The sequence below is a fragment of the Pseudomonas sp. KCJK9111 genome (genome assembly GCF_046231935.1).
Lineage (GTDB): Bacteria > Pseudomonadota > Gammaproteobacteria > Pseudomonadales > Pseudomonadaceae > Aquipseudomonas > Aquipseudomonas parafulva_B.
In genome coordinates this window covers 55,471-111,204 of sequence record NZ_JBJJMO010000006.1, presented here as the reverse complement: position 1 = coordinate 111,204, position 55,734 = coordinate 55,471, and the positions used below count along the sequence as shown (strand labels likewise).

General features: G+C 61.2%; 54 protein-coding genes (2 of these 54 cut by a window edge). 24 read left to right on the top strand and 30 right to left on the bottom strand.

Going from position 1 to position 55,734, the window contains the following annotated elements; genetic code table 11:
- Positions 1-106: the 5' end (the start) of an acyl-CoA thioesterase gene (locus ACK59L_RS04710; RefSeq protein ID WP_023532667.1), read on the bottom strand. It extends 380 nt beyond the left edge of the window; only the first 106 of its 486 coding nucleotides appear in the window; the start codon lies at positions 104-106; its stop codon lies beyond the left edge, outside the window.
- A gap of 330 nt (positions 107-436) precedes the next feature.
- Between ACK59L_RS04710 and ACK59L_RS04705 the strand changes: the two genes are divergently transcribed.
- Positions 437-2,197 carry a cation:proton antiporter gene (locus ACK59L_RS04705; RefSeq protein WP_058602731.1) on the top strand — a complete coding sequence of 587 codons (1,761 nt, stop codon included), beginning with the start codon at positions 437-439 and terminating at the stop codon, positions 2,195-2,197.
- A gap of 75 nt (positions 2,198-2,272) precedes the next feature.
- Here ACK59L_RS04705 and ACK59L_RS04700 read toward each other — a convergent pair whose 3' ends face one another.
- The 5 genes from ACK59L_RS04700 to zwf form a co-directional block, all read right to left on the bottom strand.
- Complete coding sequence (locus tag ACK59L_RS04700) at positions 2,273-2,680, bottom strand: SMI1/KNR4 family protein (RefSeq protein ID WP_409272145.1); 408 nt, start codon at positions 2,678-2,680, stop codon at positions 2,273-2,275.
- A 275-nt stretch (positions 2,681-2,955) separates the two neighbouring features.
- Complete coding sequence (locus ACK59L_RS04695; protein WP_409272143.1) at positions 2,956-3,810, bottom strand: Tim44 domain-containing protein; 855 nt, start codon at positions 3,808-3,810, stop codon at positions 2,956-2,958.
- Positions 3,811-3,977: 167 nt separating this feature from the next.
- On the bottom strand, positions 3,978-6,164 hold the full coding sequence (gene uvrD, locus ACK59L_RS04690; protein WP_058602733.1) for a DNA helicase II: 2,187 nt from the start codon (positions 6,162-6,164) through the stop codon (positions 3,978-3,980).
- 137 nt (positions 6,165-6,301) lie between these two features.
- Positions 6,302-6,616, bottom strand: coding sequence for a hypothetical protein (locus ACK59L_RS04685; protein ID WP_196134653.1), 315 nt, complete (start codon positions 6,614-6,616; stop codon positions 6,302-6,304).
- Positions 6,617-6,700: 84 nt separating this feature from the next.
- Complete coding sequence (zwf, locus tag ACK59L_RS04680) at positions 6,701-8,143, bottom strand: glucose-6-phosphate dehydrogenase (protein ID WP_409272140.1); 1,443 nt, start codon at positions 8,141-8,143, stop codon at positions 6,701-6,703.
- 103 nt (positions 8,144-8,246) lie between these two features.
- On the opposite strand from zwf, the gene hexR reads away from it, so the two are divergent.
- Positions 8,247-9,113: a transcriptional regulator HexR gene (gene hexR, locus ACK59L_RS04675; protein WP_023532857.1), complete on the top strand. Its 867-nt coding sequence runs from the start codon at positions 8,247-8,249 to the stop codon at positions 9,111-9,113.
- Between the two features lie 122 nt (positions 9,114-9,235).
- Positions 9,236-9,454 (top strand): PA3496 family putative envelope integrity protein, encoded by a 219-nt coding sequence (locus ACK59L_RS04670; protein ID WP_230379817.1) that lies wholly within the window; start codon positions 9,236-9,238, stop codon positions 9,452-9,454.
- Here ACK59L_RS04670 and ACK59L_RS04665 read toward each other — a convergent pair.
- Entirely contained in the window at positions 9,396-10,358 is a 963-nt protein-coding gene (locus ACK59L_RS04665) for a LysR family transcriptional regulator (RefSeq protein WP_058638789.1), read from the bottom strand. The two genes, ACK59L_RS04670 and ACK59L_RS04665, sit on opposite strands and share 59 nt — an antisense overlap.
- A 190-nt stretch (positions 10,359-10,548) precedes the next feature.
- Here ACK59L_RS04665 and ACK59L_RS04660 point away from each other — a divergent pair, with 190 nt between their 5' ends.
- Together ACK59L_RS04660 and oadA are read left to right on the top strand one after the other, a co-directional pair.
- Positions 10,549-11,964: an acetyl-CoA carboxylase biotin carboxylase subunit gene (locus ACK59L_RS04660; protein WP_058602736.1), complete on the top strand. Its 1,416-nt coding sequence runs from the start codon at positions 10,549-10,551 to the stop codon at positions 11,962-11,964.
- Between the two features lie 98 nt (positions 11,965-12,062).
- Positions 12,063-13,871, top strand: a complete 1,809-nt coding sequence (gene oadA / locus ACK59L_RS04655) for a sodium-extruding oxaloacetate decarboxylase subunit alpha (RefSeq protein WP_058638790.1) — start codon at positions 12,063-12,065, stop codon at positions 13,869-13,871.
- Between the two features lie 181 nt (positions 13,872-14,052).
- On the opposite strand, the gene ACK59L_RS04650 is transcribed toward oadA, so the two are convergent.
- From ACK59L_RS04650 to ACK59L_RS04640, 3 genes are read right to left on the bottom strand one after another with little or no spacing between them, the layout of a single operon-like run.
- Entirely contained in the window at positions 14,053-14,724 is a 672-nt protein-coding gene (locus tag ACK59L_RS04650) for a GNAT family N-acetyltransferase (protein WP_409272137.1), read from the bottom strand.
- Between the two features lie 7 nt (positions 14,725-14,731).
- A complete protein-coding gene (locus ACK59L_RS04645; protein WP_058602739.1) occupies positions 14,732-15,178 on the bottom strand; it encodes a GNAT family N-acetyltransferase in 447 nt (148 codons plus the stop codon).
- Between the two features lie 12 nt (positions 15,179-15,190).
- Entirely contained in the window at positions 15,191-15,820 is a 630-nt protein-coding gene (locus ACK59L_RS04640; protein WP_409272135.1) for an FMN-binding negative transcriptional regulator, read from the bottom strand.
- A gap of 90 nt (positions 15,821-15,910) precedes the next feature.
- Between ACK59L_RS04640 and ACK59L_RS04635 the strand changes: the two genes are divergently transcribed.
- A complete protein-coding gene (locus ACK59L_RS04635; RefSeq protein ID WP_409272133.1) occupies positions 15,911-17,449 on the top strand; it encodes a PLP-dependent aminotransferase family protein in 1,539 nt (512 codons plus the stop codon).
- Positions 17,450-17,529: 80 nt separating this feature from the next.
- On the opposite strand, the gene ACK59L_RS04630 is transcribed toward ACK59L_RS04635, so the two are convergent.
- The 4 genes from ACK59L_RS04630 to aspA all read right to left on the bottom strand — a co-directional run bounded on the left by ACK59L_RS04630 (position 17,530) and on the right by aspA (position 22,419).
- Positions 17,530-18,633 carry a polyamine ABC transporter substrate-binding protein gene (locus ACK59L_RS04630; protein WP_409272131.1) on the bottom strand — a complete coding sequence of 368 codons (1,104 nt, stop codon included), beginning with the start codon at positions 18,631-18,633 and terminating at the stop codon, positions 17,530-17,532.
- A complete protein-coding gene (locus ACK59L_RS04625) occupies positions 18,633-19,676 on the bottom strand; it encodes a histone deacetylase family protein (protein ID WP_409272129.1) in 1,044 nt (347 codons plus the stop codon). Before ACK59L_RS04625 ends, ACK59L_RS04630 begins: the two co-directional genes overlap by 1 nt.
- 148 nt (positions 19,677-19,824) lie before the next feature.
- Positions 19,825-20,817: an AraC family transcriptional regulator gene (locus ACK59L_RS04620; RefSeq protein WP_196134661.1), complete on the bottom strand. Its 993-nt coding sequence runs from the start codon at positions 20,815-20,817 to the stop codon at positions 19,825-19,827.
- A 177-nt stretch (positions 20,818-20,994) separates the two neighbouring features.
- Entirely contained in the window at positions 20,995-22,419 is a 1,425-nt protein-coding gene (aspA, locus tag ACK59L_RS04615; protein ID WP_058602745.1) for an aspartate ammonia-lyase, read from the bottom strand.
- Between the two features lie 182 nt (positions 22,420-22,601).
- On the opposite strand from aspA, the gene ACK59L_RS04610 reads away from it, so the two are divergent.
- Positions 22,602-23,519: a LysR substrate-binding domain-containing protein gene (locus tag ACK59L_RS04610; RefSeq protein ID WP_182138503.1), complete on the top strand. Its 918-nt coding sequence runs from the start codon at positions 22,602-22,604 to the stop codon at positions 23,517-23,519.
- Here ACK59L_RS04610 and ACK59L_RS04605 read toward each other — a convergent pair.
- Positions 23,511-24,137: a hypothetical protein gene (locus tag ACK59L_RS04605; protein WP_196134662.1), complete on the bottom strand. Its 627-nt coding sequence runs from the start codon at positions 24,135-24,137 to the stop codon at positions 23,511-23,513. The two genes, ACK59L_RS04610 and ACK59L_RS04605, sit on opposite strands and share 9 nt — an antisense overlap.
- A gap of 268 nt (positions 24,138-24,405) precedes the next feature.
- Between ACK59L_RS04605 and purE the strand changes: the two genes are divergently transcribed.
- The 4 genes from purE to ACK59L_RS04585 all read left to right on the top strand — a co-directional run bounded on the left by purE (position 24,406) and on the right by ACK59L_RS04585 (position 26,925).
- Positions 24,406-24,897 carry a 5-(carboxyamino)imidazole ribonucleotide mutase gene (gene purE, locus ACK59L_RS04600; protein ID WP_023532690.1) on the top strand — a complete coding sequence of 164 codons (492 nt, stop codon included), beginning with the start codon at positions 24,406-24,408 and terminating at the stop codon, positions 24,895-24,897.
- Between the two features lie 10 nt (positions 24,898-24,907).
- Positions 24,908-25,990 (top strand): 5-(carboxyamino)imidazole ribonucleotide synthase, encoded by a 1,083-nt coding sequence (locus ACK59L_RS04595; protein WP_144963893.1) that lies wholly within the window; start codon positions 24,908-24,910, stop codon positions 25,988-25,990.
- A 108-nt stretch (positions 25,991-26,098) separates the two neighbouring features.
- Positions 26,099-26,344: a GlsB/YeaQ/YmgE family stress response membrane protein gene (locus ACK59L_RS04590; RefSeq protein ID WP_058602748.1), complete on the top strand. Its 246-nt coding sequence runs from the start codon at positions 26,099-26,101 to the stop codon at positions 26,342-26,344.
- A 47-nt stretch (positions 26,345-26,391) separates the two neighbouring features.
- The gene (locus ACK59L_RS04585; protein ID WP_058602749.1) at positions 26,392-26,925 is read left to right on the top strand and encodes a DUF3299 domain-containing protein; all 534 of its coding nucleotides are present in this window, start codon (positions 26,392-26,394) and stop codon (positions 26,923-26,925) included.
- A 13-nt stretch (positions 26,926-26,938) separates the two neighbouring features.
- Here ACK59L_RS04585 and ACK59L_RS04580 read toward each other — a convergent pair whose 3' ends face one another.
- Positions 26,939-27,844, bottom strand: coding sequence for a D-hexose-6-phosphate mutarotase (locus tag ACK59L_RS04580; protein WP_196134664.1), 906 nt, complete (start codon positions 27,842-27,844; stop codon positions 26,939-26,941).
- A gap of 70 nt (positions 27,845-27,914) precedes the next feature.
- Positions 27,915-28,313 carry an acyl-CoA thioesterase gene (locus tag ACK59L_RS04575; RefSeq protein ID WP_003253317.1) on the bottom strand — a complete coding sequence of 133 codons (399 nt, stop codon included), beginning with the start codon at positions 28,311-28,313 and terminating at the stop codon, positions 27,915-27,917.
- Between the two features lie 353 nt (positions 28,314-28,666).
- On the opposite strand from ACK59L_RS04575, the gene ACK59L_RS04570 reads away from it, so the two are divergent.
- The 8 genes from ACK59L_RS04570 to ACK59L_RS04535 all read left to right on the top strand — a co-directional run bounded on the left by ACK59L_RS04570 (position 28,667) and on the right by ACK59L_RS04535 (position 39,108).
- The gene (locus tag ACK59L_RS04570) at positions 28,667-29,956 is read left to right on the top strand and encodes an MFS transporter (protein WP_058602751.1); all 1,290 of its coding nucleotides are present in this window, start codon (positions 28,667-28,669) and stop codon (positions 29,954-29,956) included.
- A 159-nt stretch (positions 29,957-30,115) separates the two neighbouring features.
- Complete coding sequence (locus ACK59L_RS04565; RefSeq protein WP_023532412.1) at positions 30,116-31,114, top strand: phosphate ABC transporter substrate-binding protein PstS; 999 nt, start codon at positions 30,116-30,118, stop codon at positions 31,112-31,114.
- A 137-nt stretch (positions 31,115-31,251) separates the two neighbouring features.
- Complete coding sequence (locus ACK59L_RS04560) at positions 31,252-33,540, top strand: ABC transporter permease subunit (RefSeq protein WP_409272125.1); 2,289 nt, start codon at positions 31,252-31,254, stop codon at positions 33,538-33,540.
- Positions 33,541-33,611: 71 nt separating this feature from the next.
- Positions 33,612-35,228, top strand: coding sequence for a phosphate ABC transporter permease PstA (gene pstA, locus ACK59L_RS04555; RefSeq protein ID WP_409272157.1), 1,617 nt, complete (start codon positions 33,612-33,614; stop codon positions 35,226-35,228).
- A gap of 104 nt (positions 35,229-35,332) precedes the next feature.
- The gene (gene pstB / locus ACK59L_RS04550; protein WP_058638813.1) at positions 35,333-36,166 is read left to right on the top strand and encodes a phosphate ABC transporter ATP-binding protein PstB; all 834 of its coding nucleotides are present in this window, start codon (positions 35,333-35,335) and stop codon (positions 36,164-36,166) included.
- Between the two features lie 107 nt (positions 36,167-36,273).
- On the top strand, positions 36,274-37,044 hold the full coding sequence (phoU, locus tag ACK59L_RS04545) for a phosphate signaling complex protein PhoU (RefSeq protein ID WP_058602755.1): 771 nt from the start codon (positions 36,274-36,276) through the stop codon (positions 37,042-37,044).
- A gap of 163 nt (positions 37,045-37,207) precedes the next feature.
- On the top strand, positions 37,208-38,104 hold the full coding sequence (locus ACK59L_RS04540; protein WP_058602756.1) for a response regulator: 897 nt from the start codon (positions 37,208-37,210) through the stop codon (positions 38,102-38,104).
- Positions 38,105-38,214: 110 nt separating this feature from the next.
- Positions 38,215-39,108, top strand: a complete 894-nt coding sequence (locus tag ACK59L_RS04535) for a M23 family metallopeptidase (protein WP_058638816.1) — start codon at positions 38,215-38,217, stop codon at positions 39,106-39,108.
- 33 nt (positions 39,109-39,141) lie between these two features.
- On the opposite strand, the gene ACK59L_RS04530 is transcribed toward ACK59L_RS04535, so the two are convergent.
- The 5 genes from ACK59L_RS04530 to ACK59L_RS04510 form a co-directional block, all read right to left on the bottom strand.
- Entirely contained in the window at positions 39,142-40,482 is a 1,341-nt protein-coding gene (locus ACK59L_RS04530) for a hemolysin family protein (protein WP_058602758.1), read from the bottom strand.
- Positions 40,483-40,621: 139 nt separating this feature from the next.
- Complete coding sequence (phoR, locus tag ACK59L_RS04525) at positions 40,622-41,929, bottom strand: phosphate regulon sensor histidine kinase PhoR (RefSeq protein ID WP_058602759.1); 1,308 nt, start codon at positions 41,927-41,929, stop codon at positions 40,622-40,624.
- A 114-nt stretch (positions 41,930-42,043) separates the two neighbouring features.
- Entirely contained in the window at positions 42,044-42,733 is a 690-nt protein-coding gene (gene phoB / locus ACK59L_RS04520; protein ID WP_023532543.1) for a phosphate regulon transcriptional regulator PhoB, read from the bottom strand.
- A 230-nt stretch (positions 42,734-42,963) separates the two neighbouring features.
- Positions 42,964-43,854 carry a 4-hydroxybenzoate octaprenyltransferase gene (ubiA, locus tag ACK59L_RS04515; RefSeq protein WP_100852503.1) on the bottom strand — a complete coding sequence of 297 codons (891 nt, stop codon included), beginning with the start codon at positions 43,852-43,854 and terminating at the stop codon, positions 42,964-42,966.
- Positions 43,854-44,411 carry a chorismate lyase gene (locus tag ACK59L_RS04510; RefSeq protein ID WP_078479358.1) on the bottom strand — a complete coding sequence of 186 codons (558 nt, stop codon included), beginning with the start codon at positions 44,409-44,411 and terminating at the stop codon, positions 43,854-43,856. Before ACK59L_RS04510 ends, ubiA begins: the two co-directional genes overlap by 1 nt.
- Before the next feature lie 167 nt (positions 44,412-44,578).
- On the opposite strand from ACK59L_RS04510, the gene ACK59L_RS04505 reads away from it, so the two are divergent.
- From ACK59L_RS04505 to ACK59L_RS04490, 4 genes are all read left to right on the top strand, one after another.
- On the top strand, positions 44,579-44,746 hold the full coding sequence (locus ACK59L_RS04505; RefSeq protein ID WP_023532601.1) for a rubredoxin: 168 nt from the start codon (positions 44,579-44,581) through the stop codon (positions 44,744-44,746).
- Between the two features lie 14 nt (positions 44,747-44,760).
- Positions 44,761-45,909 carry an NAD(P)/FAD-dependent oxidoreductase gene (locus ACK59L_RS04500; protein ID WP_409272120.1) on the top strand — a complete coding sequence of 383 codons (1,149 nt, stop codon included), beginning with the start codon at positions 44,761-44,763 and terminating at the stop codon, positions 45,907-45,909.
- Between the two features lie 189 nt (positions 45,910-46,098).
- On the top strand, positions 46,099-46,398 hold the full coding sequence (locus ACK59L_RS04495; protein WP_058602763.1) for an HU family DNA-binding protein: 300 nt from the start codon (positions 46,099-46,101) through the stop codon (positions 46,396-46,398).
- 145 nt (positions 46,399-46,543) lie between these two features.
- Positions 46,544-46,918 carry a hypothetical protein gene (locus ACK59L_RS04490; RefSeq protein ID WP_058638823.1) on the top strand — a complete coding sequence of 125 codons (375 nt, stop codon included), beginning with the start codon at positions 46,544-46,546 and terminating at the stop codon, positions 46,916-46,918.
- Between the two features lie 32 nt (positions 46,919-46,950).
- Here ACK59L_RS04490 and ACK59L_RS04485 read toward each other — a convergent pair whose 3' ends face one another.
- From ACK59L_RS04485 to exbB, 6 genes are all read right to left on the bottom strand, one after another.
- A complete protein-coding gene (locus tag ACK59L_RS04485; protein WP_409272117.1) occupies positions 46,951-48,354 on the bottom strand; it encodes an HDOD domain-containing protein in 1,404 nt (467 codons plus the stop codon).
- Between the two features lie 75 nt (positions 48,355-48,429).
- Positions 48,430-50,508 (bottom strand): ATP-dependent DNA helicase RecG, encoded by a 2,079-nt coding sequence (gene recG / locus ACK59L_RS04480; protein ID WP_023532570.1) that lies wholly within the window; start codon positions 50,506-50,508, stop codon positions 48,430-48,432.
- A 3-nt stretch (positions 50,509-50,511) separates the two neighbouring features.
- On the bottom strand, positions 50,512-51,438 hold the full coding sequence (locus tag ACK59L_RS04475; protein ID WP_023532770.1) for a hydrogen peroxide-inducible genes activator: 927 nt from the start codon (positions 51,436-51,438) through the stop codon (positions 50,512-50,514).
- A 93-nt stretch (positions 51,439-51,531) separates the two neighbouring features.
- Positions 51,532-52,263, bottom strand: coding sequence for an energy transducer TonB (locus ACK59L_RS04470; protein WP_027913359.1), 732 nt, complete (start codon positions 52,261-52,263; stop codon positions 51,532-51,534).
- Positions 52,260-52,688: a TonB system transport protein ExbD gene (exbD, locus tag ACK59L_RS04465; protein ID WP_058602766.1), complete on the bottom strand. Its 429-nt coding sequence runs from the start codon at positions 52,686-52,688 to the stop codon at positions 52,260-52,262. Before exbD ends, ACK59L_RS04470 begins: the two co-directional genes overlap by 4 nt.
- Before the next feature lie 3 nt (positions 52,689-52,691).
- A complete protein-coding gene (exbB, locus tag ACK59L_RS04460; RefSeq protein ID WP_409272114.1) occupies positions 52,692-53,654 on the bottom strand; it encodes a tonB-system energizer ExbB in 963 nt (320 codons plus the stop codon).
- Between the two features lie 165 nt (positions 53,655-53,819).
- On the opposite strand from exbB, the gene ACK59L_RS04455 reads away from it, so the two are divergent.
- The gene (locus tag ACK59L_RS04455) at positions 53,820-54,671 is read left to right on the top strand and encodes an SDR family oxidoreductase (protein WP_409272112.1); all 852 of its coding nucleotides are present in this window, start codon (positions 53,820-53,822) and stop codon (positions 54,669-54,671) included.
- Positions 54,672-54,726: 55 nt separating this feature from the next.
- On the opposite strand, the gene ACK59L_RS04450 is transcribed toward ACK59L_RS04455, so the two are convergent.
- Entirely contained in the window at positions 54,727-55,458 is a 732-nt protein-coding gene (locus ACK59L_RS04450; protein WP_196134673.1) for a hypothetical protein, read from the bottom strand.
- Positions 55,459-55,515: 57 nt separating this feature from the next.
- A protein-coding gene (locus ACK59L_RS04445) for a RidA family protein (protein WP_009684531.1) crosses the window boundary here: on the bottom strand, positions 55,516-55,734 show its 3' portion. 162 nt of this gene lie beyond the right edge of the window; 219 of the gene's 381 nt are visible here — the last part of the coding sequence; its start codon lies beyond the right edge, outside the window; its stop codon occupies positions 55,516-55,518.

Below are 55,734 nucleotides of genomic sequence, written 5' to 3'. Positions count from 1 at the left end.
CGTCGAGGTACTTGAGCAGCGTGCCGCCATGTACGTTGCCAGAGAAATTCGCCATGTCGGGTGTCATCAAGACGGTCATGCTCAGTTGGGCGTTTCCAGGTTCCATAAAATGCTCACGGTAAGATTGCGCGCAATCGCGCCAAAGGCTAGCAGGGGCTCTGTTCTGATGAGGCGGCAGCCTGCGTTTAACGGGACGCTCCCATGCTTTGAGGCGTCACGCTGTTTACGCCAGTGACGGCCTTATAGCAGCCGATCTGTTTCATCATATTGCATCGACGGTTCATTGGAAGACGCGATGTTAATCTGAGTACGCCCATGCAACATGGGCAGTCTTTCAATGAATACAGTGTGTACTCGCTGCTTGCTTGGGCCCGCCTCGGCGCAGGCGCGGTCTGCCTGGTAGAACAGCCCAAGACGAGAGAAGGAGAATCACGTCATGCATGCCATCAGCTTCATTCAGGACCTGGCGGTCATCATGCTGGTTGCAGGCGTGGTCACCATTGTTTTTCATCGTCTCAAGCAGCCAGTGGTCCTCGGTTATATCGTCGCCGGTTTCATCATAGGCCCTCACACGCCCCCCTTCGGTCTCATTCACGACGAAGACACCATCAAAACCCTCGCCGAGCTCGGCGTGATCTTCCTGATGTTTTGCCTAGGCCTTGAGTTCAGCCTGCGCAAGCTGTTCAAAGTGGGAGCCACAGCCTTCATAGCCGCCTTTCTGGAAATTGTGCTGATGATCTGGATCGGCTTCGAGATTGGGCGTTGGTTCGGCTGGAATACCATGGATTCCTTGTTCCTGGGCGCAATTCTCGCCATCTCCTCGACCACGATCATCGTCAAGGCTCTCAATGATCTGAAGATGAAGAACGAACGGTTTGCACAGCTGATATTCGGCGTGTTGATTGTCGAAGACATACTGGGCATTGGCATCATCGCATTGCTTTCGGGTATCGCCGTCAGCGGCACCGTCAGTTCGGGGGAGGTATTCTCAACCGTCGGCAAGCTGTCGCTGTTCATGATTGTTGCGTTGGTGATCGGCATTCTGTTGGTACCGCGCGTACTGGCTTATGTGGCCAAGTTCGAAAGCAACGAGATGCTGCTGATCACAGTGCTGGGTCTGTGCTTCGGTTTTTGCCTGCTGGTCGTGAAACTCGAATACAGCATGGTTCTGGGGGCCTTCCTGATTGGTGCCATCATGGCCGAGTCGCGACAGTTGCTGAAGATCGAGCGTTTGATCGAACCCGTCAGGGACCTGTTCAGCGCTATATTCTTCGTCGCGATCGGTTTGATGATCGACCCGCAGGTATTGGTCGACTACGCCTGGCCGATCGTGGTCATCACCTTGGCCGTTGTATTGGGCAAGATGCTGTCCTGTGGAATGGGCGCTTTCATCGCGGGCAACGACGGGCGCACGTCGTTGCGGGTGGGTATGGGCCTGTCTCAGATTGGCGAGTTTTCCTTCATTATTGCGGCCCTGGGGATGACCCTGCAGGTGACCAGCGACTTTCTCTACCCGGTGGCAGTCGCCGTCTCGGCCATCACCACGCTACTGACGCCCTATCTGATTCGCGCCGCTGATCCGCTGTCGATAAAACTGGGCAACGTAGTGCCTGGGCGGCTGGCTCGTGTGCTGTCCTTGTACGGGGAATGGCTGCGCAATATCCAACCCCAGGGCCAGAGTGCCATGGTAGCGGCGATGATACGGCGCATACTGTTGCAGGTAGGTGTGAACCTGGCATTGGTCATCGCCATATTCTTCAGCGGCGGTTACTTCGCAGGGCGGCTTGGCACTTGGCTCAGCCAGTGGGTAAGCGATGTGAGCCAGCAGAAGGCGGTGATCTGGGGGGCTGCGCTACTGCTCTCGCTACCATTTCTGATCGCGGCTTACCGCAAACTCAAGGCCCTATCGATGCTGCTGGCTGAGATGGGCGTCAAGCCGGAAATGGCCGGGCGCCATACTCAGCGCGTACGGCGCGTGATTGCAGAAGTCATTCCGCTGATTTCGCTGCTGGTGATCTTTTTGCTGCTGTCGGCGTTGTCGGCGAGCATTCTTCCCACCAATGAACTGCTGCTGATCATTGCCATAGTGGCAGCGGTGGTGGTCGCCTTGCTGTGGCGTTGGTTCATCCGGGTGCATACACGCATGCAGATTGCGTTGCTGGAAACGCTGGAGAACAACCGGGACAATGGCCACTGACCCTGTGGCAACCGCTGCAGGCGGGCCGTGCTCACGGCCCGCAAGGTCCTTAGACCGAGGTGAGGGTGAGCCTGATCAGCTCTCTAGCCAGACGTCCCGTGCCCAATGCCAAACCGATTCCCAGCTGTCCTCACTGACGAGTTCCTCATCGGCATCCCACAGCACCACGGTGCCATCTTCCTCGACGCAATAGTAGTTGTCGCCGTCCTGGCACAGCGGAATCAGTTCCCGAGGCACCCCGGCGTCCCAGGCATTTGCTGCAACGTCCGGAAGGTAAGTGTGCGACTGCGGGTCAGTCACCGTGACAGGTTCCAGCGAGCCATAGACCACATCGCTGACGTTCAGCAGAAACTCCTTGAACACGAACGGAATGTTGATGAACAGCTGCTCTTCGATTTCAACCAACTGATCCTCGTCTGGAAGCTCAAGGGGGACCGGTACTGGCTCGTTGGCTTCACGGAGTTGTTCGATCACTTCTTCCACGATTCACTTCCTCTGACCTAGATGACAACGCTGCGGGTTATACCCTAGTAGTGCGCTATGGCAAAAGCAAAAACCCCGGGGAGGCCCGGAATACTGTTCACTTGTAATCGTCGGGCGCATGGCAGCGCCAAGTGAGCAGCATTACGGGGCAAACCCGAGGTTTTTTTTGACAGCAGGACAGGGTTAACTGTTTTGACGAATACTTGCGGCGAGCCTGAATTGTTGGGGCCGCGAAGCGGCCCCAGGTAACAGCTGCTTTGAATAGCAGGGCTGGATTACCCGTTCTGACGGATACCCGCGACCAGCCAAGGCTGGTTCTCGCCCTTGGCGCGTACCATGTGCCAGCTCTCGCTGAACTGTTCACCTTGGTCGAAGCGCGAGTTCTTCGATACGCCACGGAAGGTGAGGGTAGCGTCGGTACGGTCGTCACGCTCATCGACGCCGTCCAGCTGTACATCAAGGTTGTCGATGTAGGTGGACTGGAAGCCATCACCCAGCTCGGCACGCTCGCGCTTGAGGAACTCGAGCATCTGCGGGGTCACGAACTCGGCGATCTTGTCCATTTCATTGGCGTCCCAGTGCTGCTGCAGCGACTGGAAGTGGTTGCGGGCAGCTGCCAGGAAGCTTTGTTCGTTGAACCAGGCTGGCGCGTTGATGACAGGCGATGGCGCTGCCGCCGTTGCAGACGAACCGCCGAAGATGTTTGGCTGTGCGGCCTGACCATGCACTTCACGCTGCATGGGGGCATTGCCAGGCATGGCCATGTGCGGCTGCTGCTGACGTCGCCGTGCGGCGATGAAGCGGAACACCAGGAAGGCGATGAGCGCGATGATCAGGAAGTCCATGATCTGGAAGCCTTCGAAGCCGTCACCCATGAACATGGATGCCAGCAGACCACCGGCGGCCAAGCCCGCCAGGGGGCCCAGCCAGCGCGAAGCACCGCTGGCGGCGGCCGGTGCGCGGCCAGGAGCGGTCGGCGCGGCGGCAGGCGTGTTCGGCGTAGCTTGACGGGTCTGGTGAATGGGCGCGGAGCCAGCGCTCTTGCCGCCGCCAAATCGCTTGGCGTTGGCGTCCAGGCTCAGCGTCAGGCCGACGCAGAGCGCCAGAGCGATGCTAAGAAAACGTTGCATAAATGGGATATCCCCTGTTGTGGATTGCACGCGCGTCATGGTGCACATGTTCCAAGGCATATGACCAGCGACATAATGTTTCGAGCTTTTGCTTGATATGAATTATTTGAGCAGGCAACGACGCAGGCGTTCACACTTGAGTTCGCCCCTGGACTGACGGCCTGTCCTCAGATTGCTTCAAGCTTGGCGTAGCCCACCATCAACCATTTGCTGCCTTCGGCAAAGTTGACCTGTACACGAGCCTGGGCCCCGGACCCTTCGAAGTTCAGGATGACCCCTTCACCGAAAACGGAATGCTGCACGCGCTGGCCGAGGTTGAACGCGGTTTCGGGGATATCCGCATTGGCAAACAGGTGGCTGTTGAGGGCTGTCTTCGGAGTGCCGAACGGGCGGCTGACACTGTTCGACAAACGTACTTCCTGCACCAGACCAGCCGGAATCTCGCGTACAAAGCGAGACACCTTGTTGTAGGTCTCACTACCGTAGAGCCGTCTTGTTTCGGCATACGTCATGACCAGCTGACGCATGGCGCGGGTAATGCCCACGTAGGCAAGGCGCCGTTCTTCCTCAAGACGACCTGGCTCCTCCAGGCTCATCTTGTGCGGGAACAGTCCTTCCTCCATGCCCACCAGGAACACGTAGGGGAACTCCAGGCCTTTGGCACTGTGCAAGGTCATCAGTTGCACACTGTCCTCGTGCTCGTCAGCTTGCGTGTCGCCGGCTTCGAGCGAGGCGTGACCAAGGAAGGCGGACAGTGGGGAGAGGTCGGCGTCCTCTTCGGTCGATTCGAAGTTGCGCGCTGCGCTAACCAGTTCCTCAAGGTTTTCCACCCGTGCCTGACCCTTTTCACCTTTTTCTTCCTGGTGATAGATGATCAGCCCGGACTGTTCGATGGTGGTCTGCGTCATGGTATGCAGCGGCATGTCTTCGACCTTGGCCGCAAGCCCGTCGATCAACTCGATGAACGCACCCAGCGCGCTGGCAGCCCGGCCCTTGAGCGCTTTTGCGGCGATGAGCTGGCACATCGCCTGCCACATCGAGACCTGGCTGTGACGTGCATGCTCGCGAATGGCCTCGACGGTTTTCTCGCCAATGCCGCGCGGCGGAACGTTGATCACGCGTTCCAGCGCCGCATCGTTGCCGCGGCCTTCAATCAGTCGCAGGTAGGCCATTGCATTCTTGATCTCTGCACGCTCGAAGAAGCGTTGGCCACCATAGATACGGTAGGGGATCCGCTCGCGCAGCAAGGCTTCCTCGAGCACCCGTGACTGGGCGTTCGAGCGATACAGAATAGCGATTTCGTCACGCGCGTTGCCTTGCTTGATCAGGCTTTCAATGGTCTCGACCACATAGCGTGCTTCGTCGTGTTCGTTGTAGGCGGCGTACAGCGTAATGGGTTCACCTTCACCCATGTCGGTCCACAATTCCTTGCCCAGGCGCCCACTGTTGTTGGCAATCAAGGCGTTGGCAGCCTTGAGGATGCCCCCGGTGGAGCGGTAGTTCTGCTCCAGGCGGATCAACTCGGCATCTGGGAAGTCGGCCGTGTACTGGTGGATGTTCTCGATCTTTGCGCCGCGCCAGCCGTAAATCGACTGATCGTCGTCCCCCACCGCCATCAGGCTGTCGCCACCACGGGCCAGCAGACGCAGCCAGGCGTACTGCACGGCGTTAGTATCCTGGAACTCATCGACCAGCACGTGACGGAAGCGGCGTTGGTAGTGGGCCAATAGGCCTGGGTGATCGCGCCACAAATCCAGGGCGCGCAGCAGCAACTCGGAAAAATCGATGACACCGGCGCGCTCGCAGGCCTGCTCGTACGCGGTGTAGACATCGCGCATAGTGGTCAGGAACAGGTCGCCACCTGGCTGAATGTGCTGCGGGCGCAGGCCTTCGTCTTTCTGGCCGTTGATGAACCATTGGGCCTGGCGTGCCGGCCACTTCTGTTCGTCCAGCCCCAGCTCGCGCATCACCCGTTTTACCAGGCGCTGCTGATCGTCGCTGTCGAGAATCTGGAAGTTCTGCACCAGCCCCGCTTCCTGCCAGTGGGCACGCAACAGCCGATGCGCCAGACCGTGGAATGTCCCCACCCACATCCCTGCAGGGTTGATGCCCAACAATTGCTCGATCCGGTGGCGCATTTCAGCAGCAGCCTTGTTGGTGAAGGTCACCGACAGGATCGAGTGCGGGGATGCCTGCTCCACCTGGATCAGCCAGGCGATGCGATGCACCAGCACACGGGTTTTACCGGAACCGGCGCCGGCAAGCACCAGTTGACGCCCGACCGTAGCCGCTACAGCCTGGCGTTGGGCATCATTGAGGGAATTCAGCAGGAGGGAAAGGTCATCTGTGCTCATCTCGCCATTCTAGGGGGACGCTGAGCCAGGGGCAAACATCTACTGTATGAATATTCACCTTGGGCCCCTGCCGTTCATCGCGACAAGGGCGCCTGGGTCACACCAGGGCGCCATCTTCGGCGCACTGGCTGGCTACATCAGTCGAGCGCCTGGAGGTCTTCGATTTCGATGCGCAGACTGCCATCTGCATGGATGATCTCCAGCATCTTGAAAGCACATGGCCCTTCACGCAGGTATTCGACAGTCTTCTCGGTCAATACAGCATTGGCGATGACCCCAGTGTCCACTAGCTTGAGTTGCAGAACTTCCCAGCCGCCCCGGTGGCGAACTGCCGGCTCGATGAGTACCGGCTCGAACGCCGGACTTGGCACGGTGACGACACCGTGAACCCGTAAGGATTTCTGACCGCCTGCGGTCTGGTTGTAAGCAACGAAGTCTTTGAGTGTGCTCATGGGAGCCTCCTTGATGGTGAAAGTAGCGCGTATGCGCATCGCTACTGTCTCCGTATCAAGGCAGGGCTACGATTGGGCAACGCTTCACCCGTGCCAGTTTCTGCCATGGCGGGCGAGCAGGCTGTTGGCCTGCTCAGGACCATTGCTCCCGGCAGGGTACGAGCGCGGAGCCTGGAAATGCGCTTCCCAACCCTTGATGATGGGGTCAACCCACGCCCAGGCGGCTTCGACTTCATCGCGTCGCATGAACAGGGTCGAGTCGCCTTCGAGCACGTCCAGCAACAAACGTTCGTAGGCTTCCCAGCGACGTGTCTGGCTGAAGACCTGGGCCAGGTTCAGGTCCAGGTCGACCGGCTCCAGGCGCATACCCTTGCCGGGGACCTTGGTCATCATGCGCAGGCTGATGCGCTCGTCTGGCTGTAACTGAATCAACAGCTGGTTGACCTGGCCACCCTCGAACAGCGCATGCGGTACAGGTTTGAACTGGATGACGATCTGCGAGGAGCGCCGGGCCATGCGCTTGCCCGTGCGCAAGTAGAAGGGCACGCCAGCCCAGCGCCAGTTGTCGATGTGCACTTCGATGGCGACGAAGGTCTCGGTATCACTGTCGTTATCGACGTCCTTTTCAAAGTAATACGCGCCTACCTCCTGACCGCCGATATATCCGGCGCCGTACTGGCCACGAACAGTCTTCTCCTGGACGTCTTGTCCGGTAATCGGCTGAAGCGCTCGGAGAATTCGCACTTTCTCATCACGCACGGCCTCGGCTTCGAACTGCGCAGGCGGCTCCATGGCCACCAGGCAGAGCAGCTGGAGCAGATGGTTCTGCAGCATGTCGCGCATGGCCCCTGCTCGGTCGTAGTAGCCACCCCGGTTCTCCACGCCCAAGGTCTCACCGACACTGATCTGCACGTGATCGACCTGCCCATTGCGCCACACCGGCTCAAGGAGTGCGTTGGCAAAGCGCAAGGCCATAAGGTTCTGGACGGCTTCCTTGCCCAGGTAGTGATCGATACGGAACACCTGCCGCTCTTCGAACACCGCTCCAATCGCTTCATTGATGGCAGTGGCCGACAACAAGGAGTGCCCGATCGGTTTCTCGAGCACAATACGCGCTTCGCTGTCGGCCAGCCCTGCGGTATGCAAATGGCTGGCAATGGGCGCGAACAGCGAAGGCGCGGTGGCGAGATAGAACACGCGCATCAAGCCCCCGGGCTCGCCCAGGTAGCGTGCCAGCCGAACGAAATCAGCACTTTGGGTGGCATCCATCGCGAAGTAGTCGACCCGGGCACAAAAGCGTCGCCAGATGTCTTCGTCAAAGTCGCGAAGAGCGATCTGTGCCCGGCAATGCCGCTCTGCAAGCTTGAGGTAATCACTGCGCGGCAGAGGGCGCCGAGCCAGGGCGATTACCCGCACGGCAGGGTCGAGGCGATTGTCACGAAACAAGTGGTAGAGCGCGGGCAGCAACTTGTGCAGGGCCAGGTCGCCCGTGCCGCCAAAGACCAGAATGTCGCAAGGAATAGTCAAACCACCACGCTCCTCGTTCGTTTAACTGGGCGGGTTGCCGTCCATGTAGTATAACTACAAGAAAGCTACAACCCGGCCAGCCGATCATAACCGAGTCCAGCCCGTGAATCTGTTGCAACATATCGCCCAATCGCGCCACCTGCTGCGCAAATCGGAACTGAAAGTGGCCGATCACGTGCTGCTGGACCCGGCCGCCGTCATGCACAGTTCGATGGCCGACCTGGCACATAGCGTCGGTATCAGTGAACCGACCATCGTACGTTTCTGCAGGGCCATCGGGTGCTCGGGGTTTCAAGACCTGAAGTTGAAACTGGCGCAGAGCCTGGCTGCCGGGGCCAGTTTTGGGCAGTTTGCCATTCATGAAGACGACTCCGTCGCCGATTACAGCCTCAAGATCTTCGACACGACCCTGCATACCTTGATGGAGGTGCGCGAGCACCTTGACCCACAGGCGCTTCAGCAGGCCGTCAGCGCCATGGCGCAGGCGCAGCGTGTGGAGTTCTATGGTTTCGGCGCGTCCGGGGCCGTGGCAGCCGATGCCCAGCACAAGTTCTTCCGTTTGCTGCTTAGCGCGGCGGCGTACTCCGACCCGCACATGCAGGCGATGTCCGCCGTGACGCTCAAGCCTGGCGACGTAGCGGTGTGCATTTCGCAATCAGGCCGCTCGAAGGACTTGCTGATCACGGCCAACCTGGTCCGTGAAAGCGGCGCCAACCTGATCACGTTGTGCCCCAGCCAGACCCCGCTGGCCGAACTGTCCACGGTCAACCTGGCCATCGACGTTCATGAAGACACCGAGATCTATACGCCTCTGACCTCGCGCATTGCTCACCTGGTGGTCATCGACGTGCTGGCCATGGGCGTTGCCATGGCGCGCGGTCCAAGCCTGGTCAATCACCTCAAGAGCGTCAAGCGCAGCCTGCGTAGCCTGCGACTGTCGCCCAAGTCGATCAAAGCCCATGACGACTGAAGCCTGCTTCGGTTCTGCGGATCGGCGCCATCATCGTTCACGACGCTGTCATCACCGCGCCTTCAAACGGTAAAACCATCGGGTCATTCTGAGCCTTCCGCATCCTCTCCGGGAATCAGTCAATGGCTCGTGACCACGACGGCATCTACCAACCCAACGCCAAGGCTCGCAAACAGCAGGAAAAGGACCAGCGACGCATGGAGTACCGCCGCGCCATCGAAAGCTACTGTGACCAACGGCAACTCTTGCGTGATGTCGCTGATTATCCTGACTTCGAGGGGCTCACTGCCTGGCAGGCAGCAGCGACGACTGACCTGAAAAACGCTCGACCAATGCGCTGATCAATGACCGCTCGCTGCGTATGAAGGCCTGAAAGGCGAGTGCGACCGGCGATTGCCGTTTGGCCTTGGATTGAACGACGCACCAGCTGCGGTACAGCGGCAACTCCTCGACGGGCAGTTCTACCAGGTTTCCCGTGGCCAGCTCCATGTTCACGGCATGGCGGGTCAACAACGCGATACCCAACCCGGCTATTACGCATTCACGCTGGGCATCGGCCGAAGCCACTTCGAGGGTTTGGGTGAAATGCACGCGCTTTTCCTTGAAATACTCCTCGCAAGCCTTGCGGGTGCCTGAGCCTTGTTCGCGTATCAACAGCGTATGGGGCTCGAGGTCTTGCAGGCGCAGCCGCGGCAACCTACACAGGGCATGCTCAGGCGGCGCGACGGCGATGATCGGGTTGTTCAGGAACGGCAGAAAGTCCAGCCCCATGTCCTGCGGCACCATGGACATGATGATCAGGTCATCACGGTTATCGGACAGCCGCCTGATGGCCTGTGCCCGGTTGACCACGGTCAAGGTCAGGTTGACTTCCGGGTGCCGCCGCTTGAATGCCGCGAACAGATGCGGCACGAAATACTTGGCGCTGGACTCGATCGCCAGCTTCAGCTGCCCTTGCAACGACCCCTGCATGTCCGACAACTGCATATCCAGGCTCTCCAGACGCCCGAAGATGTCGTGGCTGGCCCGTTGCAGCGCTTCGGCGGCTTCCGTGAGGTACAACTTCTTGCCCACGTATTCGAACAATGGCTGGCCTATCAGCTCTTCGAGTTGACGGATCTGTAGACTAACGGCGGGTTGCGTGAGCGCCATCTCTTCGGCCGCGCGGCTATATGAGCGAAGATCACACACCTCATTGAAGACCTGCAATTGACGCAATGTCATACGCATCAAGGACTTACGCATTTTATTCGACTCGTCGGCAATACCTTGTAACTTCACTATAAGCTTTTGCTAATACTGCCCCTAACAAATATTGATTTTTGTTTATCGACCTACAGCGCTAGGGTGAATCTGCGACTGGCCAAACAACAACAGGCCACGCGCCGACCGGCAGAACCGTGTCGACTGTTCATACGGCTTTGGGAAGAATCCAGTGATAAAAAAAATCCTGATCGCCAACCGAGGTGAAATTGCAGTTCGGATCGTGCGCGCTTGCGCCGAAATGGGCATCCGCTCGGTAGCGATCTTTTCCGACGCCGACCGGCATGCGCTGCATGTGAAGCGTGCAGACGAAGCGTACAGCATTGGCGCAGAGCCACTGGCCGGGTATTTGAATCCTCGCAAGTTGGTGAACCTGGCAGTGGAAACGGGCTGCGATGCCTTGCACCCTGGCTATGGCTTTCTCTCGGAAAATGCGGAGTTGGCCGAGATCTGCGCCGAGCGCGGGGTCAAGTTCATCGGGCCTGCTGCCGACGTCATTCGCCGCATGGGCGACAAGACCGAAGCGCGCCGCACCATGATCGCCGCGGGCGTTCCGGTCACCCCAGGCACAGAGGGCAACGTCGCCGACATTCACGAGGCGCTCAGTGAAGGCGATCGTATTGGTTACCCAGTAATGCTCAAGGCGACGTCGGGTGGTGGCGGCCGTGGTATTCGCCGCTGCAACAGTCGCGAAGAGTTGGAGCAGAACTTCCCGCGCGTGATTTCCGAGGCCACCAAGGCATTTGGTTCGGCGGAAGTGTTCCTGGAAAAGTGCATCGTCAACCCTAAGCACATCGAGGCGCAGATTCTCGGCGACAGCTTCGGCAATGTCGTGCACTTGTTCGAGCGCGACTGCTCCATCCAACGCCGTAACCAGAAGCTCATCGAAATTGCACCGAGCCCGCAACTTACCCCAGAGCAACGCGCGTACATCGGCGACTTGGCAGTACGTGCAGCCAAGGCGGTGGACTACGAGAACGCCGGTACCGTTGAGTTTCTGCTGGCCGATGGCGAAGTGTATTTCATGGAAATGAACACACGCGTGCAGGTCGAGCACACCATCACCGAGGAAATTACCGGTATCGATATCGTGCGTGAGCAGATCCGCATCGCATCGGGCCTGCCCCTGTCGGTGAAGCAGGAAGATATCCAGCACCGTGGTTACGCCCTGCAGTTTCGCATCAATGCCGAAGACCCGAAGAACAACTTCCTGCCCAGCTTTGGCAAGATCACTCGTTATTACGCGCCAGGTGGCCCCGGTGTGCGTACCGATACCGCCATTTACACCGGCTACACCATTCCACCGTTCTACGACTCGATGTGCCTGAAGCTGGTGGTGTGGGCATTGACGTGGGAAGAGGCCATGGATCGCGGCCTGCGGGCCTTGGATGACATGCGTGTACAAGGGGTCAAGACCACTGCGGCGTATTACCAGGAAATCCTGCGTAATCCGGAATTTCGTAGCGGTCAGTTCAATACCAGCTTTGTTGAGACCCACCCGGAACTGACCAATTATTCGATCAAGCGCAAACCCGAAGAGCTGGCCCTGGCCATCGCTGCCGCCATCGCCGCCCACGCAGGCATTTGAATACAGCTGCAAGCTGCGAAACCCAGATTGCCAGCCAGCGCCAACGCGTCTGTGCAGGCCGGCTGAGGCGTGAAGCTTGCCGCGACGAGGAGATAACAATGTCCAAGAAGATTCACGTAACCGATACGATCCTGCGCGACGCCCACCAGTCTCTGCTGGCCACCCGTATGCGCACCGAAGACATGCTGCCGATCTGCGAGAAACTCGACAAGGTCGGTTATTGGTCGCTGGAAGTCTGGGGGGGCGCCACCTTCGATGCCTGCGTGCGCTTCCTGAAGGAAGACCCGTGGGAGCGTCTGCGCAAACTGCGTGCAGCACTGCCCAACACGCGCCTGCAAATGCTGCTGCGCGGCCAGAACCTGCTGGGCTACCGTCACTACAGCGACGATGTGGTCAGGGCATTCGTCGCCAAGGCCGCCGTCAATGGCATCGACGTATTCCGCATCTTCGACGCCATGAACGATGTGCGTAACCTGCGTGTGGCCATCGAGGCGGTCAAAGCCTCGGGCAAGCACGCCCAGGGGACCATCGCCTACACCACCAGCCCGGTGCACACCATCGAGGCATTCGTGAACCAGGCCAAGCAAATGGAGGCCATGGGTTGCGACTCGATCGCCATCAAGGACATGGCCGGCCTGTTGACCCCGTTTGCCACGGGCGAGTTGGTCAAGGCGCTCAAAGCCGAGCAATCGCTGCCGGTGTTTATCCACTCCCACGACACCGCCGGCCTGGCTGCCATGTGTCAGCTCAAGGCTGTGGAAAACGGCGCCGACCACATCGATACCGCCATCTCCAGCTTCGCCTGGGGCACCAGCCACCCGGGTACCGAGTCGATGGTTGCTGCGCTCAAGGGTAGCGAGTTCGACACCGGCCTGGACCTGGAACTGCTGCAGGAAATCGGCTTGTACTTCTACGCCGTGCGCAAGAAGTACCACCAGTTCGAAAGCGAGTTCACCGCCGTGGATACCCGCGTGCAGGTCAACCAGGTGCCGGGTGGCATGATTTCCAACTTGGCCAACCAGCTGAAAGAGCAGGGCGCGCTCAATCGCATGAACGAAGTGCTGGCAGAGATCCCGCGTGTGCGTGAAGACCTCGGCTTCCCGCCGCTGGTGACGCCGACCTCGCAAATCGTTGGCACCCAGGCGTTCTTCAACGTGCTGGCCGGCGAGCGCTACAAGACCATCACCAACGAAGTGAAGCTGTACCTGCAAGGCGGTTACGGTAAAGCCCCTGGCGTGGTCAACGAGCAGCTGCGCCGCCAGGCGATCGGCAGCGAAGAAGTGATCGACGTGCGCCCGGCCGACCTGCTCAAGCCAGAGATGACCAAGCTGCGTGCCGACATTGGTGCTTTGGCCCGTTGCGAAGAGGACGTGCTGACCTTTGCCATGTTCCCGGACATTGGTCGCAAGTTCCTCGAAGAACGCGAAGCCGGCACCCTTACCCCGGAAGCGTTGTTGCCAATTCCGGAGGCTGGCGCCGTTTCTGCGCCAGGCGGTGAAGGCGTCCCGACCGAGTTCGTCATCGACGTGCACGGTGAAACCTACCGCGTCGACATCACTGGCGTTGGTGTGAAAGCCGAAGGCAAGCGCCACTTCTACCTGTCGATCGACGGCATGCCGGAAGAAGTGGTGTTCGAACCCCTCAACGAGTTCGTTGGCGGCGGCGGCAGCAAGCGCAAGCAGGCTAGCGAGCCGGGTCACGTGAGTACCAACATGCCCGGCAACATTGTCGATGTGCTGGTCAAGGAAGGGGACATGGTCAAGGCCGGCCAGGCCGTGCTGATCACTGAGGCCATGAAGATGGAGACCGAAGTGCAGGCGGCTATCGCCGGCAAGGTCGTGGCAATCCACGTGGCCAAGGGCGACCGTGTCACGCCGGGTGAAATCCTGATCGAGATCGAGGGCTGATTCAGGCCTTCATCTACAAGCGGTTTACCCCTGGGGAGCGGATGCTCCCCTTTTTCTTGCTGGATTCACCGGCCTCTTCGCGGGTAACCCGCTCCCATAGGATCGCCGCAGGTTCCGACATCGAGTTAATCCTGTGGAAGCTGGCTTGCCGGCGATAGGGCCGGTGAAGCCAGCGCAAAAATCAGTCTTTGCGGCAAGCCTCGAGGGTTTCTACTTGGCCCTCTGGCTGTTGATTCTCATCACTCAACCACCGCTCAAACCCGGTAGCCACCTGCGGCCACTCATCATCGGTAATTGAATACCAGGCCGTATCGCGGTTGTGATCCTTCACCACCAAGTGCTTGCGGAACACCCCTTCGAAGGTGAAACCAAACCGCTCTGCCGCACGCTTGGAGCGGGCGTTGGCGTTGTTGCACTTCCACTCCAGCCGGCGGTTGCCCAGTTCGAAGCTCAGCTTACCCAGCAGGTACACCGCCTCGGTGCCCTTGGGGGTGCGCTGCATGGCGGCGCCGAAGGCGATGTGGCCGATTTCGATGCGGCCGTGGTCGGGCACAATCGACATCAGGCTGAGAATGCCCTGAGCCTGGCCGGTGGTGCGGTCGATGACGGTGTAGAACAGGGGGTCGTGGCCTGCGGCGTTGCCGTCCAGCCAGCGGTCGAAGGCGGCACGCTCGGTGAACGGGCCATAAGGCAGGTAGTCCCATAGCACCGGGTCGGCGGTTGGGCCCTGCAGCACTTCCCAGAGGTCGTCGCCATGGCGCGCAGGGTCGAGCTTTTCCAGGCGGATGAAGCGGCCCTCGATGGGCTCGGCCTGGGGCGTTGCGGCGGGTTTCCAGTTCAATGCGTCTGTCATGTTCAGCCTACAAGCCTTTGCGAAATTGGATAAAGCCCGAGCGCTCGGCAACCTGCTGATACAGGCTGATGGCGGTGGCGTTGGTTTCGTGGGTCAGCCAGTGCACCTTGATGCAGTTATCGCCCTTGGCTGTGGTGTAGACGTGCTCGATCAGCTGGCGACCAACGCCCAGACCACGCTGCGCGCTGTCGACGTACAGGTCCTGTAGGTAGCAGGAATTCTCGATGCTCCAGTTGGAACGATGGTAGATGAAATTGACCATCCCCACCGCCTTGCCATCCACCCAGGCCAGTGCCGAATGGGTCGGCTCACTCGGGTCGAGCAGGCGCTGCCAGGTGCTCAGGCTGACGTTATCGGCCAACTTGGTTTCGTAGAAGTGCAGGTAGGCTTGCCACAAGGCGTGCCAGGCGGCGTGATCTTGAGCGGTGACAGGGCGCAGGGTAACGCTGGGCATGGGGCTATTCCTTCAAAGCTGGCGCATGTGCGCTGCGAGTTGGTTATCCAGTTGATCGGGGCTGGCGGTCAGACCTTCGCGCACGCCGGCGATGTCTTGCTCGGAGCGGTTCTGGCTGAGCTTGCGCGCACCTTGCAGGCGGGCGATGGGCAGGCGGATACCGATGATGGCGCGGAGCATGCCGTCGAGGTAGTCAGCCGGGGCGTCGGTGACGCTCCATGGCTCGTTGCGGCCTTGTTCGTGGCGCTCGGTCAGGCGGCTGACGATAGTCAGCAATGTTGCTGGGTCTTGGATTATCTCGGCCGGACCGTAGGCGTGTACGGCTAGGTAGTTCCAGGTCGGTACGACCTTGGGGTTATCGGCTTTGCTTGGGTAGTACCCGGGGCTGACATAGGCATCGGCGCCGGGGAAGACCAGCAGGGCTTCGCCACCTTGTGCCAGGTCCTGCCATTGGCGGTTGGCCCGTGCCAGGTGCGCATAGACGGTGCCTAACTTGCCTTCGTCGGTATCGACCAGCACCGGCAGGTGTGTGGCCAACAGGCCTTGTTCTCCTTGGCTGACCAGCACGGCCAGGCGGGTATCGAGCATATGCTGGTGCAGGCGGCCGAGGTCGTGTTCCTGGTGGGGTTTGCTGTTGTACATGCTCGGTTTCCTTGTGCAACGGTGCCATCCTAGCCAGGCTATTGGTTCTGGGTAAGAGCCATTACTGCCTGTTTTGATAGGTCCAATACCATGAGTGATAGCCCCCTCGTTTTGCCTTTCGACCCTTCCGGGATCGCCTTGGATCGCCATCGCGGGCTTAGCCAGCAGCTGTACCAGGCGCTGCGAGCGCGGGTGCTGGATGGGCGCTTGAGCAGCGGAACCCGGCTGCCGGCCACCCGTGAGTTGGCCACCATGCTGGCGTTATCACGCAACAGTGTGGTGCGGGCTTATGACCAGTTGTACGCCGAGGGCTACATCGAAAGCCGGGTGGGTGATGGCACCTACGTAAGCCGGCTACCGAAACTATCCACACAAGTACCCACAGGGTTATCCCATGGTTTATCAACAGGTTTATCCACATTTTCAGTAAATGATACTGAGGATTTATCCAGCAATCGGCGTTTTAGTGACGCTTTGCAGCGGCTGAAAACCAACCATTTACCGCCCCCAAGAAGCGGTCAGCCCCGTGCTTTTCGCGTCGGTATTCCCGCATTCGACCTGTTCCCGTTTGACGTCTGGGCCAAGCTGCAGGCGGGTTTCTGGCGTCATCCGAGCCCCGCTCAACTGGGTTATGGCGATCCGGCGGGCGAGCCGATGCTGCGCGAACTCATCGCTGCCTACTTGCGACGCTCGCGTGGGCTGAGTTGCATGGCTGAACAAATTGTGATCACCAGTGGTGCACAACAGGCCATCAGCCTTTGTGCACAGTTGCTGCTGCAGCCAGGCGACGGTGTGGCTGTGGAAAACCCGGGCTATCGGGCAGCCGGTCATGCCTTCGCACTGGCGGGTGGCCGGGTGCGTGGTGTACCGGTGGATGAAGAGGGGATGGATTGCACTCGGCTAGCGCAATTGGAGGAGTGCCGGCTGGCCTACGTGACGCCTGCTCATCAGTACCCGACCGGGGTGACCATGAGCCTGGCGCGTCGCCTGTCACTGCTGGCCTGGGCCGAGCGTAACGAGGCCTGGATTATCGAGGACGACTATGACGGTGAGTACCGATACCGTGGCGCGCCCTTGGCCCCGCTTGCAGCGCTCGACCCGCACGGGCGGGTGCTGTATGTCGGCACCTTTGGCAAAATCGCCTTCCCGGCGCTGCGCCTGGGTTACCTGGTGCTGCCGCCGCCGCTGGCCCAAGCGTTCAGCCAGGGCAAGGCGTTGGCGGTGCGGCATTCCGAGGTCAGCAGCCAGTGCGTGATGGCCGAGTTCATGGCCCGTGGGCACTTTCAGCGGCATATACGGCGCATGCGCAAGGCGGCGTTGAGCCGGCGCAATGTGCTCAAGGCCGGCTGGCCTGTGGATATTCCCGGGTTGGGTGCCATGCCGGCAGTGGCGGCCGGGCTGCATGTGAAGGTGGATGTGGATAACTTAGCGCGTGAGCAGGAACTGGTAGCCAAGGCTGAAGCGGTGGGCGTAGAAGTGACGGCGCTGAGCAGTTTCTGGTTGGCGGACAGCGAGGTGCCTGTGGATAAGCGGGCAGGGCTGGTGCTGGGGTTTGCAGCGGTGCCGGAAGGGGAAATTGCCGAGGCCTTGATGAAACTGCGCAAGGCTTGGCGGCCACTTCGCGAGTAAACCCGCTCCAACAGGTTCTGCACAGCACTCAAGGTCAGCGCTGTACCTGCGGGAGCGGGTTTACCCGCGAAGCAGGCGACTCAGGTCCCGGACTTGATTCTGGTCCATGCGCGGGTCCGCGCACGCTCTGCATCTCGCGCCAATGGCTTGAGGGTGTACAGCTTGGTCATTGCCTCTGCCGTCGGGTACAGGTTGGGATTGTTGCGAATCGCTGGGTTCACCTTGTTGGTCGCATCCTTGTTCGGGTTGGGGTACCCGACAAAGTCGCTGATCGGCGCAATCACCTCCGGCCGCAGGAGGTAATTGATGAACGTATAGGCGTCTTCCGGGTTGGCCGCGTTTTTCGGTATCGCCAGCATGTCGAACCAGATCGGTGCGCCTTCCTTGGGCAGGCGCATGTCCACCACCACGTCGTTCTTGGCTTCGCGGGCGCGGTTGGCGGCCTGAGAAAAGCTGCCGCTGTAGCCCACTGCTACGCAGATGTCGCCATTGGCGATGTCTGCCATGTACTTCGAGGAGTGGAAGTAGGTGATATACGGGCGAATCTTCAGCATCAGCGCCTCGGCCTTCTTGTAGTCGGCCGGTTTGTCACTGTTGGGTGGTAAGCCCAGGTATTGCAGGGCCAGCGGCAGAATTTCCGAAGGCGAGTCGAGCAGGGCCACGCCACATTGCTTGAGCTTGGCAATGTTCTCTTCCTTGAAGATCAGGTCCCAACTGTCCACCGGCGCATTGTCGCCGAGCGCAGCCTTGACCTTGGCCGGGTTGAAGCCGATCAGTATGGTGCCGTACATGTACGGCACGGCAAACTTGTTACCCGGGTCGTTGGCCTCGATCAGCTTCATCAGGGCCGGGTCCAGGTGCTGCCAGTTCGACAGCTTGCTGCGATCGAGCGGTTGGAACACGCCGGCCTCGATCTGCTTGGCCAGAAACACGTTGGATGGCACCACCACATCGTAACCAGAGTTGCCGGTCAGCAACTTGGCTTCCAGCGCTTCATTGGTATCGAAGATGTCATACACCAGCTTCACACCGCTGTCCTTCTGGAAGTCAGTCAGCGTCTGCGGGGTAATGTAATCGAACCAGTTGTACACGCGCAGCGTGCGCTGTTCGGCCTGTGCGGGCAGGGTGCTTGTGCACAGTACCGCAGCAACGAGAGGGGCGAGTAGCTGTTTGAAGGTGGCCATTATCGAGCTCCGGGTTGTGCGCGTTGGAAGCCTTCGAGCACGTTGACGGCGTTGATGCCGATTTCTTCCACGGCATAGCCACCTTCCATCACGAACAGGGTGGGCTTGCCGAGCTGCGCGATGCGCTTGCCCATCTCCAGGTAATCAGGACTGTCGAGCTTGAACTGGGAGATCGGATCGTCCTTGAACGTGTCCACCCCCAGCGATACCACCACTACCTCCGGCTCATACGCGGCGATGCGCTCGCAAGCGTCTTCCAGAGCTGCCCGCCAGGTCGACCAGTCACTGCCTGCCGGTAGCGGATAATTCATGTTGCAGCCCTCGCCGGCACCGGCTCCGGTTTCGTCGGCATAGCCCAGGAAGAAGGGGAACTCATCCTGAGGATCACCATGAATGGAGGCGAAGAAAACATCGGCGCGGCTATAGAAAATGTCCTGGGTACCATTACCGTGGTGGTAGTCCACGTCGAGGATGGCCACCTTTGCTCGCCCTTGGTCGAGGAAGGCCTGGGCAGCGATGGCTGCATTGTTCAGGTAGCAGTAGCCCCCCATGACGTCGCCTGCCGCGTGGTGCCCCGGTGGACGACACAATGCGAACGCGGCGTGGGCACCCTGCTCGATGGCCGCTTGCGCCGTGAGCGCGACCTGGGCTGCGCTGTAGGCGGCCTGCCAGGTGCCTGCCGTGATGGGCGCGCCTGCATCGAAACTGTAGTAACCCAGCTCACCGTGCAACCCGGTGGGCTTGACCGCCCGCAACGTGCGAGCAGGCCAGGTATAGGGAAGCAGATCGCCCTCCTGGCCCATGGCTGCCCAGCGCGCCCAGGCACCTTCGAAGAAGTCGAGGTAGTCGGCACTGTGTACGCGCAGTAACGGCGCACGGCCAAAATCGTCAGGGCCTCTGACCTCACCCAGCTCGCGTTTGCGTACCTGGGCCAGGACGTGATCGGCACGCGAGGGCATTTCGAAGCAAGGCATGAGCTTGCCGTCGATCAGCTCGCAGCGGCCATGGTGCAGACGGTGATCATCGGAATAGATCGTCAGCATTGTTGTTCTCCGGTGGGTACTGGCGTGCATCCATTGTCACGAACGGGGCCGCTTAGCGAGAACGTCCGAATCGGCCAAAAGAGGATAGATATGGCCAACGTCGAACACCTTCCTCTTCGCGGCAGTTACCCTGGGCCTAGCAGCAGGGTCAGCCACGAAACCGCGTCGGCGCCACGCCACTCCAGCGCACAAAGGCATGACGGAAACTGGCCGTCTCGCTGTACCCAAGCGTTTCGGCAATGCGGTGGATCGGCATGTGCCCGTCGGCGAGCAGTTCCTTGGCCCGTTCGAACTTCAACTCATCGAGCAATTGCTGATAGCTGCTGCCCAGCGCCTGCAAATGACGGCGAAGCGTACGGGACGAGCAGTTCATCTGCCGTGCCAGGCCCTCCAGGCCCGGCGCCGCTTCCAGTTGATTGACAAGCAGTTGGCGGACGCGCCCCAGCCATGCCTGCCGGCCGGTGAATTCGAGGTTCAGGCGTCGGCATCGCTCTTTCATGGCCTTGTGGGTGATCGGATCGGCCAGGGGAAGTGGCGCGTCTAGCCAGTGCCGCTCGAAGGCAAAGGCATTGTCATGGGAGGCGAAGGTGGTCGGGCACTGGAACATGCGCCTGTAGCACGCGTGGTAATCCGGGCGCAGGTGCTCGAAGCGAGCCCCGAGCAGCGGTAGATCGAGGCCTAGCAAGTCGTCGCAGATGACCTTCAACGACACCATGCAGAATTCGGCGTTGAAAGCGCTGAGCGCAGGGCTGTCCCGATAATCGCTGGCGCTGAGCCAGACACGGTGGCCGTCGTCGACCAGACGCAAGGTAAAAACTGTTCCCAGCAGTGCCGGATACTCCAATGCCAGGCTCAGGGCGTCACCCAAAGTGGCACTGGACAGCAGCGCGTACCCCAGCATGCCGTAGGAAGACACGCGCATGCGCTGGCCCAACTCCAGGCCAATATCCTCCCGACGTGCCACGGCATTGGCACAGACCTGCAGTTCCTGCTGGGTCGTGATGCGTGCATCGGCATGGCCAAGGTCCGCTGGGCCTATGCCGCTCCCGGCCAGCAGTTCCGAGGCTTCGCAGCCTTGAGCCTGGAAGACGTTGAGAATCAGCGAAACCGCGTTGAGGGTGGTCAGGTGGCTGTGCAGCATGCTGGGTGGTCCCGTAGGTCTGGGACGCATTACCGAGCAAGTTGTATGCCGAGTGCCGTCAATGCCTGCCAACCGGCACCGGGCGGGCAAAAAAAAGCCCGAAGCATGCGCCCGGGCTTAGGAAAGGTTGAGAGGTGTCTAGTCCCTCGACCTGGTGAGACGGTTACAGCGTGCTGGTCAGGCCTTGAGCGGAACCAGACGCGGGGCAATCATGTTTTCCGGGCGCAGGATGTCGTCGAGCATCGCGTCGTCCAGCAGCTTCTCTTCGCGCACCAGTTCAAGCACACCGCGGCCGGTTTCCAGGGCAACGCGAGCGATACGGGTGGCGTTTTCGTAGCCGATATAAGGGTTCAAGGCAGTGACCAGGCCAATCGAATGCTCGACCAGTTCACGGCAGCGCTGTTCGTTGGCGGTGATGCCGACGATGCAATGCTCGCGCAGCATGTCCATGGCGCGTTGCAGCAGGCGAATCGAGTCGAAGATCTTGTAGGCGATCAACGGCTCCATCACGTTCAACTGAAGCTGGCCGCCTTCGGCCGCGACGGTCAGGGCCAGGTCGTTGCCCATGATGGCGAAGGCCACTTGGTTCACGGCTTCAGGGATCACCGGGTTTACCTTGCCTGGCATGATCGAGCTGCCTGGCTGACGAGCCGGCAGGTTGATCTCGTTGATGCCGGTACGTGGGCCGCTGGACAGCAGGCGCAGGTCGTTGCAGATCTTCGACAACTTGACCGCGGTGCGCTTGAGCATGCCGGAGAACAGTACGAAGGCGCCCATGTCGGAGGTGGCTTCGATCAGGTCGGCAGCCGGTACCAGCGGCTGGCCACTGATGGTTGCCAGACGCTGTACGGCCAGAGCTTGGTAGCCCGGGTCGGCGTTGATGCCGGTGCCAATCGCTGTGCCACCCAAGTTGATCTCAGTGAGCAGCTCAGGTGCCAGCGAGCGCAGACGGTTGAGGTCTTCGGTCATGGTGGTGGCAAAGGCGCGGAATTCCTGGCCCAGGGTCATCGGCACGGCGTCCTGCAGCTGGGTACGACCCATCTTCAGTACGTGGTCGAACTCTTTACCTTTGGCAGCAAAGGCCTGGATCAGGCTGTCGAGGCTGGCCAGCAGGGCGTCGTGGCCCAGCAGCAAGCCCAGGCGAATAGCGGTGGGGTAGGCGTCGTTGGTCGACTGCGCCATGTTCACATCGTTGTTGGGGTGCAGGTACTGGTATTCACCCTTCTGGTGACCCATGGCCTCCAACGCAACGTTGGCGATGACTTCGTTGGCGTTCATGTTGGTGGAGGTACCGGCACCCCCTTGAATCATGTCGACCACGAACTGCTCGTGGTAGTCGCCCTTGATCAGACGGGCGCAGGCTGCACTGATGGCAGCGTGCTTTGCATCGCTCAGGTGGCCCAGCTCACGGTTGGCATCGGCAGCCGCCTGCTTGACCATGGCCAAGGCCACGACCAGCTTGGGGTAGTGCGACAGGGGGACGCCAGAGAGGTGGAAGTTGTTGGCAGCGCGCAGGGTCTGGATGCCGTAGTAGGCATCGGCAGGAACTTCAAGGGTGCCCAACAGATCTTTTTCGACGCGGAACGATGCAGCAGCGGACATGATAAATATCATCTCGAGTTTGACCCGGCACATGCCGGAATGGCGCCAATCCTAGGCCCTAAGGTGTTTTTGCGGCCAATGCTGTTGCACGCTAACCTATGCACAAACGGCATAGTGATAGATGTGACGCCGATTGATTTTCGAGCGTGTTCCATTTTGGTGCACGGCAGGGGAGCGGCCCAATGAACCTAGAAAGCAAATGGCTGGAGGACTTTAGTGCCTTGGCCTCGACCCGCAGTTTTTCCCAGGCGGCGGAGCGGCGCTTCGTGACGCAGCCGGCCTTCAGCCGGCGGATTCGTAGCCTGGAGGCAGCCTTGGGGCTTACCCTGGTCAACCGTTCCCGCACCCCTATCGAGCTAACAGAGGCGGGCCAGCTGTTTTTGGTAACAGCCCGCACGGTTGTCGACCAACTGAGCGAAATTCTTCGCCATTTGCATCATCTCGAGGGTGGCCAGGGCGAAGTGATTCAGGTGGCGGCCGCGCACTCGCTCGCGTCGGGCTTCTTCCCGCGCTGGGTGGCCCAGCTGCGCAACGATGGGCTGAACATTGCCACCCGGCTTGTTGCCACCAACGTCGGCGATGCAGTGCATGCCTTGAGGGAAGGCGGCTGCGACCTGATGCTAGCGTTCTACGACCCTGATGCAGCCTTGCAGATGGACGCCGAAATCTTTCCCTCGCTGCACATGGGCACCACCGAGATGTTGCCCGTTTGTGCCGTGGATGCCGAAGGCAAACCGTTGTTCACCCTGGAGGGTGAAACCAGCGTGCCATTGTTGGCCTACAGCGCCGGCGCCTTCCTTGGCCGTTCGGTGAACCTGCTGCTGCGCCAGCGCAATCTGCGCTACACCACCGTCTATGAAACCGCCATGGCTGACAGCCTCAAGAGCATGGCCCTGGAGGGGATGGGGGTGGCATGGGTACCGCGACTGTCCATGCGCGGCGAACTGGAGCGTGGAGAACTTGCGATCTGCGGTGGCAGCCAGTGGCACGTGCCGCTGGAAATTCGCCTGTACCGCTGCGCCTTGGTCCGAAAGGCCAACGTGCGCTTGCTGTGGCGCAAACTGGAGTCGACCAGCGTCCAAGGCGAGGCATCAGTTTGAATTGTATTTCAGATAATCCGCGATGGTTGCGCGGTTCTTGTCGCTGTAGCGATAGCAGTTCGAGCGAGCGGGTACCCGTGGGTGAGTGTAGGTTTCGCATACCCAGCCGTTGAACTTAAGTTCGGCATCTTCGTGGGTAGCGCCCAGCATGTGGCCGATTTCATGGGCGGGGGCGCCATACGCGGCGATTGATGAAATAGCCGTGTTCTGCTTCATGTAGGCAAGTCCAGCGTTGTAGTTCAAACCGCTTCGATCGTAACTGTCGCGGGTTAGCAGCAGGTGTTTGTCCACGAATGAAAAAGGGCCATGCCGCGTTTTTTCATAGACGCCGTCGGTAAACACTTCCAGTATTTGCGACGACGGCATGCCTGCATACGCGATATCGGTGATAAGAGGTACGTTTCGCTGAAAGATCACTTCAATGGGGTGATCGGTGAAACTGCGCATTTCCTTAAGCCAATGCTCGAAGTAGTCGTTGTGCAGTTGAGCGTCCTGCATGTCGGCCAAGTCGTCATGAATATAGACATTGACGGTCAGTGAACGGGCTGCCGAAGCGTTCAATGCCTGCACACTGAACAGAAGGGCAAGCGAGATCGTTGAGAGGCGTGGAAGAGTCATTTGCACCTGCCTGGGTCATTGATTGAAGGCCCTAGCATTCAGCGTGCAGCGCCTAGGCAGCAGCGGGAAAAACTTGTCCCGCGAGACAGCTTGCCCTTTGATCCGGCATGTGCTTATGGGGGTGGGCGCTCCCTTCATGAATACGCTACAATCCTGCGCCTTCGGCCGACCCGGTCGATTCATAATCCGTATGACAAGCCACGCCGGTCCACCTGCGTGGCTTGTTGCTTTTAGCGCGCCAGAAGGCGCTTGCAGGAGAGGCTCGACGATGAGTGCACTGGTTGGCGTGATCATGGGCTCCAAGTCCGATTGGTCCACCCTTAGCCACACCGCCGATATGCTGGAAAAACTCGGCATTCCCTACGAGGTGAAGGTGGTTTCCGCCCACCGTACGCCGGATCTGCTGTTCCAGTACGCCGAAGAAGCTGACGGCCGGGGCATCGAGGTGATCATCGCCGGTGCCGGTGGTGCGGCCCACTTGCCTGGCATGTGCGCGGCCAAGACCCACCTGCCGGTGCTGGGCGTGCCCGTGCAGTCGTCGATGCTTTCAGGCGTTGATTCGCTGCTGTCGATCGTGCAGATGCCGGCCGGCGTGCCGGTTGCCACGCTGGCCATCGGCCGCGCGGGCGCGATCAATGCCGCGCTGTTGTCGGCCAGCATCCTCGGCGCCAAGCACCCTCAGTACCACGCGGCGTTGAAGCAGTTCCGCACGGAACAGACCGACACCGTGCTGGATAACCCAGATCCGCGTCAGGCTTGAGGTTCAACCCATGAAAATCGGTGTAATCGGTGGCGGCCAGCTGGGCCGCATGCTAGCACTGGCGGGTACTCCGCTGGGCATGAACTTCGCCTTCCTCGACCCGGCGCCTGATGCCTGTGCCGCCTCTCTGGGCGAGCACCTGCGCGCAGGCTATAGCGACCAGGAGCAGCTGCGCCAGCTGGCCGACCAGGTTGACCTGGTTACCTTCGAGTTCGAGAGCGTTCCGGCCGAGACCGTGGCTTTTCTTTCGCAGTTCGTGCCGGTGTACCCAAGTGCCGAGGCCCTGCGCATCGCCCGCGACCGCTTGTTCGAGAAAAGCATGTTCCGTGACCTGGGGATCCCCACCCCTGCGTTCGCCGACATCCTGTCGCAGGCAGACCTGGACGCCGCAGTGGCGAGCATCGGTCTGCCAGCGGTGCTCAAGACCCGGACGTTGGGCTACGACGGCAAGGGCCAGAAAGTCCTGCGCACCGCGCAGGACGTGGTAGGCACCTTTGCCGAACTGGGCAACGTGCCGTGCCTGCTCGAAGGCTTCGTACCCTTTACCGGTGAAGTATCGCTGGTCGCTGTCCGGGCCCGCGATGGCGAAACACGGTTCTACCCGCTGGTGCACAACACGCACGACAGCGGCATCCTGCACCTGTCGGTCGCCAGTCAGGCGCACCCGCTGCAAGCGCTGGCTGAAGACTACGTCGGTCGCGTGTTGCAACAACTCGATTATGTCGGGGTCATGGCGTTCGAATTCTTCGAGGTCGACGGCGGGCTCAAGGCCAATGAAATTGCACCGCGCGTGCACAACTCCGGGCACTGGACCATCGAAGGCGCCGAGTGCAGCCAGTTCGAAAACCACGTGCGTGCCATCGCCGGTTTGCCATTGGGTTCCACGGCCAAGGTCGGCGAAAGCGCCATGCTCAACTTCATCGGTGAAGTTCCCCCAGTGGAGCAGGTCGTGGCCATCGACGACTGCCACCTGCACCACTATGGCAAGGCGTTCAAGGCCGGGCGCAAGGTCGGACATGCCACATTGCGGTGCCAGGACATGGCCACGCTCGAGCACAAGATTGCGCAAGTGCAGGCGCTGATCGGCAACTGATCGAGCGTCAATTCGAACTTCTGCATCCGGCGGGCCCTCTGAAGTGGCAACACGCCAAAGCGCAGCCTAGGCTTTGGCGTGTTCCATCTTTACTGCAAGGGGATTGCCATGGGTATCATCGGAACCATTTTCATCGGCCTCATCGTCGGCCTGCTGGCTCGTTTCATCAAACCGGGCGACGACAGCATGGGCTGGATCATGACCATCCTGCTCGGTATCGCTGGCTCGCTGTTGGCCACCTATGGCGGTCAGGCGCTTGGTATCTATCAGGCAGGTCAGGCAGCCGGCTTCTTTGGTGCACTGGTAGGCGCCATCATCCTCCTGGTGATCTACGGATTCATCAAGAAACGCTGAATACTGGTTAGAATGCCGGCAATTCATCCCGAGTTGCCGAGCATTCCATGCGTGCCTTCTTCATTGCCCTCCTGTTGTCGGCCAGTTCCCTGGCCCATGCCGAATTGCCCGAGACCGACTGGCTGGAGCTGATGCCCAAGTCGGACCAGAAGGCGCTCGAGCAGATGCCTGAAATCGACCATAACTCCCCCGAGGCCATGGGCACCTTCACCGCCAAAGGTGGCTTGAAGCAGAGCAAGGGCTTGCCTGCGGTCATGTACTCGACGAAAACCGTGCCCGCCCTGGACGGCAAGGACATTCGCCTGGGCGGCTACCCTGTGCCGCTTGAAAGCGATGCCAAGGGCAATAGCACCCTGTTCTTCCTGGTGCCTTACCCTGGCGCGTGTATCCACGTCCCGCCACCGCCACCTAACCAGCTGGTTTTGGTGCGCTATCCAAAAGGGCTGAAGATCGATGACATATACGCACCGCTGTGGGTCAGCGGCACGCTGAAGGTGGAAAAGGTCAGCAACGACCTGGCCGACGCGGCCTATGCCTTGGACGCCGCGAAGGTGAGGGTAGTGGTGGACGCCGATCTTTGAGGCGTGTGTGGGACTAGGCCTTTGAGATCACTTCACAATCGATCCTGACCCCCAGCGAGCTGCTGGCTCCGGGCTGCAACTGCACCACGTCATCCCATACGTTCGCCGTCTCGATGCACAGCATGCGCTGCCAGCCGTCATCGGCCATGTCCGGCAATTCCTTGGCCCGTGCGGTCCAGGGGTTCCAGATCACCGCTGAACGGGATCGGCTGCTGGTCAGGATGATTCGCCTGCCCCAGGACGGGTCGACGATACTCAACGTTTGCGGCGTATTCAGATAGATCCGGTCCGTCTCGCCGCTAAACGCCAGCGCGCCCTCCTGATGGCGCTGTTGCCAGTCGGACAGGGTTTCGATGTAAGACAAACCCTCGACACCGTGGACCTCGGCCTGGCGCACATCACTGACTGCAAAGTAACTGTGCAAGGCCTGGCTGAGGGTGACCGGGCTATCGCCAAGGTTGCGGCTGGTCAGTTGCAGCGTCAACGCCGCGTCCAGCACGACCACCAGCTTGAGCTCCACAGTGTGCGGCCACCCGGGCAACCCACCTTGCGCTTCGGCCATTTCGAACTCGATCCGCAGGCTTTCGCCCACTTCCTCAAGGCCCAGCAATTGCCAGTCACGCGTCCGGACAAGCCCATGGGCTGGCGCGTGTTCAGCGTGGTACATGGACTGCACGGTTTCGGGGTTGCGCTGCAGGTTGCCGAACCAGGGCCAGCACACAGGCGCCCCTGCCCGGACCGACTTCCCCTGGCGGAAAATGGCCTCGTCGCTCAACCAGAGCAATGGCGGCTCGCCAGTGCGCTGGTAGCTGAGGACCTGCGCACCCTGGCGGGCGATCAGTAGTTCAGCGAAGCTGCTGCGGATACGCCAGCAGTGAAGCTCGCCATGTTGCTCGGTCGATACTTGGAAGGTGGCCATTGCGTCATCTCATTGGTTGCCAGTGGGCCTTGGACCCGGTCGCAGGCAATGAGTTTACCGCCGGCAGGCCTCAGCGACGAGGGACGGAACGGGTACGGCCGCTGCCATCGATGGCGACGAAGACGAAGACGGCTTCGGTCACCTTGCGCCATTCGCTGGACAGTGGATCGTCGCTCCATACTTCGACCATCATCTGGATGGAGCTGCGTCCGATCTCCAGCGTCTGCGTATAGAAAGACAACTGTGCGCCCACGGCCACCGGTACCAGAAACGCCATGCGATCTATCGCCACGGTGGCAACGCGGCCACCGGCAACACGGCTGGCCATGGCGGTACCTGCCAAGTCCATCTGGGCGACCAGCCAGCCGCCGAAGATATCGCCAAAGCCGTTTGTTTCCCGTGGCAGTGCGGTGATCTGCAGAGCAAGGTCGCCCTGCGGAATTGGATCTTCTTGTTCGAGCTCAATCATGCGGTGGGGGCCTCTGACCCGTGACGCTTTTCTTGGATGCGGCGCTTAGGCCGGTAAACGATTCAGCTGACAACATACTACGCCGATTCGTATGACGGGACGGCCGTGGGAAATGCTTCGAAACCGTCTGAGTATAGTGACCGGTGTTTTCGCACAATATCCCACGCTAGCAGGACACATTTCGTACGAAACGCCAGTATATAGAGCATCTACGCGAGCGACGACCATGCGTTCTTGCAGGTCGGTAAGGATTGCGTGTCGCTTTCAGCCGTGTCGGGCAATTTGCTATCTTCGCCTTCGCCTTGAACAAGCCGCATCCCGTGTGGCCTTGCCCTATAAAGAGAATAACCGTGATGACTTCCGCGCCGAGCAGTATCGAGCAGGCCCCGCGGCCGCTGACCCGCAGTGACTACAAGACCCTTTCACTGTCTGCACTGGGCGGTGCGCTGGAGTTCTACGACTTCATCATCTTTGTGTTCTTCGCCACCGTGGTTGGCAAGCTGTTCTTTCCGGCCGACATGCCCGAGTGGCTGCGGTTGATGCAGACGTTCGGCATTTTCGCCGCAGGCTATCTGGCACGGCCCCTGGGCGGCATCATCATGGCGCATTTTGGCGACCTGCTGGGCCGCAAGAAGATGTTCACCCTGAGCATCTTCATGATGGCCCTGCCCACCTTGATCATGGGCCTGTTGCCGACCTACGCGCAGATTGGCCTGTGGGCGCCGATCCTGTTGCTGTTGATGCGGGTGATCCAGGGGGCGGCCATCGGCGGGGAAGTGCCAGGCGCCTGGGTATTCGTCTCGGAGCACGTGCCGGCGCGCAATACCGGTTATGCCTGCGGCACGCTCACTGCCGGTTTGACAGCCGGTATCTTGCTGGGCTCGCTGGTCGCGACCTTGATCAACAGCGTCTACAGCGCTGAAGAAGTGGCCAGCTATGCCTGGCGAATCCCGTTCCTGCTGGGCGGCGTGTTCGGTCTGTTTTCGGTTTACCTGCGCCGTTGGCTGCATGAAACCCCGGTGTTCGCAGAAATGCAGCAACGCAAGGCCCTGGCCGAAGGGCTGCCGCTTCGGGCCGTGCTGCGCGATCATCGCGGGCCCATCGTGCTGTCCATGTTGCTGACCTGGGTGCTTTCGGCAGGCATCGTGGTGGTGATCCTCATGACACCAGCCTTGCTGCAGAGCATCTACCACATCAGCCCTACCGACTCGCTCAAGGCCAACAGCCTGGCGATCGTATTGTTAAGCCTGGGTTGCATTGGCGCCGGTAGCCTGGCCGATCGCTTCGGTGCAGGCCGTGTGTTCGTGGTCGGTAGCCTGATGTTGCTGGTCAGTTCCTGGGCGTTCTACCACAGCTTGCCCACGCGGCCGGAGCTGTTGTTCCCGTTGTATGCGGTGACCGGCTTGTGCGTGGGCGTGATCGGCGCAGTGCCCTATGTGATGGTCAAGGCATTCCCGGCTGCGGTTCGTTTTAGCGGCTTGTCGTTTTCCTACAACGTTGCCTATGCCATCTTCGGCGGCCTGACGCCGATGGCGGTAACCGGGCTTCTGAAGGTCAGCCCCATGGCGCCCGCTTACTATGTGGCTGTACTGTGCGTGGTCGGCTTTTCGGTAGGTCTGTACTTGCTCGCCAACAAGCGTTGAATTGCCTTGGCCACTGACACTTGCTCCCTGCAGGCAGCGCTTCGACACGATGATGGCATTTCATCCAATTGTCACAATCAAGTCATATCGTGTTCATGCGCGCTGCAGATACTGGCCCCCGTTCCCTCTCAGCACCCCCATTCCAGCTAGGAGCAAGGCATGAAATTGAAGCGTTTGATGGCGGCCCTTACCTTTGCCGCCGCTGGCGTTGCAACCGCCAACGCAGTGGCCGCTGTCGATCCTGCTATCCCGACCTACACCAAGACCACGGGTGTATCGGGCAACCTCTCCAGCGTCGGCTCCGATACCCTCGCGAACCTGATGACCCTGTGGGCCGAGGCTTACAAAAAGGAATACCCGAACGTCAACATCCAGATTCAGGCAGCGGGCTCTTCCACGGCGCCACCGGCGCTGACCGAAGGCACCGCCAACCTCGGCCCCATGAGCCGCAAGATGAAGGACGTCGAATTGCAGGCGTTCGAGCAGAAGTACGGCTATAAACCGACCGCCATCCCGGTTGCGGTCGACGCCCTGGCGGTGTTCGTGCACAAGGACAACCCGATCAAGGGCCTGACCATGGCCCAGGTCGATGCCATCTTCTCCTCGACTCGTTTGTGTGGTGGCAAGGCCGAGATCAAGACCTGGGGCGATGCCGGAGTAACCGGCGACCTCGCCAATAAGCCGATCCAGCTGTTCGGCCGCAACTCGGTGTCCGGCACTTATGGGTACTTCAAGGAAGAAGCCCTGTGCAAAGGGGACTTCAAGCCCAACGTCAATGAGCAACCCGGTTCCGCCTCCGTGGTGCAGTCCATCAGCTCATCACTCAATGGCATTGGCTACTCGGGCATCGGCTACAAGACGGCCAGCGTCAGGACCGTGCCGCTGGCCAAGAAAGACGGCGGCGAGTTCGTCGAGGACAACGAGACCAACGCCCTGAACGGCAGCTACCCGCTTTCGCGCTTCCTGTACGTTTACGTCAACAAGGCACCGAACAAGCCGCTGGCCCCGCTGGAGGCCGAGTTCGTGAAGCTGGTACTGTCGCAGGCCGGCCAGCAGGTGGTCGTCAAGGATGGCTACATCCCGCTGCCTGCCAAAGTCGTCGACAAGACCCTGGCCGACCTGGGCCTGTCCCACGCCGGCAACGTCGCCAAGCAGTAATCGAACCCTGCAGGGGCAAGCCGCTGGGCTAGCCTCTTCAGCACTCCCAGCCCGGGGCCAGCCTCACTGTGCTTCGGGCTTTCGTGCGTCACTGCACTGTCATGTTTTTGTCATACGGGACCGCTAGGGTGTGCCCCATGAATGATCTGGCCAACTCCACAATGACCCAAGATTCCCAGCCTGCACGCATCGATTTCAACACCCCGCAGTTGCAGCGCAAGCGCCGCCTGCGTGCGCTCAAGGACCGCCTGACGCGCTGGTACGTGCTGGTAGGCGGGCTGGCAGTGCTGGCTGCGATCACCTTGATCTTCTTTTACCTGGCGTACGTGGTACTGCCGTTGTTCCAGGGCGCCGAGCTGACCAGCAGGCAGGCATTGCAGCCTGCCTGGCTCAAAGAGGAGGCGGGCAAGCCGTTGATGATCGCCCTCGAGGAGCAGAACCTGGTCGGCATGCGGGTTTCGGACAAGGACCAGGTGCTGTTCTTCGATACCAAGACCGGCGCAGCGCTCGAACGCGTCGACTTGCCCATCCCTGCCGGCGTACAGGTGTCCTCGATCGGTACCGACCAGCCAGGCAGCCCGATGGTGATGCTGGGGTTGTCCAATGGCCAGGCGTTGGTGTTCACCCATACCTACAAGATCACCTACCCCGGCAACAAGAAAACTATTACGCCGGCCATCGACTACCCCTATGGCGAACAGCCTTTCGTGCTGGATGAGCAGGCGCGGGCGCTGGAGCACGTCAGCGCCAGTGTCAATGGCGACACGTTGTTGCTGGCAGGCTCTACGGGCGCGCACCTGCAGGTCCTCGCGTTGACGCGCAGCGAAAACATGCTGACCGCCGAAGTCACCACCGAGCAGACCCGTATCGAGTTGCCGCAAATGACCGAAACGGTGAAGAACATCTTCATCGATCCGCGCCAGCAGTGGCTGTACGTGATCAACGGTCGCGCCACTGCCGACGTGTTCAGCCTGCGCGACAAGAGCCTCAACGGGCGCTATTCCCTGGCGCAGAGCGCCGATACCGAAGTGACGGCCACTGCCCAGCTGGTAGGCGGCATTTCACTGATCATCGGTGACTCGCACGGTGGGCTGGCCCAGTGGTTCATGGCCCGTGACCCGGACGGGGAGTCTCGTTTCAAGCAGATTCGTACCTTCCAGTTGGGCACGTCGCCCATCGTGCAGATCGACGCCGAGGAGCGTCGCAAGGGCTTCATCGCCCTGGACGCAGAAGGCAAGCTGGGTGTTTTCCACAGCACGGCGCACCGTACCCTCCTGGTCGAGTCCGTGGCCCAGGGCCCGGGTATCCTTGCCCTGTCACCGCGCGCCAACCGCATCATGATCGAAGAGCCCGGCAGGTTGTTGCCATTGAAGCTGCACAACCCCCATCCGGAAGTGTCCTTCAGCGCGCTGTGGGGCAAGGTGTGGTACGAGAATTATGACGCGCCCAAGTACGTGTGGCAGTCGACCGCGTCCAATACCGATTTCGAGCCCAAGCTGAGCCTTTCGCCCCTCACGTTCGGTACCCTCAAGGCGGCCTTCTACGCCATGATCCTGGCCGCGCCGCTGGCCATTGCCGCCGCGATCTATACGGCCTACTTCATGGCCCCTGGCATGCGCCGCAAGGTCAAGCCAGTAATCGAACTGATGGAGGCGATGCCCACGGTCATTCTGGGGTTCTTCGCGGGGCTGTTCCTGGCGCCGTACCTGGAAGGCCATCTGCCAGGGGTCTTCAGCCTTTTCCTGCTCATGCCGGTCGGCATCCTGCTGGCAGGGTTCACCTGGAGCCGGCTGCCTGAATCCATTCGTCTGCGGGTACCGGATGGCTGGGAGGCGGCGATCCTGATCCCGGTCATTCTGCTCATCGGCTGGCTTGCCCTTGGCATGAGCCCACACCTTGAAAGCTGGTTCTTTGGCGGCGACATGCGCCTGTGGATCACCAATGACCTGGGTATCACCTATGACCAGCGCAATGCACTGGTGGTCGGGATCGCGATGGGCTTTGCCGTCATTCCCAACATCTACTCGATAGCCGAGGACGCCGTCTTCAGCGTGCCGCGCAGCCTGACGCTGGGTTCCCTGGCGCTGGGGGCAACGCCTTGGCAGACCCTCACCCGGGTGGTGATCCTGACCGCCAGCCCCGGCATCTTCTCGGCGCTGATGATCGGCATGGGCCGGGCCGTCGGTGAAACCATGATCGTGCTGATGGCCACCGGCAACACACCGGTGATGGAGATGAACCTGTTCGAAGGTATGCGCACGCTGGCTGCCAACGTGGCGGTGGAAATGCCGGAATCCGAAGTCGGGGGCAGCCACTACCGGGTGCTGTTCCTCGCCGCGTTGGTGCTGCTGATGTTCACCTTCGTCATGAACACCTTGGCCGAGCTGATTCGCCAGCGTCTGCGCAAGAAATACTCGTCGCTTTGATAGAAAGGTAGCGATCCGTGAAAAAGGATTCCCTCAAAGGCTGGTTCAAGAGCGGTGCCCCCGGTGTCTGGATGAGCGGCGGCGCCGTGGCCATGGCGGTGATCATGACCGTTGGCCTGCTGGCTGTGATCGCAGTACGCGGCTTGGGGCATTTCTGGCCGGCCGATTTGATTCAGGCCAGCTACGCCGTGCCGGGCCAGGCCCAGCAGACGGTCATCGGCGAAGTGGTACAGCAGGAAGAAGTGCCGCGTGCGCGCCTCAAGGGCGCCGGTTTGCCAGTGCCCGACCAGGGCCCGGAGTTCATGACACGCGAATTGATCAAGGTCGGAAACCGGGACCTCAATGGCAGCGACTTCACCTGGGTCGTGGGCGACTGGCTCGTCGATCAGCAGCGCCCCGAGCAGCTGATGGCCCTGGAACGGCGCGAGTGGGGCAACTTCTATGGCTACCTGGTGAGCGTCAAGGAACAAGGCCGGGTGGTGGCAGAAGGGGCAGCGGCCTGGGGTGAGCTGCAAGCGCGGCTGGCCCGGGCCAGCGAGCTCAACAAGACGCTGCAGGCGCTGGAGAAGAAAGACATCGGTGCCATCAACCATGGCCTGGAGCGGTTGCGCCTGCAGGCGCGCAAGCTCGAGCTCGAAGGCAAGCTGGACGCTGCGGCCCAGGCTGATATCGAGGCTGATCGTGCCGAGCTCAACAGCCGCTACGCGGCCATCGAAGATCGCCTGACCACACTTCACCGAGATTTTGCCCGCGACACGCTGGTCGCGCGCGATGGCAATGGCCGTGAAGTCGAGATCAACCTCAGCAAGGTGGTCCATGCCATCCAGCCCAACGGCATGTCGACCCTGGCCAAGCTGGGGGCTTACTTTGCCAAGGTGTGGGAGTTTCTCAGCGACGACCCGCGTGAGGCCAACACAGAGGGCGGTATATTCCCGGCTATCTTCGGCACTGTGATGATGACCCTGATCATGGCCGTGATCGTCACGCCCTTTGGCGTGCTGGCAGCGGTCTATTTGCGCGAGTATGCCCGGCAGGGGCCGGTGACGCGCCTGATTCGCATCGCGGTCAACAACCTTGCCGGTGTACCGGCCATCGTCTACGGCGTTTTCGGCTTGGGCTTCTTCGTGTACGTGCTGGGCGGCTCGATCGACCGCCTGTTCTTTGCCGAAGCCTTGCCGGCGCCTACCCTGGGCACGCCGGGCCTGTTGTGGGCGTCACTGACCCTGGCATTGTTGGCGGTGCCGGTAGTGATCGTGGCCACCGAGGAGGGGTTGGCGCGCATTCCGCGCACCCTGCGCGAAGGCTCGCTGGCATTGGGTGCCACCAAGGCCGAAACGCTGTGGAAGATTGTTCTGCCCATGGCCAGCCCGGCCATGATGACCGGCATGATCCTGGCCGTGGCCCGGGCTGCGGGTGAAGTCGCACCGCTGATGCTGGTGGGGGTGGTCAAGCTCGCGCCATCGCTGCCGGTGGATGGCAATTACCCCTACCTGCACCTGGATCAGAAGATCATGCACCTGGGCTTTCACATCTACGACGTAGGCTTCCAGAGCCCGAACGTGGAGGCGGCGCGGCCACTGGTATACGCAACGGCATTGCTGCTGGTGATGGTCATCGCGACACTGAACCTGTCGGCCGTGTGGATCCGTAACCACCTTCGTGAGAAATACAAGGCGCTCGACAGCTGAGCCAGGCGTCGAACGTTCAAGCGGCGTCGCCGACGCGAAGCGGCCGCTTCGTCCCAACGTGCCGCTGGCGGCCATACGCCGGCAGCACCCAATGGAGTAAGACCATGCAGCAACAACCGCCTACCCACGGCATCGACATGTCCGCGCTGGGCCGCAGCAAACAGGGCCTGCGCCTGGCCGAGGAAACGGTCGCCATCGAAGTACCTGGGCTGAGCCTGTTCTACGGCGACAAGCAGGCCCTGTTCGATGTCAGCATGAATATTCCCAAGCAGCGCGTGACGGCGTTCATTGGCCCCTCCGGGTGCGGCAAGTCCACCTTGCTGCGGACCTTCAACCGCATGAACGACCTGGTCGACGGCTGCCGTGTGCAAGGCGCCGTCAACCTGTACGGGCATGACATCTACCGCAAGGGCGAGGACGTGGCCGAGCTGCGCCGCCGCGTGGGCATGGTGTTCCAGAAACCCAACCCTTTCCCCAAGACCATCTACGAGAACGTGGTCTATGGCCTGCGGATTCAGGGCATCAACAAAAAACGTGTCCTGGACGAGGCCGTCGAGTGGGCCCTCAAGGGCGCGGCGCTGTGGGACGAGGTCAAGGACCGTCTGCACGAGTCGGCGCTGGGCCTGTCCGGTGGGCAGCAGCAGCGCCTGGTCATCGCCCGCACCATTGCGGTCGAGCCCGAGGTACTGTTGCTGGACGAGCCTTGCTCGGCGCTGGACCCTATTTCCACGCTCAAGGTCGAAGAGCTCATCTACGAATTGAAAACCAAGTTCACCATTGTCATCGTGACCCATAACATGCAGCAGGCGGCCCGCGTATCGGATTACACCGCCTTCATGTACATGGGCAAACTGGTGGAATTCGGTGACACCGATACCCTGTTCACCAACCCCGCCAAGAAGCAGACAGAAGACTACATCACTGGCCGGTATGGCTGAAGAAGCACCGCGCACTGCTGCTCGCCGCGTAAAGGCACTCGGCGCAGCGCAGGGGCACGCCTCGAACGACTTGAAGCTCGCAGCCAGCAGCTTCGCGGAGCCACAGCATGATCAACAAAGAAAGCCTGACGCATCATATTTCCCAGCAGTTCAACGCCGAGCTCGAAGAGGTACGCAGCCACCTGCTGGCCATGGGCGGGCTGGTCGAGAAACAGGTCAACGATGCGGTCACTGCGCTGATCGAGGCCGATTCCGGCCTGGCTCAGCAGGTGCGCGAGGTCGACGAGCAGATCAACCAGATGGAGCGCAACATCGACGAGGAATGCCTGCGTATTCTGGCGCGTCGCCAGCCGGCAGCATCGGACCTGCGGCTGATCATCAGTATTTCCAAGTCGGTGATTGACCTCGAGCGTATCGGCGATGAGTCGACCAAGATCGCCCGGCGGGCCATCCAGCTCTGCGAGGAGGGTGAATCGCCGCGGGGCTATGTGGAGGTGCGGCACATCGGCGATCAGGTGCGCAACATGGTGCGCGATGCACTCGACGCCTTCGCCCGCTTCGATGCCGACCTGGCCTTGTCAGTGGCTCAATACGACAAGACCATCGACCGTGAGTACAAGACAGCCTTGCGTGAGCTGGTGACCTACATGATGGAAGATCCCCGTTCGATCTCCCGTGTGCTAAGTGTGATTTGGGTCCTGCGTTCGCTGGAGCGGATCGGCGACCATGCACGCAACATCTCCGAACTGGTGATCTACCTGGTGCGCGGCACCGATGTACGCCACATGGGCCTCAAGCGCATGACAGCGGAGGTGCAGGGTCGCGCCAATGCCGAGGGTGAAATACCTAATGTTCCAGCCGAAGCGGACGATAAATAAAGTTCTCTCCGAGCATCGACGCCCGGCTTGTGCCGGGCGTTTTCGTTAGTACGCCTGGAGGTGCCAGAGACCATCGACCGGCTGTAGACGACCCGGCGTGACACAGGTGGTAGCAAGTGGCCAGCAAATGGCAGTAGGCTAGTCGGGTTCAGAAGGAGTATCGATGAGTAAAGTGAATGTGCTGGTGGTGGATGACGCGCCATTTATCCGTGACCTGATCCGTAAGTGCCTGCGCAACGCGTTCCCGGGCATGACCGTGGATGACGCCGTAAACGGTCGCAAGGCCATGACCCTGTTGGGCAAAGAGGCATTCGACCTGGTGCTGTGCGACTGGGAAATGCCGGAAATGTCGGGCTTGGAGCTGCTCACCTGGTGCCGTCAGCAACCTGAGCTCAAGGGCCTTCAGTTCATCATGGTGACCAGCCGTGGCGACAAGGAAAATGTCATCCAGGCGATTCAGGCCGGCGTGTCGGACTTCGTCGGCAAGCCGTTCACCAACGAGCAGTTGCTGACCAAGGTCAAGAAGGCCCTGGCCAAGATCGGCAAGCTCGACAGCCTGATGAGCCCAGGGCCTGCGCGGGCCAATGCCGCGTTCGCCAACGACTCGCTCAACGCCCTGACCGCTGGACGGCCAGAAGCCGTCAAGGTAGCTGCGCCAGCACCTGTGCCTGCCAAGGCGGCCGCCACCCCTGCCAAGGCCAGCGCAGCGACACCCGCACCCAGCGGTCGCGGCCAGGGCCAGCTGCGTTTGGCGAGCGGCATGCAAGCCTGCGTGATCAAGGCCTTGAGCTTGAAGGAAGCCCTGCTGGTCGTACGGCGCAGTGAGACACTGCCGCAAGTGCTCGAAGGCGCTGTGCTGAACCTGGAGCAGGGCGAGAACGCGGAAATCGCGCGTTTGAATGGTTACCTGCACGCGGTGGCGGCCTTCGAGCCCAAGCCTGACAGCGACTGGCTGCAATTGACGTTCAAGTTCGTCGATCAAGACGCCCAGAAGCTGGACTACCTGTCCCGCTTGATCGCCCGCGGCACTGCCCAGAAGCATTTCACGCCAGGGGCCTGACGGGCCGCCGCAACAGCGAGCTGGCCAGCAGCATCCGACCAACTGTCATGGTGATCAGGGTGTCTGCTGCTAGGCTTGGACAGGTCCTTCACTGTCAAAAAGCCACCATCATGCATTCACGCTTGCTGCTATGTGCGTTAACCCTGGTCAGCGCCTCTAGCCTGGGCGTGACGCTGCACCCAGTCACCGATGAAACGGGAAGGGTGTCCTATGCGCAGCGACCCGGCCCGGGCATCAAGCCCACGGTCGTGGATGAGTCCACCGTGGAGATCAACGAACACGATGTGCGTCTCAACGCGATCGTGTTCCAGGGCGGCGTGAGCTTCTCGGCCCGCAACGAACTGCCGGTCGCCGTGCAGGTGGAACTGCGCCTGGATAACCTGGTTAACGCGCAGGGTGGCGACGCGCCGCGGACCGTGCGGCGTCTGTTGCCGCCGCGTTCGACCCAAGTGCTCAGCATCGTCCGGGGCCAGCCAGGCAAGCTGCTCAACTACCGCTCCACACTGCTGCAGGCCATGGGCGACCCTGGCAAGCGCCCACAAGGTTATCGCTATGCGTTTCCATGGGTAGGTGGGCCGTTTCGTGTGAGCCAAGGGCCCAATGGCAGGTTCAGCCACTTCGGGCCCAAGGGGCGCTATGCAATGGATATCGCCATGCCCGAGGGCACCACTATCGTGGCGGCACGCGAAGGGGTAGTGGTGAGCACGCGCAGCGAGCAGAGCGGGCGAGGGGACAATCCCTCGGGCAACTTTGTCCGCATTCTGCACCCTGACGGCACCATGGGGGTGTACCTGCACTTGATGCGCGGGTCGATCGTGGTCGCGTCCGGGCAGCGTGTGCGCCAAGGGCAGGTGTTGGCCAAGTCGGGCAACACCGGCAACAGCACCGGGCCCCATCTGCACTTCGTGGTTCAGCGCAACGTGGGGCTGGCGCTTGAGTCGATTCCCTATCGGTTCGACCGGCCGATCAGTGGGTTGCCCGACTACACCGCAGGCAACCCCTGATCAGGGCTTGATCGGGGCAGGGCGTCAATGTGCTCAGTCCAGCTTGAGCACTTTGGCCAGCACGATCTTGGGGCCTTTCATTTTCTTGACGATGATGCGCAGCCCTTCGACCTCGAGCACCTCTTCTTCTTCGGGTACGCGCTTGAGCGTTTCGTAGACCAGGCCGGCCAGTGTCTCTGCCTCGATATGGTCCAGGTCCACGCCCAGCAAGCGCTCGACCTTGAACAGCGGAGTATCGCCGCGCACCAGCAGCTTTCCTGGCTGATAGGCCAGGATGCCGCGCTCGGTCTTGCGGTGTTCGTCCTGGATGTCGCCCACCAGCACTTCCAGCACATCTTCCATGGTCAGGTAACCGATGACCTTGCCATCGGCCTCCTCGACCAGCACGAAGTGCGCACCGCCCTTGCGGAACTGCTCGAGCAATTGGGACAGCGGCATGTGCCTGGAAACGCGCTCCAGTGGGCGAGCCAGGTCTTCCAGGTCAATGGTTTCAGGCAGGTGTTCGAGTTCGGCGAGTTCGAGTAGCAGGTCCTTGATGTGCAGCAGGCCCGTGAACTCCTCGCGCTCGGTGTCGTACACCGGGTAGCGGCTGAACTTGTGACGGCGGATCAGGGCCAGTATCTGCTTGAGCGGGGCATGGGCGTCGATGATGACCATGTCTTCGCGAGAGTTGGCCCAGTCCACCACTTCAAGCTCACCCATTTCCACCGCGGACGCCAGCACGCGCATGCCTTGATCGCTTGGGTCCTGGCCGCGGCTGGAGTGCAGGATCAGCTTGAGCTCCTCCCGGCTGTAGTGGTGCTCGTGGTGCGGGCCGGGTTCGCCTTGGCCGGCAATGCGCAGGATCGTGTTGGCGCTGGCATTGAGCAGGTAGATGGCCGGGTACATCAGCCAGTAGAACAGGTACAGCGGTACCGCGGTCCACAGCGACAACAGTTCCGGCTTGCGAATGGCCCACGATTTGGGCGCCAGCTCACCCACCACGATGTGCAGGTAGGAGATCACGAAGAAGGCGACGAAGAACGAGACGGCCTTGATCAGCTCAGGGGTATCGACGCCAAAGTAGGCCAGCAGCGGTTCGAGCAAGTGCGCGAAGGCCGGCTCGCCCACCCAGCCCAGCCCCAGCGAGGCCAAGGTGATGCCGAGCTGGCAGGCAGAGAGGTAGGCATCGAGCTGGTTGTGAACCTTGCGCAGGATGCTGCCGCGCCAGCCGTGCTGCTCGGCGATGGCGTCCACGCGGGTTGCGCGCAGCTTGACCATGGCGAACTCGGCGGCAACGAAGAAGCCGTTGAGCAGCACCAGAACCAAAGCAAAAATGATCATGCCGAAATCGGCGAACAGGGAGGTGAGGCTGATACCAGGGGAAGGGTCCATGATGGAGTTTTTACGGGATCCGTCTTGAAGATGAGAAAAGTGCCGGCTCCAGCCGGCGCAAGGGATCAAATGTAGCGGCTAGGGCGGCAAAAGCAAAGGGTGAGCACTTGATCGGTGCTGCAAAGTGGCCCGAACGGCCTCAAACCTTACCTGTGACCTGTTGCGCCACTGCAAAATGGCAGGTGAAGGTGCTGCCATGGCCTGGCACGCTGCTGATCTCCAGGCGCCCGCGGTGGCGCATCAGCACATGCTTGACGATTGCCAGCCCAAGGCCCGTGCCACCGGTATGAGATGCACGGCTCGAATCCACCCGATAGAACCGCTCCGTCAGCCGTGGCAGGTGCTTGGCATCGATGCCGGGCCCTGAGTCTTGCACCGACAGATGGGCGCCTTGGGCATCGGCCCACCAGCGAATGCGAATGCTGCCCTCGTCCTGCGTGTACTTGACGGCATTGAACACCAGGTTGGAGAACGCGCTGCGCAATTCCGACTCGCTGCCCTTGAGCCAGATGCCTGGCTCGGCCTCCAGGGTAATGCGCTGGTTGCGCGGCCCGGACAACGCTTGCGCGTCTTGCTTGATCGCACTGAGCAGGGTGTCCACGGCCACTGGCTGGTTGTCGGACGGGTAGTCGGTGGCCTCCAGCTTGGCCAGCAGCAGCAGGTCGTTGAGCAGCGTTTGCATGCGCGAGCCCTGTTGGCTCATCTGCTGCAACGCGCGGCGCCAGCGGGGGTTCACGTCCTCGACGTTATCCAGCAGGGTTTCCAGGTAGCCGGCAATCACGGTCAGCGGCGTTCGCAGTTCGTGGGACACGTTGGCCACGAAGTCCTTGCGCATCTGTTCGAGCTGGTGGATGCGGGTGACGTCCCGAACCAGCATCAGGTGTTCATTGTTGCCGTAGCGTGTGATGTGCAGTTGCACCCGCATGCGATCGTTGATGGGGGATGGAATCTCCAGTGGCTCGACATAGTTTTCGGTTTCGAAGTATTCCTTGAAGCGCGGGTGCCGCACCAGGTTGGTCACCTGCTGGCCGCCGTCCTGGGGTGTCTTGAAGCCCAGGAGCGTCTCGGCTGCGCGGTTCCACCACTCCAGGTTGCCGTGGCTGTCGAGCATGATCACGGCGTCGCGCAGCGCTGCGGTGGATTCCTGCACCCTGTCGATCACCGCTTGAAGCCTGCCACGCACACGCTGGTCGCGGCGTTGCAGATGGTAGATGCTGTCGAACACCTCGCCCCATAGGCCGTAGCCGTCAGGCGGTGCTTCGTCCGGTTGGTGATTGCGCAGCCAGGCATGCAGGCGCAGCAGTTGCTTGAGCGTCCAGCCCAGGTAGAGAGCCAGGCCAATGGCCAGGCTCCAGCCATAGTAGCCACTGACCAGGCCACCGATCAGGCAAAGGGTGATCAACAGCAGCAGGTGGCGAATCAAGGTCGCATGCCAGTTCTGGTTCAATTGGGGATCCTTCGAATCCAGCGATCAACAGCAAGCACGAACCTGCATGCAGAAGCGGATCGGTAGCGCGTTCACGTCCATTCGACGGCTTTGAGCCGAGTGCTGCGTTTCAGGTCAGACCTTGGTCGAAAAGCGGTAGCCTGTGCCGCGAACCGTTTGTACCAGGTTTTCATACGCCTCACCCAGCGCCTTGCGCAAGCGGCGAATGTGGACATCGACCGTGCGTTCCTCGACATAGACATTGCCCCCCCATACCTGGTCCAGCAACTGGCCGCGGGTATAGGCGCGTTCCTGATGGGTCATGAAGAATTGCAGCAGGCGGTACTCGGTGGGCCCCATCTCGGCCGGCTTGCCATCGATGGTGACGCGATGACTGATAGGGTCCAGCAGCAGCCCGCCCACTTCGATCGGCGTCTCGCCATCACTGGGGCCGGTACGTCGCAGCACGGCCTTGAGGCGGGCTACCAGCTCACGCGGCGAAAACGGCTTGGTGATGTAGTCGTCCGCACCCACTTCCAGGCCTTGGATCTTGTTGTCTTCCTCGCCCTTGGCGGTGAGCATGATGATCGGAATGTCCCCGGTCAGCTCGTCGCGCTTGAGCCGCCGGGCCAGTTCGATGCCCGAGGTGCCGGGGAGCATCCAGTCCAGCAGAATCAGGTCCGGCTTACGGTCGACGATGATGGCATGGGCCTGTTGGGAGCTTTCTGCTTCCAGGCACTCATAACCTGCCATCTCCAGGGCCACGGCAATCATCTCGCGGATGGGCGCCTCGTCGTCGACGATCAGAATATTCCTGCCAGCCATGCTCAAAACCTCTCCTGGATTCGCTGTCTTGGCCCCGCATTAGATAACGGAATTATTGCAGCTGTGTGACAGGGTGTTGGCGGTTCTCGCGACATTCAATGACTGGGCCAGGCCTGACGGGGCGGCGGTTGCACCTGTAACCGACGCTTTACCCCCTCGATACGGTGAATCCTCATGCGGTGTGGACCAGGTGGACCTTGCTGAGGTGGTGCCGCGCCTCAGCCCACCGCTCAACGTAGCGCGTAATCCAGTACCACGCCCATGAACACCATCAGCCCGGCCCAGTGGTTGTGCAGGAACGCCTTGAAGCATGCGTCTCGATCCAGGCGGCGGGTGGACCAGAATTCCCAGGCGAAACAGCACGCGGCGCCCAGCAGGCCCAGGTAGAACCAGCCGCCGAGGGCGAAGCTGCTGCCGGCCAGCATCAGGCAGCCCAGCGAAAGGCCCTGCAAGCTCAGGATGATCACCCGGTCAGCCTCGCCGAACAGAATGGCCGTGGACTTCACACCGATCTTCAAGTCATCGTCGCGGTCGACCATGGCGTAGTAGGTGTCGTAAGCCACCGTCCACAGCAGGTTGGCGATGTACAGCAGCCAGGCAGCGGCCGGCAGCTCGCCGCCGGCAGCGGTGAAGGCCATGGGGATACCCCACGAATAGGCGGCGCCCAGCACCACCTGTGGGTAGTAGGTGTAGCGCTTCATGAAGGGGTAGCAAAATGCGAGCGCGACGGCCGCGAACGAAAGCCAGACGGTTTGACTGTTGGTGCACAGCACCAGCAGGAAACTCACGCCTACCAAAACAGCAAACAGCGTCAGCGCTTCGCGGGGGCGTACACGCCCACTGGCCAAGGGTCGATCGGCGGTGCGCTTGACGTGTCCATCCACCTTGCGATCGGCAAAATCATTGATGCAGCACCCGGCCGCGCGCATGAGCACCACGCCCAACCCGAAGATCAGCACATTGGCCAATGAGGGTGAACCCTGACCTGCAATCCACACTGCCGACAGGGTTGGCCAGAGCAGCAGATAAATGCCGATGGGCCTGTCCATGCGACTTAGCTGGACGAAGTCCCAGGCGCGCGGATGAAGGCGGTTCAGCGATTTGAGCAGTTGCAGGTACATCAGCGGGTATCCTCGCGTGCCACCTGCCACAACGCCGGCAGGAACACTTCGGCGACAAGCAGGTCGAGTTCATCTCGGGAGAAGCGTGAACGACGTCCCCACAAGCCTGGGCTTGCAACTTCAGCAGGGAGCCAGGCTTCGGGGTAGTGGCATACCTGCAGGGGATGGCGGGTGAACGCTCGATCGCAGAACAGCAGCTCGCCCAGCGAGCGACTACCGAGCGATTCAAGGTCCAGGCCGCCACGTTCGAGCGCCGCACGGCTGGCTACGCTGCGGGCGAATACCCACGGCTGGCCATGCCCGCGCAGGAACACTTCCCTGACCCAACCCTGGGCACCGAGCGCGATGCCAAGGGCTTGGCATTCATCCTCGCGCAGCGACTGCCAGCCTTCGAACAGGGGCGTTACGCAGAAATCGTCGCCGGACAGTCGGGTCAGCCGACGTGTGAGCGAGCCCTCATCGAACAACCAGTCCAGCATGGAGGGGGCGAGGCTGGCCTGCACCTGTGGATACGCTAGCCACGCGACAGCGGCTGCGTGCGGGGTTGGGTACGACACGTCGGTCTGCTTGTTACAACCAAAGAGGCCGCGAGCTTAGCATGAATGCCCCGACTGCTTGCATACTGCCGGCAGGGCCGCTACAAAGCCTTTCGATTGCACCTTGGCCCGTGAAGAGGCCGCACGTCCAAACCCAAGCCGAGCCTGAACCGAGGAAACCCGTTCCGATGAAAAAGTGGCAATGTATTGTCTGCGGTCTGATCTATGACGAAGCCGATGGCTGGCCGGATGATGGGATCGCGCCCGGCACGCGTTGGGAAGACGTACCCGAAGACTGGCTCTGCCCAGACTGCGGGGTTGGCAAGAGCGACTTTGAAATGATCGCCATCGGTTGATCGAGGAACCCCCCATGACGCCTCCTGTAGTCATCATTGGCACCGGGCTTGCGGGCTACAACCTCGCCCGGGAATTACGCAAGTTCGATGCACTCACCCCCGTGCTGATGATCACTGCCGATGATGGACGGTCCTACTCCAAGCCCATGCTCTCGACCGGCTTCGCCAAGCAGAAGGACGCCGAGGGGCTGTGCATGGCCGAGCCCGGCGCCATGGCCGAGCAATTGAACGTCGAGGTGCGTACCCATACGCGCATAACGGGTATCGACCCAGGCCACAAGCGCCTGTGGATTGGCGATGAGGCAGTGCCCTATCGCGATCTCGTCCTGGCGCTGGGTGCACAGACCATCAGCGTGCCTGTGGAAGGTGACGCCAGCGACCTGATCTTCCCGATCAATGATCTTGAAGACTACGCGCGCCTGCGCGCCGCGGCTGCCGGCAAGCAGCGGGTATTGATCCTGGGCGCCGGTCTTATCGGCTGTGAGTTTGCGAACGACATGCGTCTTGGTGGTTTCGAGGTTGATGTGGTAGCGCCCTGCGAGCAGCTCATGCCCACCCTGTTGCACCCGGCAGCGGCCCAGGCGGTACAGAGCGGGCTACAGGGTATCGGCATTCGCTTTCATCTCGGGCCCGTGCTGACGCGCTTGCAGCGCCAGGGGCATGGCGTGCGTGCACAGCTGTCCGACGGCCAGGTCATCGCGTGCGACCTGGTCGTGTCGGCCGTAGGCCTGCGCCCACGAACGGACCTGGCTGCCGCAGCGGGCCTGCAGACTGGGCGGGGTATCTGTGTGGACCGATTCCTGCGTACCTCCCATGCCAATATCCACGCCTTGGGCGATTGTGCCGAGGTTGACGGCATCAACCTGCTCTACGTGATGCCGTTGATGAGTGGCGTTCGAGCGCTGGCGCAGACACTGACTGGCACCCCCACTGCCGTCAGCTATGGGCCAATGCCCATCACCGTCAAGACGCCTGCCTGTCCTGTGGTGGTGTCGCCACCGCTGAATGGGCAGATTGGTACCTGGCAGGCAGAGGGTGAGGGCAATGACGTCAAAGCGCTCTGCCACGCCGCCGATGGCCAGCTGATCGGGTACGCCCTTACCGGCAGTACCGTGATGGAAAGACTGACGCTCAATCGCCAGCTTCCACCCGTCATGGCGTAAATAGCTCACGAACTGTCATGTATGCCTTTTTTGCCTGTGCATTATGGCCGTACCGATACTGGCGCGGTACTCAAGCGCGTGCCATTCTCACACTCGTCTGCCGCGGCTTAGAGCCCGTGGCGCCTTGAACGCTGCCCTTGAGGCGGCACGGCATAACAACAAGAATTCCGTCAAAGAGGCTTCATCATCATGCGCAAACCAGAACTCGCCGCTGTCATCGCCGAGAAGACCGACCTGACCAAAGACCAGGCCAACGAGGTGCTGAACGCGATTCTCGAAAGCATTACCCAGGCTGTGAACAACGATACAGTGACGCTGGTGGGGTTCGGCACGTTCGAGAAGCGTCATCGTGGGGCGCGAACCGGTAAAAACCCGCAGACAGGTGAGCCCGTCAAGATCAAGGCGAGCAACACGGTAGCCTTCAAGCCAGGCAAGAACTTGCGCGACAGCATCAACGTGCCCGCCAAGCCTGCTAAAAAGACTAAATGACCTAGGCCTGTCAGCGGCATGAGGATCAAACGGGCGCCGACAGCGCCCGTTGTCTTTGCATACGAAAAAGATTCTTCGATTCCCTGAAAAGCACATAAAGCGGATAAACTGGCGCTCACAGTCATTTCTTAGACGAGACGCTCAAATGAAGTTCCGCTTACTTCTCTGGGTCATGGGCCTGCTGATGGCCAGGGCAAGCCGAAACAATCCGGCTTTCCAGCAGCAGCTCAAGGGCAAGGATCTGGTGTTCCAGATGCAAACCCTCGACGGCAAGATCGCTCGACACTTCATCGTCGCCAACGAACGCATCCGTAGCAAAGGGGGCGCGTTCGCGCAGCCTGCCTTCGCCATCGCCTTCAAGGATGCTGCCTATGGCTTCACTACCCTGCAGGCGCGCAACAAGCAGCTGGCATTTATGCAGGGCATCCAGGACAAGGCGATCCAGATCAAGGGCAACCCGGCCTTGGTGATGTGGTTCCAGGGCCTGATGAAGTACCTGAAACCTAAAAAGAAGCATTGACCGCGCAGGGGCCGAGCGACGGCCCCAGTCAATCAGTGTGGCGCAGCGAACTGGGACGCAAGCTCGCGCAGCAAGGTCTCAGCCTCGAGTACCTTGTTCACGACATCATTGGCCTTGTCGCGGGAAAGCCCAAGACGCTCAAGCAATGCATCGGGAATCTCCTCTTTCGGGCCCGAGCCGATACCCCGTGAACGAAGCAATCGAGTCGCGAGGAAGACGAGGTTGGGAAAGGCTGCATAGTCGCCCTCGTAGGTAGGGTCATGCTGGAAGCGCAGCGCTGTGGACAACTCCTCGGGCATGTCCCACAGCTTCATCAGCCAGGCACCAATCTGCTCGCGGCTGATCCCTAGAAGGTGGCGCTCCACATAGGTGTGGCACAGATGGGGGTTGACCTCCAGATGCCGACAGATCAGCGAAAAATGCGGCGGAAACACATGTGCCAGCAGCAAGTACCCGAAATTGTGCAGAAGGCCGGCAAGGTAGGTGAGGCCTGCCTCAGGTCGTTCGGCACGGGGCATTGCACGGGTAAGGCCCTCGATGACAGCCGCTGTGTAGATGGAGTGCTGCCAGTAAGGCGTCGCTTGTTGAGGCTGGTCCTTGGGTAGGCTGAGCGTCTTGCCCATGGCTAGGCCCAAGGCCAGGTTGATCACCAGATCGAAACCCAGCACCCTGACAATCGCATCTTCGACCGAGCGTACCTTGCCGGGCGAGGCGTAATAGGGCGATGCCGCCCAGCTCACGACCTGCGCAGCCAGCGCCGGGTCGGTTTCCACCACCCCGGTGATATCGTCGATGCTGGCATTCGGGTCGACACGCAGCTTCATGATCTTCTGCGCGGTATCGGCCAGGGGCGGGATTTCGATGGTTTCTTCAAGCCGCTTTTGAATGCGTCGTGCAGTGAAGGCCTGAACTGCCTGGCTGATCTCGCGGGTGTCATCGTCCGGACGGTCCAGGTTCAGGGCAATGGCCTGCACCTCCTGCCCGAATGCGCTGGCGCTGGCTTTGCTCAGCAGGCGTTTGAACGGGTCACGGTCGATGGCCAGCAGCAGGCCTTCCTGGCCTGACTGAATGAACACGGTCGCGGGTTCGAGCAGGCTTTTTTCGTACTGGCAAGGTGAGCTGGTCAGCGCCGGTATGCCCGGGAGAACCTTGAGATGGTGTTTTTCCAGCATTTGGCGCAAGCGGGGCACCGGCACAGCGGTGAGTGTCCGGCCAGTCAGCTCGGTGAGCCGGCTCAGGTCCAGCAGTTGGCTTTGCGGCAGCAGCACCATCAGTGCGCCCACCTGGTCGTCCAGCAGCACCGCCTGTACACAGGCTTGAGCCGGCGGGGGGGGATGCGCCAACACCTCACGGTAGGCAACGCCGAGCTTGTCGAGCAGCAACCGGATAACCGACGGTGTTTGTGGGGTTGCGGTGTCCAAGGCAGCTTGAGTCATGGTCCGTGTCCACTGGTTCCTAAAAGCGAAGTATAACCAGCCTCGCCGGGAGGCTGGATCCATTGACCACTTGGGTCAGACTTGGCCGTACTGTTGCCCGTGACGCAGCCAGCGTTCAAGCAAGGGGCTGACATGTTCCGGCCAGCGGGCCACCAATGCCTGGGCTGCATCACGAACGGCCGGGAGCAGATCGGCATCGCGCATCAGGTCAGCGACCTTGAACTGCAGCAGACCCGTCTGGCGCGTGCCGAGCATCTCGCCCGGGCCGCGCAGCTCCAGGTCCTTTTCCGCGATGATGAAGCCATCGTTGGTTTCGCGCATGATGCCCAGGCGCTCGCGGCCCACCTGTGACAAGGGCGGGTGATACAGCAGAACACAGTGGCTGGCAGCGCTGCCACGGCCCACCCGCCCACGCAACTGGTGCAGCTGGGCCAACCCCAGGCGCTCCGGGTTTTCGATGATCATCAGGCTGGCGTTGGGCACATCGACGCCAACTTCGATCACGGTCGTGGCAACCAGCAGCTGCAGATCACCGGCTTTGAATTGCGCCATGATCTCGGCTTTTTCTGCCGGTTTCATACGCCCGTGAATCAGCCCGACCCGCAATTCGCCCAGGGCGCTGCCAAGTTCCTCGTAGGTGCTCTCGGCGGCCTGGCAGGTCAGCTCTTCAGACTCCTCGATAAGGGTACAGACCCAGTAGGCCTGACGCCCTTCAGCGCAGGCGGCGCGTACCCGCTCGACCACTTCGAAGCGGCGGCTGTCGGCCACGAGCACCGTGTTGACCGGTGTACGCCCGGGAGGCAATTCGTCCAGCACGGAAGTATCCAGGTCAGCATAGGCGCTCATGGCCAAGGTACGCGGAATGGGCGTCGCCGTCATGATCAGCTGATGAGGACACAACTCGCCATTCACACCCTTTTTGCGCAACGCCAGACGCTGCTGGACGCCAAAACGGTGCTGCTCGTCGATGATGGCCAGGGCGAGGTGCTTGAACTTGACCTCTTCCTGGAACAGGGCGTGGGTACCCACCACCATTGGCGCACCGGCGGCGATCTGCTCCAGTGCACTGACCCGGGCCTTGCCCTTGAGCTTGCCGGCCAGCCAGGCGACTTCGATGCCCAGTGGCTCCAGCCAGCGCTTGAAGGTGATGTAGTGCTGCTCGGCAAGAATCTCGGTAGGTGCCATCAGCGCAACCTGGTAACCCGCCTCCAACGCCTGCAGGGCTGCCAGTGCCGCGACCACGGTCTTGCCGGCACCTACATCACCTTGCACCAGGCGCAGCATGGGTTCGTGCTGGCTGAGGTCGTAGGCAATTTCATTGGCGACCCGCTGCTGCGCCCCGGTAGGCTTGAAGCCGAGATTGGCCAGGTACTCGTCCTGCAGGCGGGAAGGCTTGGGCAGCACCGGCGCGCGCAAGCTGCGCAGGCTTTCGCGCAATCGCTGCTGCGACAGCTGGTGGGTCAGCAGCTCTTCGAATGCCAGGCGGTGCTGGGCCCAGTGGTGGCCTTCGGCAAGCTCATCGAGGTCGGCATCAGCCGGCGGGTTGTGCAAGTACCGTATGGCATCGTCCAACGGGGCCAGCTGATAATCGCGCGCAAGCTCCTCGGGCAGCCAGTCCGGCAGGCTGCGCGGCCCGAGCAAGGCCAGGCTCTGTTGGCAAAGCAGGCGTAGCCGTTGCTGGGTGAGCCCCTCGGTAGACGGGTAAATCGGGGTAAGCGTCTGTTCGACCGGCGGCGGCGGTTCGTCGCCGTTCAGTGCACGGTATTCCGGATGATAGATCTCCAGGCCCGATGCGCCCGGCCGGGCTTCGCCATAGCAACGCAGGTGAGTGCCGCGCTTGAGCCCTTCCTTCTGTGCGTTGCTGAAATGGTAGAAGCGCAGGCTCAGCACGCCGCTCCCGTCGCCCAGACGAACGACCAGGCTACGTCGCTTGCCCATGGTCACGTCCGCGCCGCTGACCACGCCCTCGATCACTGCGTCCTGCCCTGGCCGCAGTTGCCCGATCGGCACCACGCGGGTGCGGTCCTGGTAGCGCAAGGGCAGGTGAAACAACACGTCCTGCAGGTTTTCCAGGCCCACCTTGGCAAGCTTCTGCGCCATGGCGTCACCGACACCCTTGAGCACAGTGACCGGTACCTTCGACAACTCACTCATGGCTCAGGCAGTTTGCTCGGTGGGCGTTTTGGCGACCGAGCACAGGCGGATCGAGTCGGCAAGAATCTCGATGGCCTTGGGCCGCGGGAAACTGGCGCGCCACGCGATCGCCACGGTACGAAACGGCGCTGGTGCAGTCAGCGGACGCACTTCGATCACGCCCGGTGCGTAGTGATGACTGTGCACGGCAGACAGCGGCAGGATGGAGACACCCAGCCCAGAGGCCACCATGTGGCGGATGGTTTCCAGCGAGCTGGATTCGACCGTGGTGTGGCGTGCGCCTTCACCGCCCTTGTTCAGGGTAGGGCACGCCTCCAGCACCTGGTCACGGAAGCAGTGACCCTCGCCCAGCAGCAACAGGCTCTTGTCGTTGAGCGATGCCGCATCGATGGTTTTTTTCGCCGTCCACGGGTGGTCGGCTGGCATCAGTGCGCAGAAAGGCTCGTCGTAGAGCGGCAGGGTCAGCACGTCGGCCTCGTTGAAGGGCAAGGCGACGATCACCGCATCCAGTTCACCGTTACGCAGCTTCTCACGCAGCACATGGGTGAAATTTTCCTCGATGTACAACGGCATCTGCGGGGCCACACGGTGCAGCTGTGGGATCAGGTGAGGAAAGAGGTAGGGGCCGACGGTGTAGATCGCGCCTACCTTGAGCGGGGCGGTCAATTGGTTCTTGCCGGCCTGGGCCAGTTCGCGGATGCCCTGAGCCTGTTCGAGCACTTTCTGGGCCTGGGCCACGATGCCTTCGCCAACCGGCGTGAGGCGCACCGCGCTCTTGCTGCGCTCGAAGATCAGTACGCCGAGCTCATCCTCGAGCTTCTTCACACCCACCGAAAGGGTAGGCTGGCTCACATGGCAACGCTCGGCTGCATGACCGAAGTGCTGTTCCTGGGCGAGTGTGACGATGTAACGGAGTTCTGTGAGGGTCATAACGTGCGTCCATGAAGTTGCGAGCCCAGCATAGCGGCTGCAATCGATAGACGCACGTTATCAGACTTGCCGACTTGTGACAGAAACAAAACGTCAGCGGCGGTCCAGTGAGTACACGAACGGCGCGACGACTTCGATCGTCCCGTTGTTCAGCAGCTCAGCTGGCGGTTTGGGTACCTTGCCCGCTCGCCGAATCATTTCCATGGTCGCCCGGTCCAGGGACGCACTACCCGACCCACCGGCCAGTGAATACGACACGACCTTGCCCTCGGCATCGACCACGAAACGCAGGCGATTGATGCCCTGCAAGCCTCTGCGCCGCGCGTCTTCCGGGTACCGCTTGTACTTCGCCAGGTGGCGCAACAGGTCACTCTGCCAGGTCGGCAGTGCGGTGCTGTTGGAGGCGACGCTCGGTGCGGGCGCTGCGGACTTCTGCGGCGGCGTATTGCTCGGTGGTGCGTCAACCGTTTCCTTGGTCGGCGGCGCTTCCTTCGGCGGCTCAGGCTTTTTCTCAGGCTTGGGCGGCTGTGGCTTGGCCTTCGGCTTGGGCGGCTTGGGAATGGCAATCTTGGGTTTAGGGGCTTCCACTACCTTCGGCAGCGGGGGTTCTTCGACCGGCGCCGGTGGTTGGGGAACTGCTTTGGGAGGGGGTGGTGGCGCAGGCTCCGGCAGCGGTGCCAGCTCGACCATCATGGCTGCCGGCGGCAGCTCGATGGCCTGGGGCACCGACCAGTTGAGCATGAGCAGCACAGCGACGGCATGGACACCCAGCACGAGCGCCAGGCTGCCGCTGTAACGCGCCAGATTGTGCCGCGTCTTCGTCATTTCTTGGCTGCCGTCTCAAGACCTACCAGACCGACTTTGAGGTAGCCGGCCGCGCGCATGTTATTCATCACTTCCATCAGGTCACCGTAGTCCACGCCTTTGTCGGCCTGGAAGAAGATGGTGGTGTCCTTGTCACCCTTGGTCTTGGCGTCCAGCATCGGGCCAAGGCGCTCGGGCGTTGGGACCGGGTCATCGCCGACATAGAGCTTCTGGTCGGCCTTGACGCTGACGAAGACAGGCTTTTCGGGCCTGGGCGCCGGCTTGGCCGTCGAAGCAGGCAGGTCGACCTTGATGTCGACCGTGGCAAGCGGCGCTGCGACCATGAAGATGATCAGCAACACCAACATCACGTCGATGAACGGCGTCACGTTGATTTCGTGGTTTTCGGCGAGGTCGTCGCCACCTTCGTTAAGATGCAGGCCCATGGCTTACCCCACTTTCACCATGTGCGGGGCGGCGCGATCGCTGCCCTGATGGTCCAGGTCACGGCTGACCAGCAGCAGCACCTGGGCCGAAGCGTCGGACACCTGTGCCTTGTAGCCAGCGATGGAGCGGGCGAAGACGTTGTAGATGACCACGGCCGGGATGGCGGCAACCAGGCCCAGTGCGGTGGCCAGCAGCGCTTCGGCAATACCCGGGGCGACCACGGCGAGGTTGGTGGTCTGGGTCTTGGCGATGCCGATGAAGCTGTTCATGATGCCCCACACGGTGCCGAAAAGGCCCACGAATGGCGCAGTGGAACCAATGGTGGCCAGCACGCCCGTGCCGCTGCTCATATTTCGCCCGCTGGCGTGTACCAGTCGCTCCAGGCGGAAGCTCACACGCTCCTTGATGCCTTCCTTTTCGCGGGCATTGGCCGACAGGCGCATTTCCTCGAGGGCATCGTGAACCAGGGTGTGGGCTAGGGTGCCTTGCTTGTCGGAGACTTCGCTGGCTTCCTTGAGGCTGGCCGATTTCTTCAGGCGGGCTACCTCCCCGCGCAGGCGGCGCTTGGCACCCATCAACTCGAAGCCTTTGGCGATCCAGATGGTCCAAGTGATGATCGAGGCGATGGCCAGGCCGATCATGACGGCCTTGACCACGACATCGGCGTTCTTGTACATGCCCCAAGGCGACAGGTCATGGGCCATGCCGAGCGAGGTATCTTCCACCAGGGCTTGCGCGTCAGGGTCTGCAGCAGCCGGAGCCTGTGCAACGGTACCCGGTGCCGCTTCACCGGCCGGAGCGCCAGCGGGCGCAGCAGCGCTGGCCGCCGGGGCCGTCACTGGGGCAGTGGCATTGGGCTCATCGGCCATGGCGACCGGGGCCAGCGCCAGGCTGAGTATCAGCGCAGCGGTGGCACGCCAGGCGCGCGATGGGGTTGGCGAAGCGGAAGGTTGGGTACGTGTCATGCTGGCCGGACCTGATGAAGATGATGGGTGAGCGTTCTTCAAGGCCTCGAGGCAGGCCGAGAACAATTTGGCCGCCATTATTGCAAGTAATTCTTGTTAACAAAAGTAATATTGTTGCTTTTTCTCCTGCAGACGGGCTGAGCAATCGGCCCTAGAGGGCTTCAGATGTCTGACTTGAATGTGTTGATCGTAGGATGCGGGGACGTCGGCAGTCGCCTGGCTCGGCAGATGCTGGCGCGTGGTTGGCAGGTCAGCGGCCTGCGCCGTTCGGTGGCGCAGTTGCCTGATGGCGTAGCGCCGATTGCAGCTGATCTGTCGAACCCGAACATCCCAGCTGCCTGGCCTGAGCGGGCACCTGACTACGTGGTGTATTGCGTGGCTGCCAGCCAGCATGACGAGGCAGGGTATCAGGCGGCGTATGTCCAGGGGTTGAGTCATGTGCAGCGCTGGCTGGCCGAGCGTGGGCAACAACCCCGACGCCTTTTGTTCGTATCCAGCAGCAGCGTGTTTGGGCACAAGGGTGGGGAGTGGGTTGATGAGCAATCGGCCACCGAACCTGAGGGGTACTCGGGGCGTATCATGCTTGAGGCTGAAAGGCTGGCGCTGTCCGGTGCTGCGCCAGCCAGCGTGGTTCGCCTGACCGGCATCTACGGGCCAGGCCGAGAGTGGCTGTTGCGTCAGGTGCGTCAGGGTTATCGCGTCGCCGAGCAACCGCCGTTGTATGGCAACCGTATTCACGTGGACGATGCTGCCAGCCTGCTGGCATTCCTGCTGCAATGCGACAGCCAAGGCAAGGCGCTGGACGATTGCTACATCGGCGTGGACGACAGCCCAGCGCCGCTGGCCGAAGTCGTGGCCTGGCTGCGTGAGCAGTTGGGGGTTACGCAGTGGTCCGATGAGGAGCGTGTGCGTCGCACGGGCAGCAAGCGCTGCAGCAACACCCGCGCACGGGGGCTAGGCTGGTCCCCGCAGTACCCCAGTTACAAGGAAGGCTACGCGGCGATCCTCGGGCAATGATCCCCTGGCCGGCGCGCAGGTAGCTTGCGTTACCTGCGCGCCGGTTGGAGGATCGTCAGTTGTGTTGCAGCAGCCACTGGCGCTTGCCGGCTGCCAGCATCGGCATTTCATCCGGCTGGGCGCGGTTTACCGCCTGGAAGATTTCCAGCTGATTGCCATTGCGCTTGATGATGAACGGTGCCCCGCGCTGGTTGCGCTCCAGCCACAGGCTGTCATTGCTGCCGCCCATTGTTGCGCAATCACCGGCCAGGCACAGGGCGAAACGATCCGGACCGGGCAGGCCGGTGACGTTGCCGCTGTCGCTGAACGTTACGTTGGCGCCCTTGCCTGGGCCATCCATTATGGTCCAGGCGCCGCCGAGATAAGCCTGGTACAGCGCCTGCTCGAAGCTGCTGCCCAGTGGCGCATTGTTGCCACTGGGCGTCTTGGCACGCTCAAAGCGCTGTTTCGCGCCTTGCTGGTCGACTGTTTGCAGTTCGTCGCCGTCCAGCGACAGTTGCTCGGTGGCACCGCCTTCGAAGGTGGCCAGCCACTGCTTGTCATTGGCGCTGAGCTGACCGTCCGAGGCCTCGAACCCATTGCTGTAGCTGGCGCGCTGGGTGGCAACATCGAGCTTCCACTCGAAGACCGGGCCATGCTCATTCAGAGCCTGGCGAAGGTTGCCTTGCTTGACGGCCGCAGTGATGGCGTCCTGGTTGATCCAGGTGCCGTTGAAGTCTTCAGGTTTGTGGCTGGCGCAGCCGCCCAGGACCAGGGCTGCCAGCGTGAGAGGCAATGCTATGCGCATGTCGGGAACCTTCCAGGAGAGGGAAGGCGGCGAGTGCAATGCCCGCCGCCTGGGGCATCACTCGATGACGAGGATGGCGTCCATCTCGACCTGCGCGCCTTTTGGCAGCGCGGCCACGCCGATGGCGGCGCGAGCGGGGTAAGGCTGCTCGAAGTAGCGACCCATCACCTCGTTGACCTTGGCGAAATGGCTCAGGTCGGTCAGGAAGATGTTCAGCTTGACGATGTCCTTGAACGAACCGCCTGCTGCTTCGGCCACAGCCTTGAGGTTCTCGAA

Excerpts from the sequence above, each read along its gene's own strand:
- ACK59L_RS04580 (WP_196134664.1), bottom strand. The coding sequence starts at position 27,844 with ATGGCCACCTTCCAAGTATCGACCGAGCAACATGGCGAGCTTCACTGC.
- ACK59L_RS04455 (WP_409272112.1), top strand. The coding sequence starts at position 53,820 with ATGTCTGACTTGAATGTGTTGATCGTAGGATGCGGGGACGTCGGCAGT.
- ACK59L_RS04500 (WP_409272120.1), top strand. The coding sequence starts at position 44,761 with ATGACGCCTCCTGTAGTCATCATTGGCACCGGGCTTGCGGGCTACAAC.
- uvrD (WP_058602733.1), bottom strand. The coding sequence starts at position 6,164 with ATGAGCACAGATGACCTTTCCCTCCTGCTGAATTCCCTCAATGATGCC.
- ACK59L_RS04620 (WP_196134661.1), bottom strand. The coding sequence starts at position 20,817 with ATGCTGCACAGCCACCTGACCACCCTCAACGCGGTTTCGCTGATTCTC.
- ACK59L_RS04650 (WP_409272137.1), bottom strand. The coding sequence starts at position 14,724 with ATGACAGACGCATTGAACTGGAAACCCGCCGCAACGCCCCAGGCCGAG.
- ACK59L_RS04560 (WP_409272125.1), top strand. The coding sequence starts at position 31,252 with ATGAATGATCTGGCCAACTCCACAATGACCCAAGATTCCCAGCCTGCA.
- ACK59L_RS04630 (WP_409272131.1), bottom strand. The coding sequence starts at position 18,633 with ATGGCCACCTTCAAACAGCTACTCGCCCCTCTCGTTGCTGCGGTACTG.
- ACK59L_RS04665 (WP_058638789.1), bottom strand. The coding sequence starts at position 10,358 with ATGCGTAAGTCCTTGATGCGTATGACATTGCGTCAATTGCAGGTCTTC.
- recG (WP_023532570.1), bottom strand. The coding sequence starts at position 50,508 with ATGAGTGAGTTGTCGAAGGTACCGGTCACTGTGCTCAAGGGTGTCGGT.
- pstB (WP_058638813.1), top strand. The coding sequence starts at position 35,333 with ATGCAGCAACAACCGCCTACCCACGGCATCGACATGTCCGCGCTGGGC.
- ACK59L_RS04685 (WP_196134653.1), bottom strand. The coding sequence starts at position 6,616 with ATGAGCACACTCAAAGACTTCGTTGCTTACAACCAGACCGCAGGCGGT.
- ACK59L_RS04635 (WP_409272133.1), top strand. The coding sequence starts at position 15,911 with ATGAGTGATAGCCCCCTCGTTTTGCCTTTCGACCCTTCCGGGATCGCC.
- ubiA (WP_100852503.1), bottom strand. The coding sequence starts at position 43,854 with ATGTACCTGCAACTGCTCAAATCGCTGAACCGCCTTCATCCGCGCGCC.
- ACK59L_RS04705 (WP_058602731.1), top strand. The coding sequence starts at position 437 with ATGCATGCCATCAGCTTCATTCAGGACCTGGCGGTCATCATGCTGGTT.
- aspA (WP_058602745.1), bottom strand. The coding sequence starts at position 22,419 with ATGTCCGCTGCTGCATCGTTCCGCGTCGAAAAAGATCTGTTGGGCACC.
- ACK59L_RS04530 (WP_058602758.1), bottom strand. The coding sequence starts at position 40,482 with ATGGACCCTTCCCCTGGTATCAGCCTCACCTCCCTGTTCGCCGATTTC.
- ACK59L_RS04590 (WP_058602748.1), top strand. The coding sequence starts at position 26,099 with ATGGGTATCATCGGAACCATTTTCATCGGCCTCATCGTCGGCCTGCTG.
- ACK59L_RS04540 (WP_058602756.1), top strand. The coding sequence starts at position 37,208 with ATGAGTAAAGTGAATGTGCTGGTGGTGGATGACGCGCCATTTATCCGT.
- exbB (WP_409272114.1), bottom strand. The coding sequence starts at position 53,654 with ATGACACGTACCCAACCTTCCGCTTCGCCAACCCCATCGCGCGCCTGG.
- ACK59L_RS04490 (WP_058638823.1), top strand. The coding sequence starts at position 46,544 with ATGAAGTTCCGCTTACTTCTCTGGGTCATGGGCCTGCTGATGGCCAGG.
- ACK59L_RS04625 (WP_409272129.1), bottom strand. The coding sequence starts at position 19,676 with ATGCTGACGATCTATTCCGATGATCACCGTCTGCACCATGGCCGCTGC.
- ACK59L_RS04670 (WP_230379817.1), top strand. The coding sequence starts at position 9,236 with ATGGCTCGTGACCACGACGGCATCTACCAACCCAACGCCAAGGCTCGC.
- phoB (WP_023532543.1), bottom strand. The coding sequence starts at position 42,733 with ATGGCTGGCAGGAATATTCTGATCGTCGACGACGAGGCGCCCATCCGC.
- ACK59L_RS04470 (WP_027913359.1), bottom strand. The coding sequence starts at position 52,263 with ATGACGAAGACGCGGCACAATCTGGCGCGTTACAGCGGCAGCCTGGCG.
- ACK59L_RS04505 (WP_023532601.1), top strand. The coding sequence starts at position 44,579 with ATGAAAAAGTGGCAATGTATTGTCTGCGGTCTGATCTATGACGAAGCC.
- ACK59L_RS04610 (WP_182138503.1), top strand. The coding sequence starts at position 22,602 with ATGAACCTAGAAAGCAAATGGCTGGAGGACTTTAGTGCCTTGGCCTCG.
- ACK59L_RS04640 (WP_409272135.1), bottom strand. The coding sequence starts at position 15,820 with ATGTACAACAGCAAACCCCACCAGGAACACGACCTCGGCCGCCTGCAC.
- ACK59L_RS04645 (WP_058602739.1), bottom strand. The coding sequence starts at position 15,178 with ATGCCCAGCGTTACCCTGCGCCCTGTCACCGCTCAAGATCACGCCGCC.
- phoU (WP_058602755.1), top strand. The coding sequence starts at position 36,274 with ATGATCAACAAAGAAAGCCTGACGCATCATATTTCCCAGCAGTTCAAC.
- ACK59L_RS04585 (WP_058602749.1), top strand. The coding sequence starts at position 26,392 with ATGCGTGCCTTCTTCATTGCCCTCCTGTTGTCGGCCAGTTCCCTGGCC.
- ACK59L_RS04475 (WP_023532770.1), bottom strand. The coding sequence starts at position 51,438 with ATGACCCTCACAGAACTCCGTTACATCGTCACACTCGCCCAGGAACAG.
- ACK59L_RS04485 (WP_409272117.1), bottom strand. The coding sequence starts at position 48,354 with ATGACTCAAGCTGCCTTGGACACCGCAACCCCACAAACACCGTCGGTT.
- ACK59L_RS04565 (WP_023532412.1), top strand. The coding sequence starts at position 30,116 with ATGAAATTGAAGCGTTTGATGGCGGCCCTTACCTTTGCCGCCGCTGGC.
- oadA (WP_058638790.1), top strand. The coding sequence starts at position 12,063 with ATGTCCAAGAAGATTCACGTAACCGATACGATCCTGCGCGACGCCCAC.
- exbD (WP_058602766.1), bottom strand. The coding sequence starts at position 52,688 with ATGGGCCTGCATCTTAACGAAGGTGGCGACGACCTCGCCGAAAACCAC.
- ACK59L_RS04575 (WP_003253317.1), bottom strand. The coding sequence starts at position 28,313 with ATGATTGAGCTCGAACAAGAAGATCCAATTCCGCAGGGCGACCTTGCT.
- ACK59L_RS04595 (WP_144963893.1), top strand. The coding sequence starts at position 24,908 with ATGAAAATCGGTGTAATCGGTGGCGGCCAGCTGGGCCGCATGCTAGCA.
- purE (WP_023532690.1), top strand. The coding sequence starts at position 24,406 with ATGAGTGCACTGGTTGGCGTGATCATGGGCTCCAAGTCCGATTGGTCC.
- ACK59L_RS04570 (WP_058602751.1), top strand. The coding sequence starts at position 28,667 with ATGACTTCCGCGCCGAGCAGTATCGAGCAGGCCCCGCGGCCGCTGACC.
- ACK59L_RS04450 (WP_196134673.1), bottom strand. The coding sequence starts at position 55,458 with ATGCGCATAGCATTGCCTCTCACGCTGGCAGCCCTGGTCCTGGGCGGC.
- pstA (WP_409272157.1), top strand. The coding sequence starts at position 33,612 with ATGAGCGGCGGCGCCGTGGCCATGGCGGTGATCATGACCGTTGGCCTG.
- ACK59L_RS04695 (WP_409272143.1), bottom strand. The coding sequence starts at position 3,810 with ATGCAACGTTTTCTTAGCATCGCTCTGGCGCTCTGCGTCGGCCTGACG.
- ACK59L_RS04535 (WP_058638816.1), top strand. The coding sequence starts at position 38,215 with ATGCATTCACGCTTGCTGCTATGTGCGTTAACCCTGGTCAGCGCCTCT.
- ACK59L_RS04495 (WP_058602763.1), top strand. The coding sequence starts at position 46,099 with ATGCGCAAACCAGAACTCGCCGCTGTCATCGCCGAGAAGACCGACCTG.
- ACK59L_RS04605 (WP_196134662.1), bottom strand. The coding sequence starts at position 24,137 with ATGACTCTTCCACGCCTCTCAACGATCTCGCTTGCCCTTCTGTTCAGT.